This window comes from Bifidobacterium mongoliense DSM 21395 (assembly GCF_000741285.1).
Classification (GTDB): domain Bacteria; phylum Actinomycetota; class Actinomycetes; order Actinomycetales; family Bifidobacteriaceae; genus Bifidobacterium; species Bifidobacterium mongoliense.
The window spans coordinates 57672-115342 of the sequence record NZ_JGZE01000002.1; the positions used below are offsets into that span (position 1 = coordinate 57672).

The window sequence follows — 57671 nt, forward strand, 5'->3', positions numbered from 1 at the left end:
CCAGCAGGTCGAGCAGCCACGACCGCACTACCGAGCCCTCACGCCACGAGTCGCAGACCCGGTCGGGGCATTCGACCAGATCGCTGGCCTCCATCATGGCGTATCCTTCGCCCAGAGCCTGCATCATGCCGTATTCGATGCCATTGTGAATCATTTTCACATAGTGACCCGCGCCGACCGGACCGGCATGCACCAACCCACTGTCACCGGACGGCTTGAGCGTTTCGAAGACCGGGAGGATGCGCTCGAAGTCCGAGTCATTGCCCCCTACCATGAGCGCATAGCCGCACTCACGCCCCCATACACCTCCGGAAGTGCCGACGTCCATGAAATGGATGCCATCACGCCCCAGTTCCTTAGCGTGACGCTGATCATCGCGATATCGCGTATTGCCGCCGTCAATCACCAGATCCCCCGGATCAAGCAGCTCCGACAACTCAGCGATGGTACCGTCCGTCGCCGCGCCCGCCGGCACCATGACCCACAAGGTGCGCGGGCTTGGCAACGCCTCGACGAGACCCGACAGTGAATCCACGTCGCGCCCCGAGTCGGCGGCCATATCGTAGCCGACGACCCGGTGCCCTCCCTCACGTAAACGTTGCACCATGTTGCCGCCCATGCGGCCCAACCCAATCATACCGATGTCCATATCGATTCCTTTCCTCTTGTTGTGCATTGTTGCGACGACGGCAGTACCCGACCTGCTGCGCCGACCCGTCCCGACCGGGAACGCGTTTCCCGGACTCCACGCCTCCGGGTACGGCTACGCCGTTCGAGGTGCGAGATGCAGGATCTCGACGATGGCGCGAGACTCCTCCTCCACCGTCGGATGCCGACCCAGATCAAGAGACACATGAACCTCGTCATTCCCGGGACGTTCAAGAATCGCAAACTGCGATGCGAGCATCTCGGGTTTCATGAAATGCCCCTGCCGATGCGAGAGCAGCCCCATCACCGTGTCGTAATCACCGTCGAGATACACGAACACCACACCGGGCATACGCAGCCTATCGCGATAGATGCGCTTGAGCGCCGAACAGGTGACCACGGCGGGCCGGCGCTCATCAACATGCCGACGAATCCAAGTGGCAATGGTATCCAACCACCCCCAACGATCGTCGTCGTTCAGGGGAATGCCGGCGGCCATCTTGTCGATGTTGGCCTGTGGATGGAAATCATCGGCTTCCGCGCTGTCCCAGCCCCGATCCCGGGCGATCATTGAGGCCACGGCCGTTTTGCCGCTACCGGCGGGACCCATCACCACAAGGACGGGCTCGGCCGAATCAAAGTATCCGGCTGGAATCGTGTTGGCGACGATAACGTCATCCCTGCCCAACGCCCCCAGATCCGTATCTTCACGGGATGCGGATCCCTGTTGTACTGCGGAGGACCGGGAATCGATGGTGGACTGGCTACGCATAAGCAATCTCCTTTTCTGGAACAACATACAATGAGCACGACAGGATCAGACAATGGGCACGAAGAGGCTCACGGCCATCACCAGCAGGAAAATGACCACGGACAACAGGCACTCGAGCACAGACCAGGTCTTGAACGTCTGGCCCACATCGAGACCAAAATACTCTTTGACCAGCCAGAATCCGGCGTCGTTGACGTGGGAGAGGAATATCGAACCGGCGCCAATCGCCAGAACGAGGAGCACGACGGCCGGCTGCGAAGCTCCCATGCCGTCCATCACGGGACCGAGAATACCCGCGGTCGTCATGATGGAAACGGTTGCCGAACCCGTTGCGACACGGACGAAGATCGCGATGAGCCAGCCAAGCAGCAGTATGGAGATGTGCGACTGTTCAACGAAGGATCCGATGATCGAACCGATGCCGGTGTCGACGAGCACGCCCTTGTATCCGCCGCCGCCGCCAACGATGAGCATGATCCCGGCGACCGATGGCAATGACTCGCCCAACGACCGATTCATCGTGGCGAAGGGGATATGCCCCACGCCACCGAGCACGCCCATCGACAGCAGCAACGCGGCGAGGAGTGCGATCTCCGGCTTGCCGAGGAAGATAAGGGCCTGCGACCAGGCACTTCCGGAATGATAAGCCGTGGGGTCGGCGATTTCGAAAATGGCGGCGATGAGCATCAGCACGGCCGGCAGCAGAATGCAGGCGACGGCGAGCGGGAACGGAGGCAACCGCTTGCTCCCGTCGCGGTCCTGCTCCGATACCGCAAATGACTCCGGCGCACCGACGGGTACCCACCGGGATGCGAACGACGAGAAGGCGGGACCTACGATGGCGATGGTGAGAATCGCAATGGGAATGCCCACCATCATGGTCATGCCCACATTCGCGTCTCTGAAGCAACTCAGCGCGGCAAGCGGACCGGGGTGCGGCGGCACGGCGGCATGCATCACCGACAATCCCGCCAGCGTCGGAATCGCGACCTTCATGAGGGGAAGTCCGGTTCTGCGGGTGACGAGGATCACCACCGGGACCAGCATGACCAATCCGACCTCGAAGAACATCGGCAAACCGATAAGCGCTCCGATCACCGCCATCGTCCATGGGATCATGGCACGGCTCGAACGGTCGACCAGCGCATCGACGATGCTGTCGGCGGCACCGGTATCCATAAGCAATCGGCCGAGCATGGAACCCAGACCGATGAGGATGCCGACGCTCGTCATCGTCGATCCGAACGACATCGAGAAGCTGGCAATGGTGTTCACCGGGCCGTATCCGGAACCAAGACCGACCACAAGCCCCGCAAGAATGAGCGATACAAACGGATGCAGCTTCGCCACCGTCACCAACAGCACCAATACCACGACGCTGGCGATGATGCTCACACCCAACCGCGTGGGGTTAAGTTGCGGCACCGTTGCGGCCACCGCTAGGACACTACCCATAATCCACCTCTTCTTTGAGCGATTCATGCCGAACGCGGTGCCCCAAGCCCTCAAACGGTTCCGCATTCGTACTAAATTGTATGACAAGACAACACAACATCTCTGTTTTGTATGCCTTATTGTGAAATTATATCCATTCGTATGCCATATGCAAGAGCAATGTATCGGTGTGTCACACATGACAATGAAGTACCACACGAGCGGATGTCCACATGGCAGTGACGAACCGGTGCCGGGCCACCCTTCCCACCGGACCCCGCTTGGTTCACACGGACCGTGCCATACTGGATATATGTTCCAGCACCACCCGCAACTTACCCCCAGCAGCCGCACGAGGGACACCGCAACACGCCATCAACCCTCGTCGACAGCCACCGATGCCACCTCCACTCACGCACGCGGAACCGAATCAGGACAATCACTGCACGACCGGCTGGTTGAGGAATGGGGGTCGGCGATCGTATCGGGAGTCGTGGCAACGGGGAAACGGCTACCCGAGCCAAGCCACGCGTTGGGAAACCCATCGAGAACGGTAACCCGTGAGGCCACGCGGGTGCTTGAATCCAAAGGCCTCGTCGAAGTCAAGCGTAAGACCGGTGCGATCACCACCCCGTCTTCCGCATGGAATCCCTACGACCCGCAGATCATCACATGGAAACTCAACGGGCCGGACCGCATCGCCACGCTCCACCAGATCTCCCAGCTGCGCGTCGCCATCGAGCCGACGGCCGCTTGGCTTGCGGCGCGAGCCTCTACACCACAGGATTGGGCGGAACTCACCCGGGCCAGCATCGATATGGTCGCCCATTCGGACCACGCCGACGAATCCGATTATCTGCAAGCCGATATCCGATTCCACCGAGCGCTGCTCACCGCAACGGGCAATCCCATGTTTTCCGCACTCGATGACCTTGTCGCAGCCACGTTGCAGGGACGGACCGAACATGAACTCATGCCCACCACTGCCAATGCGGAAGCGCTGCGCTGCCACGTCGACGTAGCGGCGTTCATCCGCAAAGGGGACGGGGCGGCGGCCCGACGTGCGATGGAACGAATCGTCGACGAGGCGGACGAAGCGATGACGGGCACGGACTCCCAACACCCGGCACCACGCGACCAGTGACCCCGCGGGGTAGGCGGCAGGGCCTTCACAGCTGCAGGAAGGTCTCCAGCCCAGTGTGCAGACCGGTATAGCGCCCTGAAGCGACCTGGCGCACGGCCAGAAGCACGCCCTGCATGAACGAGCCGCGGTCGAAGCAGTCGGAGCGGATGACCAGTTGCTCGCCGGGATTGCCGAAGAGGATCTCCTCATGGGCGTTGAGGCCGCGCAGACGCACCGCGTGGACGTGGACGCCCTCGACCACCTGGCCGCGGGATCCGGCATCCGAACGGGTGCCGTCGGGCATCGCCCCCAGACCGGCGTCGCGACGGGCCTTGGCTATGGCATGGGCGGTGTTGAGCGCCGTGCCGGAAGGGGCGTCGATCTTGTCCGGGTGATGCATCTCGATGATCTCCGCCGATTCGAAGTAGCGCGCCGCCTGGGCCGCGAAGTGATCGGCAAGGACGGCCGAAATCGCGAAGTTCGGCGCCACGAACACGCACTGGTTCCGGTGCTCGGGCCGCTCCAGCACCTCGCGGACCTTCGCCAGCCGGTCCTCGTCCCAGCCCGTCGTGCCCACGACCACGTTCACACCCTGATCCACGAGGGCGAGCACGTTGTCGAGGGACGCGGACGGCACCGTGAACTCCACGGCCACGTCGGTGTTACCCGGAGTGATCTGCGCGATATCCTGCCCATGATCGATGGTATGCGACAGCCGCGTATCCTCGGCGTCGTTCACCGCGTCGACCACGGTCGACCCCATCCGGCCCTTGGCCCCCACCACTGCCACTGCGATCATCACGAACCCGCCTTTCTCACGATGGCACGCATACGGTCGATCCAGTCGACGTCAACGTGCCATAACGCCGCTGTGTGCCACCCACTGCATGTGTCATCCAATGTATATGTCACTAAACGTATATGCACCCAGAGGACATCGCCGAACTCACCGACACTCGATCACCCGCGACGAGCACCGGCCCAGGCGACCAGCGCGAACACCAACGCCGCCAGGGTGGTGACGCACGGCATGAGCAGTCCGACATGGAAATCGAACCGGTCCAGGAGCATCCCCGCGATGGTCGAGCCCAGGGACGCGCCGATCTGCCCGGCGGTCGTCAGCCATGAGAGGCCTTCGGTGAGCTGCCGTGCGGGCACCTCGCCCTTGACGATGAGGTTGCCCGTGGCGAAGATCGGCGAGACGCACAGTCCCGACAGCAGCGACATCACCCCCAGCGCCATGAGATGGTCCATCACCAGACGGATGAGCACATAGCCCACCGTCAGGAGCGCGAGGAACAGCACCAGATGGCGCCAGTTCGACCCGCGCAGCGGCTTGAGCCCGAACAGGAGACCACCGATGCACGAACCGACGGCGAACATGGCCAGCTGCACGCCGAGCAGCGGCTCCATGCCGATATACTTCATCATCGCGGTGATGGACAGATCGAAGGCGTTGAAACTCATGTTGAACACCGCGAAGATGACCAGCACGGGCAGCACGCCACGGTACAGCAGCACGTTCTTCGGCTTGGGGGCCCGAGTGCGCAGCGCGCGGAGACGAATTGCGCCGAGCCCCGTACCCGGCGCACCGTCGCCGAGCGCCTCACGCACATCGGCGTCGTTGCGGTCGGCAGGTGCGACCTGGATCATCTCGATGACGGGCGGCTGGGTGTCCTTGAGGGATAGGAAGACCGCACCGCCGATGGCGCACGCCAGGGTGGGAACGAACAGCTGCGACACCGGGTGGACCGATGTCGCGAGGAACGCCGCCAGGATGGGCCCCAGAATAAACACCATCTCGTCGATGGCCGATTCAAGCGCATAGGCGGTGTTCAGTTGACGCTCATGGCCGGAGCCGCGCAGCGCATAGGACCAGCGTGTGCGCACCAGGGCACCGAAGGAGAACTGCGTGAGCCCCATCGCGACGGCCAGCACGAACAGCAGCGGGATCGGCACACGGAGCAGGGCGGCGAACGCGAAGACGAGCATCGCGATGACCTGGATCGTCAGCACGACGGCACCGACCCGTCGTTGGCCGAACCGGTCGAAGAGCCGCGCGTAGAACGGCGTCACGGAAGCGACAGCGAGGATATACGCGGCGCTCATGGCGCCCGCTATCGTCCAGTTGTCGTAGATGTGGTTGAGGGCCAGTACGATGCCCAATCCCATCATGGAGATCGGCAGACGCGCGACGGCGCCGGAGAGGCAGAAGGCTTTGGATCCGGGAATGGAGAACAACGCACGGTAGGGCGACCCATGTGCGGATGTGGTCGTCGGCCGCTCCACAGACGCTGTCGGTCTGGTCGACGCCGGACCGGACGATGCGGCCGAACGCGTCCAGATGAACCCGCGCCTCATCGTGCACCACGGTCACCATCACCGGATGCCGCAGCGTCTGCATCGGTCGACGCACCCAGGGCCCCACGCCTCTCCGGGGACAGTTGCCGCGCCATGACGCGCGGTGAGGCGACGTAGATGAACAGATCCTCGAGCGGCTCACTGATGCGATCCAAGTCCTCGGGGTGCTCGTCGGACCTCCTGGTGACGGCGCGCACGAGTCCGTGCGCATCGTAGAACCCGACATCACACGAGCTGTCGGTATGCAGGAAGGATCCCAGGAGCTCACGGTCGGCGAAGTGCGCCATCACCCGTCGCCACAACTCACGCCCCACGCCATGGCCACGCGAGGCGGCGTCCACGATGAACAGCTCGACCTCGGCATGGCCGGTTTCGACATGGGCCTGAACCTCGAGCCGATGTTCGACATCGATCCAGTACCGCATATCCCGAAGCGCCACACGCCCTGCCTCGGATGCCTGCAACTGGTCGTCCACGGCGCGGAGTTCACCGGCTGCACCCTCGAACAGCAGCGGATCCCCGGGCACACGGCCAACGACCACACCCATGAACCGTCCGTGCAGGGTCGCGACCGTGACCCAGGTGCTCGCCGCCAGATAATGCAGGACGAACCGTCGTGAGGTCAGCCGCGACAGCACCGTGTCGGCGGCCTTCCCGGGCGTTCCCCAGGTCAGGTCGAATGACGTGACGATATCCTCGATATCGTCCCATCTGATCGGGCGATAGCATACTTCCCCGCGTCGTGCGGGCATCCGTGCGGCCATGGTCGCGCGCTCCTTACGTCTCCGTGTCGTACTCGACACGTATGCCCGCCCATACATGCGATACCAAGGGTCTCGGTTCCCCGGCCGCGAACGACGGACGGCGCGTTCCAGCCGTCCGGCGGCACACCATCGCCGCCTCAGTCGTCGTCGGATGTCATGGGGATGCCGGAGCTCAACTCGGCCACGATCTCCTCTTCGGTCTTGCCGCGGGCATGCAGCTCGCGACGGTCCTCTTCGGACTCACTCAGATAATAAAGGGTGGCGTCGATACTGTCCAGCGGGACCCCGTCGATCGCCGAGAGCAGAAGTCGGTACATGTCGAGCTGACGGAGTTTGGCCTCGACGTCCTGTGGGGTTCGGGGCCTCGCTCCGGTCTTCCAGTCGATGATGGTGGTGCGGGGAGCCTGCGTTCCCGCTTGATCGGCTCCGCGGCGCGTTCGGATTCCAGGATCCGCCCCGGCCTCGCGGTCCGCCGTGGCATAATCCGCGTCATCATCCAGCCCCCCGTAGAAGACGGCGTCGAGTTTGCCCACGACGATCTGACCGTCGAGCTGCGGCAAAGCGACGACGATCCGTCGTTCCGCCGCCATGGGCCGGCGCCGGGCCCAACGCGAGCTCGCCAAACGCCGCTCCCACAGCAGGATACGTCGCTCATCGGGGTCGGTGTTCGACGCCGTACGCTCGGCCTCACGCAATCCCTCGAGCAGCTCCTCGCGAGTCTGCGCCGTATCCGCCTGCGCAATGGCCTGTCCGACACCGTCGACGGCCAGATCGACGTCGTCCAGGCCGCTCTGCACACCGAAAGCGTTGACGAACCGTTCGGCCCACGCATGGAATCGGGTGCCGGCCTGAGCCGCGGGGGAAGCGATCTGGGGAACCGGGCGCACCAGACCCAACAGGTAGGCCCGTTCCTTACGCTGGTCCATCAGCCCCGCACTCGCCTGCAACGCGGTGACGTTGTGGCGCATCCGGGCCAGGATCCGAGCACCGCGGCGACGCACGACGGCGTCGAGGTCACCGAGGTCACCGAAGTCACCCTCGGAGGACCCATCGCTCAGGCTCCACGGCATGAGATACCGGTCCTCGGTCAACATCCGCGCCCGCAGCAGCAACGGCCCCTGGGCTGTGGCGACGGCCCCGCCGTCCGCGCCGGAGGTGGCGTCCGTGACGGTCATGTCGGCCGCATCGGAGGTGCCGGCCGCGACGGCCGTAGCGTCGTTAATCGCCGCACGGACGATGCCCGCACTCTTCGAGAGCATCTCGGTGATACGCGGGGAGGTGCCGATCGGCCAGGGCAACGGTTCGCCGGTTTGCGATTCGTCCACCGGCTCACTCCAGGCACCGTCGACGACCGACTGCATATAGGCCCCGGCACGCTCACCGACGAAGAATCCCTCGGGCATGGCCACGCCCCGTCCGGTCAGGCTGTCCTTCGGCACCTGCTCGTCTCCGGCGGACGGTTTGGCGACATCGGGCCGCATCATGAGGCAGTCGCGCACTTCCTGCCAGAAATTCGAGGGCTTCGCTGCGCTCTTCGACATCGCCGCACTACTCGTGTCACGGGCGATCGCATTGTTCTGATGGTAGGTGAGCAGGGCATCCTCCCGGGCACGGGTCAACGCCACATACGCCAGCCGCCGCTCATCGGCATGCAGACGTCGACCGTATTCCTCGTGCTGCGACAGGAAGTCGGCCTCCCCTTCATCTCGTTCGATGCCGTTGGCGTCATCGAACGCCGCGATGTCGTTGCCGTTGATCTCCGCGTTGAGGCGTTCGACGGTGTCCAGCGCATCCAAGCCGTATGGGTCATGTGTATCGCCAGCGGCACTGTCACCAGTACCAGCAGCGTCATGGGGGAATCGGGGCAATATACCGGCATCGGCGCGCACCGGCACCGGCACCGCTTGCGCATGCTCGAGCCATGTCTTGGCCGTCTCGTGATATTCGGGTACCTGCCAACGGCCCTGACGCATGCCACCCGCGTGATCCCCGTCGAGTTCGACGGTGAGCGAGTCCCCCTGATTACTGGGGAAGGTCTTATCCTGCATACCCACGACCGCCACCGCATCCCATTCGAGCCCTTTGGATTGGTGGATCGTCATGAGCACCACATCGACATCGGCGTCCGGCATGGTGGGGGCCACGTCCTCGACCGACCCCAGCGCGTCGACCCAGGCCATGAAGCCTTTGAGCCCGGGGCGCCGACCTTCGACGAGTTCACGGGCATAGGTGTCGATGAGGGCAAGCAGTGAATCCATGGACGAATGCGCCAGCGTCGGCGACACGGTGTCCTCGGGATGATCGACCGCCTGCGCCACGACCATGTCGATGTCGACGTCCAGCGCCTCGACCGCGGTGCGTACGATGTCGCCAAGCGTATGGTGCATCGCCGCCTGGACCCGACGAAGGGCGATTCCCACGCGAATCACCGCGTCGCGATCGTGGCCGTCGATGGTGTGCTTGGCCGCAAGCAATGACGCCAGATCCCGTCGCGCCAGTACATCGGCCAGGAACACGCCGTTCGCGAGCGTATCGCGATGTTCGTGGACCACGGTGCGGCGCTGGGACCGGGGGGTGTCGGCGGAGACCAGACCGGCCTGCACCAGCGAGCGGAACTGATAGGCAGTGTTCTCATCGTCGGCGATCGACGCCAACGCTCGCAGCCCCGCGGCGCTGATGCCGAACCGCGGCGTGGCCAGCAAGCGCATGAGCGCGGCGGTGTCGGTGGAGTCGACGATCACATGAAGCAACGCGAGGACATCACGCACCTCGGGCCGGTCGAGCAACGCCGAATATCCGACCGTCAGCGTGGTCAGCCCCGCACGTTCGAGCCCTTGGGCGAACTGCGGCATCGCCGTTTTGGCACGGAACAGCACCGCGACGTGCGGGCCATGGCTGCGTTTAGCGGAATCTTCCGACCCCGCCGTCCTCCCGACGACGCCATGCCGTTCGATCACGGTGCGGACGAAGCGAGCTACGGCGTCGATCTCCTGGCCGAGCGTGGCATACCCCAGCACACCGAGCGTACCCAACGGCGCCGTATCCATGGGTGAGAGCGCTTCGACATCCACCTCATGCATACGAGAACTGCTGGGACGGCGGGGGCGGTGTTCGCCGCGCAACGGTGCCGTGAGATTGTTCGCCGCATCGAGGATGATGCGCGAGTTGCGCCTGGTGACGCTCAGCGAATACGGCCGCTCCCCCGGACCCATGCCGAAGTCCTGCTGGAAGATGCGGAAGGCCCCGGGGCTCGCGCCACGCCACGCGTAGATCGACTGGAACGGGTCGCCCACGGCCGTAACCGCACTGCCCTTCGCCCCCAGTCCCGGGTGGAATAGGGTGGCGATGAGCGCGGCCTGCGTCGTGGAGGTGTCCTGGTATTCGTCGAGGAGCACGTGACTGTAGCGGCGTCGGCAATGCTCGCCGATTGAGGCGAACCGCGTGACGAGCTGGTAGGCGGCGAGCGTGAAGTCGGAGAATTCCGCCATGCCCATCCGCCGCTTGCTACGCGCATAATCCTCGACCAGCGTCAGCAGGATCTCGCGCCGCTCGATGGTCGATCGCAGATCGCCGGCGACCACCAGACTCTTCAGATGCCATCGGCGCATGCTTTCGCGACGTTTCTCCTGAACACGTGCGCCGAACGCGTCGTCGTGTTCATGCTTGTTCCGCTTGATCGGACCGCTCGGCACTGTAACCGGCTTGTCGGGAATCTCCTCGTCGCCGACATCGGCGGCTATCCGACGCAGCATAGCGGCGTCCCAGTCACGCACCCTGGCCACGGCATCGCCGATGGTGTCGCAGCCTGGCCCGATCATCGACCCGTCGATGGCGTTCGACAGTTCCATAACAGCCTTGACGACCGTCGTGAACCCGCCGAAATCACGGTCCACCAGCAGGTCCATATGCCGCTCGACGACATCCAAAGCGATCTGCCACGCACCCGCTTCACTCAACGGCTGGGTGTTCTGGTCAAACCCGACCAGGAGCCCGTACTGCCGCACGATCGACTGGAAGAACGCATCGTAGGTGAGGACTTCTGGTTTCACGAAGGCTCGATTCACCGACGCTCCGGTTGCCACGTCGGCCTCGCGACCGGCGCTCGACCGGGCATCATGGGCCATGACCGCGGCCGAAACGCGCGAAAGCAGCTCCGCAGCCGCCTTCTTCGTGAACGTCAGACCCAGGATGCGCTCGGGAGGCACCCCTTGCTCGATGAGGGCGATGATCCGCCTGGTCATGGTGTAGGTCTTGCCACTGCCCGCCCCCGCCACGACCAGGGCATCGCGGTCGGCCGGGGCCTCGATGACCCGGGCCTGCTCCGGACTGTCCGTGAAGACTCCTGCTGGCTTGGTTTCGTCGGTGTCGGTCATGGTTCAGACCTCCCTGATGTCGAAGATGGTGTCGCTGCGGCCGGCGCACGCCGGGCAGACCGCGGACAGGCGGCAGTGGGCGGCGTGCTCTGACGTCGGATGGGCGATCAGAACCTCGGATCGCCGGGCCGCGGCCGTGTACCAGACGCGGGCGATCATGGTCATCGCCCAGACCGCCTGCGTGCTGCGCAATCCGAGGAATTCTCGCCACGCCTGTGGCGTCACCCCTTCCGGAGGCTGAGCATCGAGCTCGGGAACGTCAAGTAATCTGTCAGGCGTCTTGTAGCCAGACCGCCGAATGAACACACTGTCGTTGATATGACCGCTGACGAACAATGTTGGTTGGTAGAGACTCTCCGGGGCATGGGATTCGGCCGGCGCTGCGTTGTCTGCTACGTAGAACAACTCGCTTTGGGCTACCTCCGAACTCTCGTCATCGCCGCCGAACGCCAACCCCATCTGGTAGCACACAAGCTGTAGATCGTTGACGAACCGACCGGAACCGGGCTTATGTCCGGTCTTGTAGTCGATGAGCCGCAGACTCGGTGTGCCATCGGCGAGCCGGCGATGCTCCATGCGGTCGATGCGCCCCGTCAGCCGTACGCGCAGATCGGCGCGCATGCCCTCGGGCCAGCCTCCGACCAGCGCGCCCATGATCGCCAGGAGCTCATCAACATCGATGGCGTGAATCGAGGGGATCGCGTTGTATGCCCCGAGCATGTCGGCCATGTCGAAGACGGCTTCGAACGGGACCTCGCATTCCGCTGCTTCCAAACGCCCGACCTCGAAATGCTGCTCGTTGCCTTTCAGGTATCCGGAATCGCTCGACGTGACGAAATACCGGGCGATGTGCTCCAGCGTGGCCTGCGCCTTCTTATCCTTGTCCATGGCGTCGTATCGTTCCTGTGCCTCGAGGTCGTCGTCGGCGACCGGCCGCTGCTGACGATACAACTCCATCATGCGTGCGGTGACGGCCGCGATGCGCTCGTCGACCGGGGTGCCGGCGGTATGCTCAGGCCGATCCAACCCCTCCGCGCTCGCCAGCTGGGCGATGAGATGGATGAGCGTACCAAAACTCTGCGCGACACTGCCTGTGCCGGGCCCGGCGAACTGGTTCTCCAACAGCCAGCAGACCGGGCAGCCCCACAGGCCGTCGACCGCGGAAGGCGAAAGGCTGACCATCGGTCCGGATGAGGATGCTGGCGAATCGTGCACGGCCGCAATCGCCGGACCATCGGCGTCCTCAGCATCCTCAGCATTCCCAGTATTCTGGGCGTTCTCGGCGTCCTCAGCATCCTCAGCGTCCTGGATATTCTCGACGTTCTCGGTATTCCTGGTAATCCCGTTATTCTCGGCGTTCTGTGCGTTCTCGGCGTTCTCGGCATTATGCAGATACGCCCAATTCGACGGGTCCGCGGAAGAGACACCCTGCTCGGCCAGCACGGCCAAGGCACGGGCCGCATCGTCGACCGCAGCCGCCGCGGTGGCATCGGCGGAATCGGCGACGTCGGTAGGTTCATCGACACCGGAGGCATTCACAGTATTCGCCACCCCGACCACATCCGCCGCTCCGAACGCATCGACCACATCCGAGCAGTGCCTCATAATCCTTGCACGGGCCAACGCCGCCAAACCCCGCGGATCGGCGTCCATACCGCCCGATCTCGTGTCGCCACCGGCCTCGGTGTAGACGGGGGTGCCGGCGGCGTCGAGATCCCTGTCGAAATACTCGGGCAAGTAACCGTACAGGAAATCCGAGGGCGTCATATCGTCGCTGGAGACCGCGCTGACGCTGAGCCGTTCGCTGGCACGGGTGAGCGCGACCAGGAAGGAGCGCTGCTCCGAAGCAAGCACCGAAGCGAAGGCATCGTCGCGCAGACGATCCGGCGAGGTGGCATCCTCGACGATATTCGGCTCCGGACCACGATCCCGATGCGCCTGCGCGTTGTCCGCCAGCATGATGCGCGCGAGGTCCTCACCGCCGAACATGGTGTTGCGTTCTGCGAGGTTCGGCCAGACCCCCTGTTGCACGCCCACGATCCAGACCAAGGGCCAGTGGTCGCCGTCTGCTCCGGCCGGCGTGGTGAGGGTCACGGCATCGTCGATGGGAGCGACCTTCGCTAGGGAATCGGCCTCGATCCTCATGGATCGGACCTGGTCGAGGAACCCGTCGATGTCACGGCCGGCACCGCTGCCCTGCGCGTACTCGAAGAGTCGCATGGCGGCGTCAAGACGATCGTTGGCAGCCCTGCCATCCGCGGTGTTGTCCAACGCGGTACGCTGCCACCGATCGGCGACGTTGCACGCCTGCCATGCGAGCGAAAGCGCATACTGGGTCTCGGGTCGGCGCAGGGTGGCGAGCCCGCGGGCCACCGCATCGACCATGCGCCATAGCTGCTCGAAGGCGCGGGCATGCAGGCTGTTCCCCGTGACGGTGGTGATCGACGAGCAGATGCCGGCCGCGTCGACCCCCGCGTATCCGTCACAGGCCAGCAACAGATACAACGCATCGATGCCGAACGCCGGGCCGCCGTGAGTGTTGCCCGTGGAGCCATTGGCGGATGCAAACGTCCGGGTAGCGCCGCCTTGCGGGTCAAGGCGCTGCGCGTCTAATCCCTGCGCGTTGAGGCCCGCCTGGTCGAGGTGCTGCGGGTTGAGGTGCTGCGGGTCGACGTGCTCCGCATCACAGGCAACCAACGTGTCGTCAACAACCATCGTCGGACCGTCATCCGTCTGATTCACAGTGGAGTCCATGGCCGACGTCATATGTGCGTCCCGCCAACCCTTCCAGGCTTCCATCACGGCGCGCAGATCGCCGCCGTCAGATGGTTCGGATGACCCGAAGGACTCAGAGGACTCGGAGGGATTCGCCGACCCGGCAGTCGCTGCAGACCCATCTGATTCTACGGATTCGCCGGGCGCTTCGGACTGTCCGGACCCAGCCCGTTCGGCCTGGTCCACGCGACCGGCATCATCCACATCGTTGGCATCGTTGGCATCATCCACATACTTCGCACGATCCACACGATCGACATGATCAGAATGATTGCCATCGTGCCCATGGCCGGCATAATCTGCATACTCGCCATAATTTGCATGATCGACATCATCTGCATGCCAGCCACGCTCTCGTCCGTCGCCGACGCCATCAATCACGGACACCAGGCTGGCCAGCGACCGCATGGCTGCCTCCACTACCGACAACCGCGCCGGTTCCCCGGCACCGTGGGCGCCCACCGTGACGAGCGGACTGTCCATGAGTGCGGACACACGCAGCCTCACGAACGAGGACAAGGAGGCCAGCTTCTCATTGTTCACGTTTGCCATACCGCGGTTGCGCAGCTGGGCCAGTTCGATCAGGGAGAAAAGCCCGCGGACGAAGGGCTCATCCTTCAACGGCCTGGTCACCGATGAATATCGCACCGGCACGCCGTCCTCACGCAGCCGCTCGCCGAACGCACGTACCGTCGCATTATCATGGGCAAGGATGGCAAGGTCGTTCCACGACCGACGCTCGCTGAGATGAGCCGTCTTGACCGCCCAGACGACGTCATCGAGTTCCTCGTTCGCCGAACGGTACAGGCCATGCCCCACGCTCCCGTCATTGGGAAACGTTCTGGCGTCGGAGGGAGCATCGTCCGGAAGGGCACTGTCGGATAGCGCGACGATCGGCAGTGCGGCGTCGTACCAGGGCAGTTTGCCAGGACGTTGCGGCAGCGGCGTGTCGTCGGGGCGCACCGTACGGATGGAGAGCGAGACGCGGGATGCGACCAATGCGCGGTAGTTCGGGGCCTGGCCACGCCGCAGCCCGGAGGCCGCTGAAGCGTTCTCCTCTGGAGCCGTTTCCGCTGGAGAGACCTCCCCTCGAACAGCTTCCCCCGGGGCGGTTTCAGCTGTCGCGTTCTCCACCGGAACAGTCACTCCTGGAGCCGTCTCCGCTGGGGCGTTCCCTTCTAGAACAGCCTCCCCCAAGATTTTCGCACTAGCAGTCGCTTCACCCACGTTCATCGGGGCAGCAGTCTTATCATGAGCCGCTTCCCCCAAGGTTGTCGCATCAGCGTTCACCCGGCCCGCGGTTTTACCATGCTGCGATGCGTCGCCATCTCCCGGCACCGTCATCGAACGCACCGCCGCATGGAAGGGAGCATCCGTCATCCGCTCAAAGAGGTATTCGGGGTAGGATCCGCGGAAGGACTGGACGGACTCTTCCGGATTGCCCACCGCGACCAGCGCGGCGCCACGACCGACCAACTGTTCGAGGAAGGCGAGACCGGCCAGCGTCAGATCCTGGACATCATCGACGACGATGAATCGGGGAAGTTCGGCATCCGTGGCGTCAGCGACCGCGTCAGTGCCCTCAACGAGCAATCGCGCGGCATCGAGTCGAAACTCACCCGGATACTCCTCGGCGCTGATGCGCTCGGCCTCGGCACGCAACGCAAAGGCGAGGCGCCATTGGATACGCAACCGGGCCGTATAGGCGTCGTCACCGGTCAATTCGTCGAGGATGTCCTGCTCACGCGCACAGGAAACCCCCAGTTCGTTCATCCGAGACAGCATGTCGCGCAATTGGACGATGAACGCGTCGTTGATGCCACGCAGGAACAGCGTCTCGGACGTCGCGACACCGCTCGTGCGCGGCTGATGCGCGGCGCGTTTCGCTGCCTCCGCAGCATCGACACCAGCACTCGTACCGGTCCCGGTCCCAATTCCGGTCCCGGTTCCATCGTCATCCGTCAGCAATGTGACCCAGTGATCCTGGGCGAAATACTCACGCAACAGACGACAGGTCGGGCAATCGTCGCCGGCTGCCGCGTGACGCACGTGCACGGCCATCACACGGCGCAACATCGTATCCTGTTCCGCACCATTGAGCAGCCTCGGCAGCGGTTCTCCGACACGGGCCCGGACCGCGGAAATCACGCGGAATGCGACGGCGGACAACGTCGTGACCGGTCTTGCCTGGGATGAAGCGCCGATGGCCCGCACGGCACGATCGGCGAACCGGTCGGCGGTCTTGCGGTTCGACACCGTCATCACGGCAGAATCGGCACCATATCGTTTGATACCTTGCAGCACGACTCGCAGCGCGAATTCGGTCTTGCCCACACCCGGAGCGCCGGAGACCTCCAGCGTGCGGGTCGGTTCCCCACGGCCGTCGAGCAACACTCCGCGAAGCAACGCCGCAACCGCACCGTCCACGGTTGCCGAGGTTGCCGAGGTAGGGGCGGTTGCCGAGGTAGGGGCGGTTAGGGCGTTGACATCGGTAGTTGTGGCACCGACACCAACACCGGCACCAGCGGTCTTGATTGTATCGGCACGTTCGTCAGCACCTTTTATCATGGTCTCCACTATAAGGCCCCGGCTATACGGTCCCCGACCCCACCGACCGGAGAGAAATCGTGCGTCAACGCCCGATTCCGGAGAGTGCCGTGCGCAAGTCGACGATTGGGCGACACGAGTCGACGATTCACCCACGCAACTCGACGATTCACCGCCATAGGTCAACGATTCACGTACCAAAGTCGACGATTGGCTGACACAAGTCGCCGATTCAGGTACCAAAGTCGACGATTGCGCTACGTAAGTCGATGATTGAGCGACACAAGTCAACGATTCGACCACACAACTCGACGATTCACATAGACAAGTCGGCCGATACAAAAATGAAGGGCCATATTCCGCGGTTGTTTTTCGCTATCCCCCGATTTGTCTAACGGACCTGAGACGCTACCTTCCACCATCTGGGCACACCGGCCGGGACGACAAGTATCTGACCACATCGGTCATATAGACCACATCGACCAGTAACCGGGCACATAGACCAAAGACCCGGACATGCGGAGTCTCTATAACCCCTACGAGTACGGGAATACACGAATGGGCCCTGACGCATCACACGCCACGGCCCATTCACCCGTGCACTCCATTCACAGTGCGTCTCAACACAGTGCAAGTGCACTACCGGTCGGATACGCAATCGGTCGGATACACTACCAATTCAGTGCATCACCAATCCAGCGCACTACACAATTCAGTGCATCGCACGGAGCATCACATAACCAACCCCGCGCCCACCGGAATCGACCGCAACACAATGGTGCGGCCGATCACCGAAAGGGCGAGGCCTTCGAGACACCCAAACCACTCGCGAGTAGTCCAAAAGAGTAGTCCAAAACCCGCAAAGCACTCAAGACGCTCGTAAGGAACCCAAGATGCTTCGAGTGTCTCACGAGACACTCGAAGCACCCAAGACACTGGAGTCACCTACAACACTCAGGCGTCGAGATCGCCCTGTCCGCCTTGGTCGTTGAGGAAGTCATCCGGATTGAAATCGTCGCCCAGCTTGAGGTCGCCGAAATCGATGTTGGAGAAGTCCACATCGCCCATGTCATCCGAGAATCCGGCGGCTGCCGGATCTCCGGTGCCATCCGCACCCAGACCGAAGTTCGGGTAGATGGTGTCCCTGATGGCCTTGTCGGGCTCGACCACCGCGTTGCGGTAGCGGGCCAGACCCGTGCCGGCAGGGATGAGCTTGCCGATGATGACGTTCTCCTTGAGACCCTTGAGCTCGTCCTCACGCTGGTTAAGGGCGGCTTCGGTGAGCACGCGCGTCGTCTCCTGGAAGGAGGCGGCGGACAGCCACGAGTCGGTCGCCAGCGAGGCCTTGGTGATGCCCATGAGCTCGGGACGTCCCACGGCGGGCTTGCCACCGGCCTTGACGGCTTCGATGTTGGCTTCCTTGAAGCGCGTCTGGTCGCACAGCTGGCCGGGCAGCAGCTTCGTGTCGCCGGAGTCGATCACGGTGACGCGACGCAGCATCTGGTGCACGATGACCTCGATGTGCTTGTCGTGGATATCCACACCCTGGGAGCGGTACACGTTGTGCACCTCTTCCACGATGTTGACCTGCGCGGCGCGGGGTCCGAGGATGCGCAGGATCTTCTTGGGATCCACGGAACCCTCGATGAGCTGCGTGCCGGATTCGACGTGCTGGCCGTTCTTGACGAGCATCGGGGCGCGACGGGTCACCGGGTAGCTGATCGGCTCGACGCTGCCGTCGTCCGGGCTCAACGTGACCTGGCGGCCTCGATCGGTGTCCTCGACCTTGATGGTGCCGGGGAACTCCGCGATGGGCGCCTCGCCCTTAGGCGTACGCGCCTCGAACAGCTCGGTGACACGCGGCAGACCCTGGGTGATATCGGAGGCCGACGCCACGCCACCGGAGTGGAAGGACCGCAACGTGAGCTGGGTGCCGGGCTCGCCGATCGACTGGGCCGCGACGATACCAACGGCCTCGCCGACATCCACGAGGGTGTTGGTGGCCAGAGACCAGCCGTAGCACTTCGCGCACACGCCGCGCTTGGATTCGCAGGTGAGCACGGACCGGGCCTTGACCTCCTCGACGCCGTGGGCGACGAGGTCGCGCAGCACATCCATCGACAGCGCGTCGCCGGCCTTGTACAGCACGGTCTTGCCGTCGGCGGGGTCAATCACGTCGGAGGCAAGCAGACGGGAGTAAGGACCACCGTCGGCCGCCTTGACGAGCACGAGTTTGCCGTTCTCATCACGCTCGGCGACCTTCATCATGAGGCCACGCTTGGTGCCGCAATCCTCCTCGCGCACGATGACCTCCTGGGCCACGTCGACGAGTCGACGGGTCAGGTAGCCCGACTCAGCGGTACGCAGTGCGGTGTCGGCCAGACCCTTGCGGGCGCCGTGCTGGGAAATGAAGTACTCCAGGACGGACAGACCCTCGCGGTAGTTGGACTTGACGGGTCGAGGAATGATCTCGCCCTTCGGGTTCGCCACGAGGCCTCGCATGCCGGCGATCTGGCGAATCTGCATCCAGTTGCCTCGAGCCCCCGACTGCACCATGATGTTCACGTTGTTGTCGTCGTGGAAGTTCTCGCGCATGGCCGCGGCGACCTTGTCGGTGCACTCGGTCCACAGGTTGATGAGCTCCTGACGGCGCTCCTCCTCCGTGAGCAGGCCCAACTCGTACTGGGAGTTGACCTTGTCGGCCTGACCTTCGTAATCAGTGACGATCTTGTGGCCTTCCGGAGGCTCGACGATGTCGGAGAAGGACATCGTGACGCCCGACCACGGGGCGCGGGTGAAGCCGAGATCCTTGAGCGCGTCAAGGGTGGCGGCCACCTGTGCGGTGGGATAGCGAGTGGCGATGTCATCGACGATCTTGGAGAGCTTGCCCTTGGCGACCTGCTCGTTGACGAACGGGTAGTCAGTGGGCAGGGTCTCGTTGAACATGATCCGGCCGTACGAGGTGGCGAACAGGACGGAACCGTCCTTGAACCGCTCCTCTTTGACCGTATCCGGGCTGCCGGGCTCGGGGTCGACGACCGTGAGCTCGCCGGGCTGCCAATCCGTAGGCAGGATGAAGTCCTTGGGCAGGCGGATGAGCACCTTGGCCTGGGTGTCGATGTCCTTGCGATCAAGCGCCAGTCCGGCCTCCTCGAGCGAGGAGAACACGCGGCCCTGACCCTTGGCGCCGTCGATGACGGTGGACAGGTGGTACAGACCGAGGATCATATCCTGCGAGGGCATGGTCACGGTATGGCCATCGGCGGGCTTGAGGATGTTGTCCGAAGCCATCATGAGCGAACGGGCCTCGGCCTGCGCTTCGACGCTCAGCGGCAGGTGGACTGCCATCTGGTCGCCGTCGAAGTCGGCGTTGAAGGCCGCGCAGGCGAGCGGCGGCAGGTGGATGGCCTTGCCCTCGACCAGGATCGGCTCGAAGGCCTGGATACCCAGACGGTGCAGGGTGGGTGCACGGTTCAGCAGCACGGGGTGCTCGGAGATGACCTCTTCGAGGACGCCCCACACCTCGGCGTCGCCGCGGTCGACCAGACGCTTCGCGCTCTTCATGTTCTGTGCGTAGTTCATGTCCACCAAGCGCTTGATGACGAAGGGCTTGAAGAGCTCCAGGGCCATCGGCTTGGGCAGACCGCACTGGTGCATACGCAGGCTCGGGCCCACGACGATCACGGAACGGCCGGAGTAGTCCACGCGCTTGCCGAGCAGGTTCTGACGGAACCGGCCCTGCTTGCCCTTGAGCATGTCGGACAGGGACTTGAGCGGGCGGTTCGAGGCGCCGGTGACCGGGCGTCCACGACGACCGTTGTCGAACAGCGAATCGCAGGCTTCCTGCAGCATGCGCTTCTCGTTGTTGAGCATGATCTCGGGCGCGCCGAGCTCGATGAGCCGCTTGAGGCGGTTGTTGCGGTTGATGACGCGACGATACAGATCATTGAGATCCGAAGTCGCGAAACGGCCGCCGTCGAGCTGCACCATCGGGCGCAGGTCGGGCGGGATGACCGGGATGGCGTCGAGCACCATGGCCTCGGGCTTGTTGCCCGTGGTCATGAAGGCGTTGACGACCTTGAGCCGCTTCAGTGCACGGGCCTTACGCTGTCCCGAACCGGTGTCGATCTCCTCGCGCAGCTCCTTGGAGGCCGCGTCCAGATCGAAGTCCTGCAGCCTCTTCTTGATGGCCTCGGCGCCCATGCAGCCGTCGAAGTAATCGCCGTAGCGATCCTCCATCTCGCGCCACAGGTCGACGTCGCCCTCCATATCGCCGGGCTTGAGACCCTTGAACCGGTCGAAGACGGCGGTCAGGCGCTGCACCTGCTCGTCGAAGCGCTGACGGATGGCCGCCATGTCGCGTTCGGCGCCGTTGCGCAGCTTGGCCTTCGCGCTGCCCTTGGCCTCACCGTCGGCCTCGAGCTGGGCCAGATCGTTCTCGATCTTCCTGGCGCGCTCCTCGATCTCATTGTCACGACGCTTGAGCAGATTGGTGATCTCGGTGTCGAATTCGTCCTGCAGATCGGGCAGGTCCTGGTGACGCTGATCCTCATCCACAGACGTGACCATGTAGGCCGCGAAGTAGATGACCTTCTCCAGGTCCTTCGGTGCGATGTCCAGCAGGTATCCAAGCCTGCTCGGCACACCCTTGAAGAACCAGATGTGGGTGACCGGTGCGGCCAGCTCGATGTGCCCCATGCGATCGCGGCGCACGCGGCTGCGGGTGACCTCCACGCCGCAGCGTTCGCACACGATGCCCTTGAAACGCACGCGCTTGTATTTGCCGCAGGCGCACTCCCAGTCGCGGGTCGGCCCGAAGATCTGTTCACCGAACAGACCATCCTTCTCGGGCTTCAAGGTACGGTAATTGATGGTCTCGGGCTTCTTGACCTCGCCGTGACTCCAGTTGTGGATGTCCTCGGTGGTCGCCAGGCCTATCCTCAGTTTGTCAAATGCGTTGACGTCCAGCACTCTTATGTCCTGTCTCTACGTTGTTTTCCATCACTCAGTACTATTCGCGTTGGTCCTGCCACGGGCGGGAGCGCATCCGGATTCCCTTGCCGGATCACGCGCCCACCCGGGGCGGATGGCTCAACGGTATTCGGGTTCGGGAGCTGCCTGTTCCGCCTTCGCGGAGGCATCCGGACGCGCACCGATGTTGAAGCCGAGATCGGCGGACGACGACGCGGTGTCGTCATCCTCCTCGTCGTTCATATCGATGGCGACGCCGTCGGCGTTGAGCACCTCGACGTTCAGGGACAGGGACTGCATTTCCTTGAGCAGCACCTTGAAGGATTCGGGGATGCCTGCCGGCGGCAGGTTCTCGCCCTTCACGATGGCACCGTAGGCGCGCACGCGGCCGTCGACGTCATCGGACTTGGTGGTCATCATTTCGTGCAGCGTGTAGGCGGCGCCGTAGGCCTCGAGGGCCCACACCTCCATCTCGCCGAAACGCTGGCCGCCGAACTGCGCCTTGCCGCCCAGCGGCTGCTGGGTGATCATCGAGTACGGGCCGGTGGACCGGGCGTGGATCTTGTCGTCGACCAGGTGGTGCAGCTTGAGCATGTACATGTAGCCCACGGAGATCGGCTTCGGGAAGGGCTCGCCGGTACGACCGTCGAAGAGGACGGCCTTGCCGCTGTCGTGCACCAGCTTGTCGCCGTCACGGTCGGGCAACGTGGTGGCCAGCAGACCCTTGAGGGTGTCGGGGCGCACACCGTCGAACACCGGAGTGGCGACCGGAGTGCCCGGCGCGCCCTTCTCGGCGCCTTCCGGCACGTGCTTCTTCCACTCGGCCTCGAGGTCGGGGTCGATGTTGATGTCCCAGCCGGCGTGGGCGATCCACCCGAGGTGGAGCTCCAGGACCTGGCCGAGGTTCATACGGCTCGGCACGCCCAGCGGGTTGAGCATGATGTCGATCGGGGTGCCGTCCGGCAGGAACGGCATGTCCTCTTCGGGCAGGATGCGCGAGATGCAGCCCTTGTTGCCGTGGCGGCCCGAGAGCTTGTCGCCGACCGTGATCTTACGGTGCTGGGCGATGTAGACGCGGATCATCTGGTTGACGCCGTTGGGCAGCTCGTCGCCGTCCTCCTCGGCATCCTCGCGGGTGATCTCCTTGACACCGATGATGGTGCCGGTCTCGCCGTGGGGCACGCGCAGCGAGGTGTCGCGCACCTCGCGGCTCTTCTCGCCGAAGATGGCGCGCAGCAGGCGCTCCTCCGGGGTCAGTTCGGTTTCGCCCTTGGGCGTGACCTTGCCGACCAGGATGTCACCGGCCTCGACCTCGGCGCCGATGCGGATGATGCCGCGCTCGTCGAGGTTCGCGATCGCGTCCTCACCGACGTTCGGCAGGTCGCGGGTGATCTCCTCCGCGCCGAGCTTGGTGTCGCGGGCGTCGATCTCGTACTCCTCGATGTGGATGGAGGAGAGGGTGTCGTCCTGCACGAGGCGCTGCGAGATGATGACGGCGTCCTCGTAGTTGTAGCCGTTCCAAGGCATGAAGGCGATGAGCAGGTTCTTGCCCAGGGCCATCTCGCCCTTCTCGGTGGCGGGGCCGTCGGCCAGCACACTGCCGGCCTCGACGCGCTCACCGCTCTTGATGAGCGGCACCTGGTTGTAGCAGGTGGTCTGGTTGGAACGCTGGAACTTGGCGACCTTATAGCTGGACTGGGTGCCGTCGTCGTTCATCACCCGGATGATGTCGGCGGAGACGTAGGTGACCACGCCGGGCTTCTCGGAGAGGATCACGTCGCCGGAATCGACGGCGGAACGCCATTCCGAACCGGTGCCCACGAGCGGACGCTCGGACTTGATGAGCGGCACGGCCTGACGCTGCATGTTGGTGCCCATGAGGGCTCGGTGGCCCTCATCGTGCTCCAGGAACGGGATGAGCGAGGCGCCGACGGAGACCATCTGACGCGGGGAGACATCCATGTAGTCGACCTGGCTGACGGGCACATCCTCCGCCTCACCGGCGGCGGAACGGACCAGTGCGGTCTTCTCCGCGAAGTCGCCGTTGTCGTCCAACTGCTGGTTGGCCTGGGCGATGGTGTGCTCGGTCTCGCGGTCGGCGGTCATGTACTCGATCTCGTCGGTGACGTGACCGTTCTCGACCTTGCGGTACGGGGTCTCGATGAAGCCGAAGGGATTGACGCGACCGAAGGTGGCCAGCGATCCGATCAGGCCGATGTTCGGGCCTTCAGGGGATTCGATGGGGCACATACGTCCGAAGTGGGACGGGTGCACGTCGCGCACCTCCATGGAGGCGCGGTCCCTCGACAGGCCGCCGGGGCCCAGGGCCGAGAGACGACGCTTGTTGGTGACGCCCGACAGCGGGTTGTTCTGATCCATGAACTGGGAGAGCTGCGAGGTGCCGAAGAACTCCTTGATGGTGGCGTTCACGGGCCTGATGTTGATCAGGGACTGCGGCGTGATGGCCTCGGCGTCCTGGGTGGTCATGCGTTCACGCACGACGCGCTCCATACGGCTCAGGCCGGTGCGCAGCTGGTTCTGGATCAGCTCGCCGACCTGACGGATGCGGCGGTTGCCGAAGTGGTCGATATCGTCGACGTCGACGCGCAGCTGCACGTCCTTGCCGTCGCGCTTGCCCGGGAACGTGGTGTCGCCCGCGTGCAGAGCCACGAGATACTTGATGGTCGAGAGGATGTCCTCAAGGCTCAGGCTGTGGTTGTTGATGTCGGATTCCAGACCGAGCTTGCGGTCAATCTTGTACCGGCCCACGCGCGCCAGGTCGTAGCGCTTGGTGTTGAAGTAGAAGGAGTCGAGCAGGTTCCTGCCGGCCTCCGGGGTGGGGGTGTCCGCCGGGCGGATCTTGCGGTACAGGTCGGTGAGGGCCTCGTCCTGCGTCTGGATGGTTTCCTTCTCGAGGGCGTCCATGACCAGCGGATAGTCCTTGAAGGAGGCGGCGATCTCGGCCTTGGTCATGCCGATGGCCATGAGGAAGACGATGGCCGACTGCTTGCGCTTGCGGTCCACGCGCACGCCGAGGACGTCGCGCTTGTCGATCTCGAACTCGAGCCATGCGCCACGGCTCGGGATGATCTTCGCGCCGAAGACCTCCTTGTCGGAGGTGCGGTCGCGGTTGCGGTCGAAGTAGACGCCCGGGGAGCGCACGAGCTGCGAGACGATGACGCGCTCGGTGCCGCCGATGATGAAGGTGCCGTGCGGGGTCTGCAGCGGGAAGTCTCCCATGAAGACCGTCTGGCTCTTGATCTCGCCGGTGTCGCCGTTCTCGAACTCGGCGTTGACGTACAGCGGTGCGGAATAGGTGTAGTCCTTCTCCTTGCACTCCTGGACCGTATGGCGCGGCTCCTCGAAGTACGGATCGGAGAAGGTCAGGCTCATGGTCTGCGCGAAGTTCTCGATCGGGGAGATCTCCTGGAACACCTCGTCGAGGCCGGAGACATGGGCTACGGCGTTGGTGCCGTTCTTCTCATCCTCGGCGACTCGCTGCTTCCAGCGCTCGTTGCCGATCAGCCAGTCGAAGCTGTCGGTCTGTACACCCAGGAGGTAGGGTACATCGATGGGTTCCTTGATGGAACCAAAGTTCACGCGATCCGATGCCTTGTGCAAGGCAATATCGTGTTCGTCGGCACGTGCGGTGACTTTGGTGGTATTCGTCGTAGCTTTGCTAGCAGCCAATGGACGTTCCTTATCGCTCGCTTATTCGTTTCGATATCGTAATGACCCGGGAAGTCCGCGACGACCGCCATATGCCTGTTCGCGGGCGCTTCCTCATGGCAGCATGCCCGCAATATGACATACCTCATGTAAGGTCAATAGAATATCACGCCCACTTCCCCGGCACAAGGGCTCGGCGCGTCGGCGTTCGGAATTGCCACGGCACCCTCTTCACACGGTCCGTACCATGTCCTGACACGCCGACGTTCGGTATGGCTACACCAACCGCCACGTGTGCTGCTGCACAACCCCGGGACCGTCGTGCTGAATCGCCGAATCAAGCGCCATTGCGCCCCTACAGGGTTTCTGGCCTCCGCCCGCGCGGTGAGCTATTCGCCTCAACGATGCCGCGGCCGACACTACTGACGCCACCGCTACTGGACGAGGAACGGGACCTTGTCGCTGACGGCCTTAGGGTCGTCGCGCAGGCTGAGCTGAGCGCTGTAGGTGCCCGCATCGACCTTGGGCAGATCGGCGTCGTCCACGCAATGATCAACGGTGCGATTGGCGTTCCACGTCAGGGTGTCCACGCGCTTGTCGCCGTGCGACATGAGCAGCATCACCGGATCGGCGGGACACGCCTTCGAGGTCCAGACGGTGTCGTTGCCGGAGGTGATGGTCAGGATCCGAGAGGCATTCGACGCATCGATGAGGCAACTCGACGTGCCTTCGTATCGTATGGTCATGGCGAACGGCATCGATCCGCCGACACCCACCGATTGGCTCCCCGTCGCGAGCTCGAGTTTCACGTCCTTGGCGGTGCAGTCCGGCACCCCCGTGCCCTTGCTTTTCGCGGAAGACGGAACCGGATTGCGCGACATCGCCGTGAGGTCATCGTGCCGTATGACGTCGGAGATCGCCCCGGCTCCTCGGGCGAGGCTGTAGATGCAGAATACGACGAGGGCGACGGCCAGTACCAAGGCCGTACCGACGATGATCCGTCGACGACGATAGATGCGTTGACGCCGGGGATCGACACGCCTACCGCGCGCATCAACGCGCCGTCCCGACGAGCCGCCACCGCGTGGGCTGTGGGGCGCCGACCGCAAACCGGAATCAAAACCGGAGCCGGAAACCGAACCGCCGCGACGTTGCGGTGCTCGGACAGCACGCGGCCGCGTTCCAGTGCCCTGCGGGCGTGAAGTACGAGGTCTGACCATGCTTACGAGTCTAAACGCTCCATCGACCGTGCGCGCCATGGCTCGGTATGACTCCACGATGGCACAGCATGCTCGTGGCCACGCGCGCCATGCCGATGACCTTACCGCGAGACCGATTCCACATACCGTCCACGCGCTGCTGCACAGGCGGGAAGTCTACCGCGGCAGTCTCAGCGAACCATCCGGCATGATCTCGATAAGCCCGTCCTCGTCGAGCGAAGCAATACACGCGTCGAGCTGCACGTGGTCGCCCCATAGCGCCTCAACCCGATCTCGCGGCAAGGTCGGGACCGGCACAGTCGCCGGTTGGACCTCCGGCGCAGTGGCCGGTTGCACCCCCGTAGCAGTCACCGGTTGCGTCCCCGCGGCGGCCCCATCGACTCCCCCGTTGACCGAAATGCCGCGCAACGCCTCGAGGATCTTGCCGCGCACCTGTCGATTGGTGCCTTGGAAACGCTGCCGGGGACGGGTGCGCCGCTCCCCCAGACCAGGCCGTCCGGCAGCGAGGAACCGGCAGCGCGGCGCCAGCGGGCAGCTGTCGCACAACGGTGCCTTCGCCGTGCATACCAGAGCGCCCAATTCCATGACGGCCTGGTTCCACGTCGCGCTGTCGGGGGCCTTCGAAGGCAGAACGCGCTCGGCCAGATCACGTTCCTCACGGTTCGCACTGCCGCCCAGCGACTCCTTGCCGAGGAGGACGCGGGACAGCGCACGGCGGATATTGGTGTCGATGACGGGAATACGCTGTCCCCGCGCGAAGCTCAGCACCGCCGAGGCCGTGTAATCGCCGACGCCGGGCAGCGCCACAAGTTCGTCGTACGTCGCGGGTAACGCATCGTGGTATCTCCCGGCCACCACCTTCGCGCACTCCTGCAGTCGCAGGGCCCGACGGGGATAGCCGAGCCGACCCCATGCGGTGAGTACCTCGGCGGTGCTGGCGGATGCGAGCGCGGCCGCATCCGGCCATGTCCCCATCCAGGACAGCCAATACGGCACGACGCGGCTCATCTGCGTCTGCTGGCTCATGACTTCGGAGACGAGCACGCCCCATGGCGTGGTGCGTCCGAAGCGCCACGGCAGATCTCGGGCATTCGCATCCCACCACGCGAACAAGGCGGTGCGAATCGCGGTCAGGGAATTGAGAGAAGTCGAATCGTCGGTTTCCGGAACATCGGTTTCCGGGACATCGGCATCCGGGACATCGGCATCCGAGACATCAACACCCGGCACATCGGTCGCGCGGAAGGTCACTGGTCGTTTTGGCACGGCTCCATTGTGCACGGGCGACCATACACCCGTGGCGAACGAGTGGTCCCCTGTCCCTATGCGGGGTATGGCCCCGCGCGGGCACGTGGCCATGAGTTGAAAGCGATCCCCTGTCCCTATGCGGGGTATGGCCCACCCTAAGCTCGTGCACTGGCACTTTGCAGTTCTATACACGATTGGTGATGATATGAGCGAGATCTCCCACGACGACGCACCGCACAACAAGGCGTCGACGGATCCGACGGCACACGTCGACGCAATGTATGAATACGGATATCGCAAATCGAACTACGGCCCCGACGAACTGGTGACCGATGCCCACGGCAATCCCATCAGCGTGGTCGACGCGATGATGAGCGCCGAGGAAGCCAGCGTCGCCCGGACCGTCACGCCGCATCTGTGCTACTACTCGCCGCGTATCCCGGGCAATACGGGATCCGCCATACGACTGTGCGCGGTCACCGGCACGATCCTGCACCTGGTCGAACCCCTCGGATTCAACCTGCACGATACGAAGTTGCGCCGCGCCGGTCTGGACTACCACGATATGGCCCACGTCGTGCTGCACCCGAACTTCGACAATCTGGTCGAATCCATGCCGAATTCACGCATCATCGCATTCACGGCCCACGCCACGAAGCTCTACACCGAGGTCGACTACAAGCCGACGGATATTCTCCTCTTCGGCCCCGAACCGGGCGACATTCCCGATCCGATGGACATCATGGGCGGCCCCCACGTCGCCGAACAGGTCCGCCTGCCGATGCGGCCCAGCCTACGCTCGCTCAACCTCACCAACTGTGCCTCCATCGCCATCTACGAGGCATGGCGCCAATTGCAGTTCAAGGGCGGAAAGTAAGAAGTACAAGAAGTATACGAAGTACAAAGTCACGCTGCGCAACCGACTGACATCGGGAAGGCAGGGGTTCTCGTCGGCGCCGGGTCGATGCACTCCGCCTGTCTCAGGTTTCCGCCGACGACAGATCGATGCACTCCGCCTGTCCCAAGTTTCCGTCGGCAACAGATTGCAGTCCCGGCCGGTTACACGACGCCGTCCAAGTCGACGGTTCGTTGTTCAACGCCATGCTTCCCCGGCACGAGTCGACGGTTGAACGACCAAGATCGACGATTCCGCGACAAAGGTCGTCGATACACCCACGTAAGTCGACGATACAGAACCAATAATGGGCGATAGCCGGCCAAGGGTCGTCGATATACCGCCAAGGATCGAAGATATAGCCACACAAGTCGACGATATAAGACCAAGGAAACGCGATAGCCCGCCACTCATCGTAGATTCGTCGCCAAGGGTCGTCGATATAGCCACACAAGTCGAAGGTTCGCTGCCACAAGTCGACGATTTGCTGACACAAGTCGAAGGTTGGATTATCTCAACGGCCATATTCCGCCATCGTGAAAACGTAACACCCGACTTGCCTATGAGACATCTCTCATCTGTCTCACGTACGATTCACACTCGTTTCACATCGTGGACCATGGAATCGCGCCAGATTATCAGTACGATGCCAGATCACCAGCACGACATCGGCGAGAGCTTCCAAGAGCAGCGCACGATCCCCATCGGACCGGCTCGCGATGGAAGGGAACACTACAATCCCTGCTGACGATTACACCAACACCAGAGTTACACCATCGGGGGGCAATGGCTTCGATCCCCATGACGTCCATGAGTGTTCCCCATCGGATCATTGGACTGTATGGTTAGCATTGAGGGACCGCGGGGAACCCCATACCACGGCAATACCGTCACACGATGTACACGTAAAACACGCGCCCTCTTACACCGGTTGCGCTCTTGTTGCCCGCACGGTGACGAGGGTGAATGCCACGGTCACTACCAGAAAAACAAGCGACCAGATGAAGTACACGGATACACTACTCACCATCCGTTGAACATCAAGCATGATTCCCGCAGCGTCACCACCAGCAGCGTCGCGTAACGTCCCATTGAGCCTGTATAGCCCATTGCCCACGCCAACCAATGTGGCAATGAACGCCCCGAATGACAGCAAGGTGCACACCAGCAACAACCTCTTATAGTTCAACAATTCCACCACCCCGTTCCTTGGCGCAATCCTTGTCGCCTACATGCTTGTCACCACCATTGGTGTCGCCTACATCCTTGTCACCACCATTGGTGTGGGTAACGCTTATGACGTTGTTCTCCGCGATTAAGCTCAGTACCTACGATGCCCAACCGCTGTATCCCCTACCGACTTCCGCACGTCGTTATGTTGCAGAACTTTAACACTCGTATTCGTCATTCTCATGTGAACGAAATGCTATGCCAACTAGCTCCGCTATATGGATATGGACCATACGGCCATTCCAATGGATCCACGCAAACTGCATCCCATCCGACCTTTGCCTCAATGCGCACCATCCTCACGCACTGTGATGCGGCAAGTCCCTGGCATGCTCCCAAGAGGGTGGCAGCGCAGCAACCTCACCCGGAGCTTTCCTAATACCCCTAGAGCCAGCAACCCCTCAGTTCTTGAAACTGTGGATGGGCGCGGGGATGCGTCCGCCACGGGTCACGAACGCCGAGCAGTCGGTGCGATTGACCGGAATGATGGGGGCATACCCCATGAGTCCGCCGAAGTTGGCCATCTCCCCCACCGTCTTGCCGTAGACGGGGATGAGCCGTACTGCGGTGGTCTTCTGGTTGATCATGCCGATGGCCGCCTCGTCGGCCATAATGCCGGAGATGGTCGAGGCCTCGGTATCACCGGGGATGGCGATCATATCGAGCCCGACCGAGCACACGCAGGTCATCGCCTCGAGCTTTTCGATGCTCAGGCACCCGGAGGTCGCCGCATCGATCATGTTCTTGTCTTCGGACACCGGGATGAACGCCCCGGACAGCCCGCCGACATAGGACGACGCCATGATGCCGCCCTTCTTCACCTGGTCGTTGAGCATGGCGAGCGCCGCCGTGGTGCCGGGTGCGCCGACCTGCCCGATGCCGATCTTCTCCAGCACCTCACCCACGGAATCGCCGACCGCCGGGGTGGGCGCCAGCGACAGGTCGATGATGCCGAAGGGTACCCCGAGTCGCCGCGAGGCCTCCTGGGCCACGAGCTGGCCGACTCGCGTGATCTTGAAGGCGGTGCGTTTGATGGTCTCGCACAGGAACTCGAAGTCCTTGCCTGTGGCGGCGTCGAGCGCGCGGGAGACCACGCCGGGGCCGGAGACGCCCACATTGATGACGGCGTCGCCTTCGGTCACGCCGTGGAATCCGCCGGCCATGAAGGGGTTGTCGTCCGGCGCGTTGCAGAACGCCACGAATTTCACGCAGCCGTAGCTGTCGGTGTCGCGGGTCCGGTAGGAGATGTCCTTGACGATGTGACCGAGCAACTCGACCGCGTCCATGTCGATGCCGGTTTTGGTCGAGCCGACGTTCACGGACGAGCAGACGATATCGGTCTGCGACAGGGCCTGCGGCAGTGAACGAATAAGCAGCTCGTCGGCCTTCGTCATGGATTTTGAGACCAGGGCGCTGTACCCGCCGATCAAGTCAACCCCGACCTGCTGTGCCGCCTTGTCGAGCGCGTGGGCGATGGCGACGAAATCCTCGCTGGTGCGGCACACGCTGCCGCCGACCAACGATATAGGCGTGACGGTGATGCGCTTGTTCACGATCGGGATGCCGTAGTCGCGTTCGATGGCCTTACCGGTCGAGACGAGGTCCCTGGCACAGGTGGTGATCTTGTCGTAGATGCGCGCGCAGGTGCCGTCGACGTCGCCCGCCACGCAGTCCAGGAGCGAGATGCCCATGGTGATGGTGCGCACGTCGAGCTTCTCCTGCTCGATCATCTGATTGGTCTCGTGGACCTCCATGATATTCAACATTGCCAACCTCCCGAGGTCGAATCAGACGCGGTGCATTTTCGTGAAGATCTCCTCGCGCTGGCAGCGAATGCGCACGCCGATCCCCTCGCCGATGGCGTCAAGGTCGTTCACGATGTCGCCGAATTCACGGTCGGCATCAGCGTAGTCGACGATCATCATCATGTTGAAGAAGCCGTCGATGATGGTCTGTGAGATATCGAGGACATTGACGTGATGGTTTGACAGATACGTGCACACGCGGGCGATGATACCCACCGTATCCCGTCCGACGACGGTGATGATTGCCTTGTTCATGTGGGGCTCCTTCGAAGATGGACATCCGTCGCCACGGCCCGGTCGCCCACCGGTGTCACACGATGGCCGACACCTGAAGAGCGGGCCGCCCGGCATCGTGTCCCAGTATAAGGAAAGCACCGGCCAATCAACGACCGGTGCTCATCCATCCGGTGCGCGCCCATATGAACAGCCGTATCAGCGACCGCACCGACACGACTAGCAGTCGCGCAGCAGAATCTCCTCGATGGCCGACGTCAGCGCCTCGGGCATGCGGTAATGATGCTCGCCGTGGTTGTCACGTGAGGTGTACTCCAGCGTGTCCAGAGTGTGCAGCGCCTTGACTCCGCGGGTGCGCAGCAGTCCGTAGGCCTCCTCCTTGATGGTGTAGGCCATCTGCGCGTCCTTGAGCAGAGCGTAGATGTCGTGCTCCACCGGGTTCTCGGCGAGCTTGAGCCCGTCGGGGAAGCCAAGCACCAGATCCTCGGCGACGGAGGTCGCGGGAAGATCGACGGTCAGGCTGAGCGTCTCTGCGTCATACGTGGTCTCGCATGGCGTGCCGCCGAGCGTCACGGCCGTGTCGGCGACACCACGGAAAGTGACCTGCCAGGAGCGGCGTGCCGGCACGACGGTCGCATCGCCCGAAACCGCGCCGATGCGCAGACTCGGCTGGTCCCATGTGAAATCAATGGTCGTATCGGCCGTATGCATGGCCGCAAGATCACCGTTATCGCGGAAGCGCCCGTCGTCCTCGCGCATGGTGAATTGCCCGTCGGCCCCGGGGAAGACGAGCAGGCGCATCGCCTCGGGGTTGGCCACGGCGTTGCTGCGGTCATCCGACTGCATCGGGACGATGCCGCCCGCCTTGGCGAAGACGGGGACCTCGTCGATGGTCCTCCACGCATGGAATTGCACGCCGGATTCGTCGGCGACCTGATAACGCCGGCCGGTGAACAGATCGAACCACTGGCCCTGTGGCAGCCAGACCTTCGCCTTGCCCCGCATCGCGGCGTCGTCCATGGGATCCGTGATCGGCGCGACGATCATTTCAGAGCCGAAATAGTATTCGTTCGGCACGCCGTATGATTCGCCGTGATCGGAGTGCTGCCAGTACATTGGCTCGATGAGCTCCAAACCCTCGGCGGCGTTGCGCCAGTTCATGGTGTACAGATACGGTACAAGCGCCTGGCGCAACCGCAGGATCTTGGTCATGGCAGAACGCACGGGTTCGTGGAAGTTCCACGGTTCCTTGCCATTGAACAGCGAGTTGGTCGAGTGCAAGCGGTTGATGGGGCTGAATGTCCCGAGCTGATACCACCGGGCCTCAAGCTCCTCGTCTCGTATGCCCATCATGTGTCCGCCGATGTCGTGGCTCCACCAGCCGTAGCCGATATTGGAGGCGGTTGCGGTGAAATAGGGCTGGAACCGCAGCGAATCCCAACTCACGACGGTGTCGCCGGAGAAGCCGATGGGATACCGGTGCGACCCCGGTCCGGCGTACCTCGAGAAGGTGAGCGGCCACCGGCCGTCACGCGCCGAGTCGAGATAATGCAGGTGGTTGAGCATCCACAGCGGATCGAGACCGACCTGTTTGGTCAATCCACCCTGCTGCCAATCGATCCACCAGAAGTCGACGCCCTCATCCTCCAGGTCGTGGTGCATGTCGAAGTACGCATCGACGAACTTGGGGTCGGTCAGATCGAATTCGATCGTCTCGCCCTTCACGGCGTCGACGCCCATGCTCGCCGCCATCTTGGGATAGGCCTCCTCGAAGGCCCGGACTCCGTCGCGCGGGTGGATGTTGAGAGTGACCTTCATGCCGCGTTCATGCAAATCACGCAGGAACGCCTTGGGGTCGGGGAACAGATCGCGGTTCCACGTGTATCCGGTCCAGCCGCCGCCGATCGCACGGTCGACGTCCGTGATGTGCCAATCCATGTCGATGACCGCCGTCGTGAACGGCACGCCCTCAGCGTGGAACCGGTCCATAAGGGCCGTGTATTCATCGGCCGAGTAGGGATAATAGCGGCTCCACCAGTTACCCAGGGCGAACCGAGGCAGCAGCGGCGTCGCGCCGGTCAGACGGTAGAAGTCCTGGACGGCTTGGCGATAGCGATGACCGTAGCCGAAGAAGTACAGATCGATGCCGTGCTGTGCGCGTGGTGCGATACCGATTCCCTGGAGGCCTTGCATGGCTTGAGGATAGGCCGGGTCATCGGGCATCACGAGGATGTTCGTCGCCGAATCGTCGATGATCGACCACCCGTCTGGGGAATTCAGGCCGACGCCGATCTCCGTGGAGCCATCGACCCCATCCAGCGTGCGCGCCGTACCGCCGAGATTGGCATGCTGGTTGTCGCCGAAATGCCAGGTGCTGCAGAAGCCATCCATGCCCTTGGGTGTGATCTGCAGGCCCTCTTTGGTGAAAGGCTTGCGGTCGTAAGTCAGCCGCACGTCGGGGGTGTCGATGACGAGCAGACCATCCTGCTCGTACTGACGCATATGGATGTCGGCGGCGGGTTCGAAGTCGCGGTCGACGACCATCTGGGTGCAGTGGTCCTCGAAGACCCCGGAATCGGACCATTCGACGCGGATCAGGGAGTCGGTGAGCACCGTGAAACGCCAGTGGTCGCCCTGGACCACCGACTCCTGCCGTGCGACCGGTCGGGCGTTACGCGGCATGGACTTGCGTGGGCTGGTGGTAAGGGATAGTTCGCTCATTGATGATGTTCTTTCATGGTGGTGGGGTGGACGACGGTACATGTCGATGTGGGAGTCGGCGACAGCGACGTCTTCTCTTCTTAGTGTACCGGCTATGGACAAGAGAGTCGCAGACACTGCAGTGGCCGAAAACCGGGATTCCACATGGTGCGGAATCCCGGTTTTTGGTCGTTGCTCCTTATTGAAGCATCAGCCCTTCACGGCGCCGATCATCACGCCCTTGTTGAAGTACTTCTGCAGGAACGGATAGATAACAAGCAACGGAAGAGTCGATACGATGATGATGCCGAACTTGATCTGATCAGCGAAGTTCTGCGCCTGCAATGCACTCATACTCGCTGTATTGTCACCATTCGTGGCCTGATTAGCCAGTAGAATCATCTGCAGAATGTTCTGCAACGGCTGCTGATCTTGATCACGGATATAGATCAAACCAGTAAAGTAATCATTCCAATGGCCGACAAAGCAGTACAAACCAATAACGGCGATGATTGCGCTAGACAACGGCAACACAATCTTGAAGAAGAAACCAAAGTATGAGACACCATCAACGCGTGCCGAATCACGAAGCTCTTCTGGAATCGAGGATTCAAAGAACGAACGCGCGATAATCATGTTATAGACACCGAAAGCACCGGGCAACACGAATACCCACATGCTATTGAGCAGACCAAGCTGCTTCATCAGCAAGTAGCTCGGAATCAGTCCGCCACCGAAGAACATGGTAAAGGTGAACAGGAACATGATGATGCGACGAGGCTTGAATTCTCTACGAGACAGGGCATATGCGGATGGAATTGTGACAATCAGATTGACCGCGGTACCGACGACGGTATACAAAATCGTGTTGCGATAACCTGTCCAAATACGGCTGTCGGTGAGAATCTTCTGGAAACCAGTAAATTCTATGCCTTGCGGCCAGAACAGAACCTTGCCCGTCGCAACTGCTGTCGGGTCAGAGAACGATGCAATAATGATGAACCATAACGGATAAACAACAACTACTACGATGAGTACGATAATAAGCGCGATAACGACATCAACAATCCAATCAGAAACATTTTTTTTGCTGCCTGACGTGTTTATTGAACGGAATATTATCCCCTGCTATTGTTGCAGCAACAACTGCCGATCCACCGGGCATACCGTGATGCGATAATGACATTTTCTCGCCTTTCCTAGAAGATGCTCGTGTTACTGGCGCGCTTGGCTATAGCATTGGCTACCACCAAGAACACAAAATTGACAATGGCATTGAATAAACCGATAGCCGTCGAATATGAAAACTCGTTATCAAGAATACCAATCCGATAAGTGTAGGTCGCTATAACTTCGGAGGCACCGATATTCAGCGTGTTTTGCATCAACCAGATCTTCTCAAAACCGACACCGAGAACAGATCCCATATTCAAGATGAGCAAAACACCAACGGTCGGCATAATGGTCGGGATATCCACATAGCGAATCAACTGAAGACGCCCTGCTCCATCAATTCGTGCTGCCTCATACAATGCCAGATCAACTGATGACAACGCAGCCAAATAGATGATGCAGTTCCATCCGGCATGCTGCCATACTTCGGAAATCCAGTAAATAGGTGTAAATGCATTCGCATCGCCCATCAAACTCGTTTTACCGAAGAAACGTCCAAGCAGCCCAGTCCCTGGGGATAGGAAAATCTGCAGAATGGAAACCATGACAACTGTGGAAATAAAATGAGGCATGTATGTAATTGTCTGCACAAAGCCCTTGATCTTGGAACTACCGATCTGGTTAATCAGCAAAGCCAAAACAATTGGAGCGATAAAGCCCATCACCAAAGTCCACATACTTATGCGGAAGGTGTTCACGATAATCTCAACAAACAACGGGTCGTTGAAGAACTTCTGGAAATACATCCATCCCACAAACTTGCCACCGGTCAAGCCCTTGGTAAAGTCAAAATCCTTGAACGCCAATTGCACACCATACATGGGGACGTAGGCGAACAAGACGACAAAGAAAATAGAGGGCAGAACAAACACCCACAATTGCCAGTAAAGCCGAAAATGTTCAACTAGTTTTGCGAAGATAGAAGGACGCCGTTCTCCGATGTTTTCCCCCACCGTGGTTACGGAGCCACTGTTAGTTGCATCCATGAGTTTCCTCTCCATTCCTAAATCTGATAAACAAATGCCGTCCAGGGGGAAAGCTCTCCCTTGGCAATGCTGCTGGCAAGGGCATCGCTGTCCTCGTTGGCAATCAGTACCTTCGAACCTTCAATTCCGCTGGCCAGCATAAGACTGGTCTCCACCGGCAGCGGTACGGTTCTCGAAGATACATTGACCACGGCTAACACACGTTGGCTATCAATTGACCGAGTGAAAGCATAGACAAACTCATCTTCAACATCGACTGCCTCGAATTCTCCAGCGGCCACAATGTCATTTGTATGGCGAAGCTGAATCAGCCGTCGGTAGAACGAGAACACGGAATCGGGGTCGTTCGACTCGGCTTCGACGTTGATCTCCGCTTTGTTGGGGTTTACCGCCAGCCATGGTTCCGCGGACGCATCCGGACGCATGAATCCGGCATACCGGTTGGAGTCCCATTGCATGGGCGTACGCGAATTGTCGCGGCTGACTTGGGCGAGCGAGTCCATCATCGATGCTGCGTCCTGCACATGGGCCTCATCCACGCGCTGATGATAGGCATTGATCGATTCCAGATCCTGGTACTGATCCAGCCGGGTGAAGCCGGCGTTCGTCATGCCGATCTCCTCTCCCTCATAGACATACGGTGTTCCCTTATGCATATGAAGCAGCAGTCCCAATGCCTTGGCCGACTTGATGCGAAGCTGTGGCGTCGAGGTGTCTCCCCAACGCGAGAGAGAACGTGGCTGGTCATGATTGTTGAAGTACAGGCTGGCCCAGCCCTTGTCCTTCACGGCATCCTGCTGCTCGATCATCGCCCGCTTCAAATCGGGCAGATGCAACGGCACCATATTCCACTTCGCACCACGCTGGTCGACACCCATATGGTCGAATAGGAACAGCATGTCAAGTTCCTTATTGGCCGGATCGGTTACCGCCTCGTTGCGCAGCGTTGAAATCCCTTGCCCCTCGCCAACGGTAAGGTACCCCTCGCGTCCTTCGAATACTTCGTGACGCATTTCCTTGAGGAATTCGTCAAGACGTGGGCCGTCCATGCTGAACGGCCACGGACTGGAATACCCCTCTTCGCCGACAGGTTCGTCTTCGATTTCGCTGCCGGTCTCACCGGGCAGACGGCCCGCACCGTCGATACGTTTGGAAATCAGGGTGATGACATCCATACGGAATCCGTCGACACCACGATCAAGCCACCAGTTCATCATGTCATAGACCGCATGCCGGACCGCAGGATTCTCCCAATTGAGATCAGGCTGTTTCTTGGAAAACGTGTGCAGATAGTACTCACCGCGCTGATCGTCGAATTCCCAAGCGGATCCACCAAACGAACCGCCCCAGTTATTGGGTTCGGCACCCTGGGACCCGGGTTCGTGACCCGCTCGTGCAGGCCTCCACCAATACCAATCGGCATATGAGGAATTCTTATCGCGCGAAGCTTGGAACCAAGCATGCTCGTCGGAAGTGTGGTTGACCACCAAATCCATCACGATTTTGATGCCCAGCTCGTGGGCTTTTGCCAGCAACACATCCATATCGCCCAACGTACCGAACAGAGGATCGATGTCGCGGTAATCGGAGATGTCGTAGCCGTTGTCATCCTGCGGCGAACGATATACCGGGCTGAGCCAGATGGCGTCGATACCGAGATCAGCCAAATATCCTAAGCGTGATGTAATACCCTTCAAATCCCCATATCCGTCACCGTTGCCGTCCTGGAAGGAACGCGGATAAATCTGGTAGACGACCGCGTTGGCCCACCACGGGTTCGGGGTAGCTCCGTTTGTGTGGATGGTATCGGGCACCTGATGCCGTTGCCTGGTAGTCATGATCCTCTTCAATCTGGGTTGCGCATCTCATGCGCCAATCTCACTAGTCACTACATGAATACGGGGAACGGTTACTTGGTTCACCGCTCCCCGCGTTCAATCATCTACTGAACACCGTTGCTGACCGAATCAGTTCTGGTCATTCAGATTGACACCGATCAGATGCATGTTCTTCTGGAAGGCATCGTAGACTTGCTGCTGAATCTTGATGTTGTCATCAAGCTTGTTCTTCTTCAGATAGGACACGTAGGTATCCCAATCCTTGTCAACGCCACCCTTCGTAACCCATGTAGCGAACTTGCTCATGGCATACTGGGTGATACCGGTGTTGTTGGAATTCATAGTGTTCGTCTGTTCTTCGGTCATTGGCATATTCGCATACAGAACATCCTTGTTGAAGTTGACGTTCTTGTAATCATTGTCATACACCTTGTCAACTCCCTTGACCTCACTCTGGGCAGCCGGGAGCTCAAGCTTCATGTCATCGCTGATCCAACCGGGAGCGCCATCAGAGAGTGACTGATAGAACTGCCAATCGGAGACGTTCTGGCCAGCAGGAGCATCAAGAACCTTGTAATCATTCACTGCATTCTTCTTAACGGCAGAGCCGAAGGCACCGTAACGGGCCTGGATAGACATGTCCGGAGCGTAGAAAGCGTCGACGAGCTTCAATGCGGCTTCCTTGTTCTTAACGGCGGACGACACGACGATCGTATCCGCCTTATAAGCCAATTCATCTCCGTTATAGGCCCAAACGGGGGTCTCAGACTGTCCATCGGAGGCCTTTAGCGACGGAATCGTCACATATTGGTCAGCAATCTTTGTGCCAAAGATATCCGAGGGCGTCCACATCCAAGTGAAACCAACAGTTGCAGTAGTGCCGTTCCCCTTCGCTGTGCCGGTGTACTTGGACCAGTCGTGCGTGAACGCCTCAGAGGAAATCACGCCGTCAGACCACAGCTGGTGCATATACGTGATGAGGTCCTTATAGCGAGAATCGGTAAGGTAGTTCTTGATCTTGCCATCTTGAGCGTACATGCCCAACGCGCCATTCGGAACAACGATACCTTGGCTGGCGAGCAAGACATTCGGAGAGAACAAACCGAAACCACCGGTGCTCGGGGAGTTGAAGTCCATCGGGACCTCATCGGCCTTGCCGTTCCCATTCGGATCCTGCGTCTTGAACGCTTTCAAATCCGTCTCAAGCTCAGCCCAAGTCGTCGGGACTTTGAGACCAAGCTTGTCCAGCCATTGCTTATTGATGAACATATGATTGCTGGTACGAGCCGTCGTCGGGCGATCAACAGTCGGGGCGCCCTGAATCTTGCCGTTGGTACCAGTCGAAATCACCTTGGAATACGGCTCGGCTTTGAACATCTTCGAGAGATTAGGCATGTTCTTCAGTTCCGGCTTCAAATCTAGGAACAAACTGCCGTACTGGCCCATGTCACCGGCACCATAACCACCAATGGTGACATCTGCCACCTCACCAGCGGCAAGAGCCGCCTTCTTTTGCTGATCCCATGATGAGCCGGCAACTTCCTGCCACTTGATGGTGCAACCGCAATCCTTCTGCAGATCTTTGGTCCACGCCATCTTTTCCATCTTCTCTGCACGGGCATCTTTAGTAACCGCAACAGTCACCACAGGCTTGCCGTTCTCGGTGGCACCGGACGATCCACTTCCACATCCGGCCAAGGTCACGAGCGACGCGCACGCCAAGGCCCCGACCTTCCAAACCACACTTTTCTTCATCATGTGAAATCTCCTCTTTGATCTTCCTCGCAACGTCGTAGTCGCAAGGGGCCGACCATCTCACTTCGGCAAAAGAGAGTGTATCGCAGATGATTTCGTTTCGCAAATTTGCAAAATAATTCCAGAATCGTCTCGGTTCGCGCCTACACTTTTTTGTACAGGGAATACAACGACGAACTTTTGAAACAGACGGAACAGGACACCATGGCTACGAAACTTGCGGATATCGCCCAAAAGGCAGGGGTGAGTCAAGCCACCATATCGCGCGTGATCAACGGCAAACCCGGCGTGTCGCAAGACACGAGAAAGACGGTACTCGACACCCTTTCTTCCATGGGCATGTCCAAAAAGAGTCTGCATCGCAGTGAAACACGCCTTATCGCATTAATCACACCTGATCTATCCAACCCGATTTTCCCCGAATTCATTACTGAATTCGTCACGCTGCTTGCCCAGCACGAATTGCTCACCGTCGTCTGTACCTATACGCCCTCAGGCGCATCGGAATCGAAATTCCTCACCATGCTGCAAAATCAGCCTATCGGCGCGGCGATCTTCCTCGCTGGCATCTACGACACTCGCGACGCAAATCTCTCGATCTATCGCTCCCTTTCTGAGCGCAACATCCCCTGTGCCTTCCTCAACGGCGGCGCGCGTGACATGAACGGGCTCTACGCCAGTACGGATGATCAAGCGGCCATGACCATGGCGCTTCGTCATCTCACCGATCTGGGGCATACCAAAATAGGCCTGCTGCTGGGCGACAGAAACCACTACCCCACCGTGAGCAAATACGATGCCGCACAGCGATTCTTCGCCGACCAGGGACTCAAGCACGAAAGTTCGCTGACGCAGTGGACCAAATACGGCTTGGAATCCGGACGGATGGCGGCGCGCACGCTGTTGGAACACGGCGCAACGGCCATCGCCTGCGCCAGTGACCAATTGGCGCTCGGAGCCATACGCGCCGCAAGATCCATGGGGCTGTCGGTCCCCGACGACATATCGGTGACCGGATACGATGACTCCCTTGAAATGAGCACGATCTCACCGTCACTCACCACCGTGCGCCAACCAGTGGGCAAAATCAGCCAGTCGGTAGTCAACGGCATCGTGGCGATGATGAACAACCACCAAATCGCCGAACGGCGGGATACCTTGTATTTCGAACCGGAACTCATCGTGCGCGAATCGACGGGGCGTTGCGCGCCTCGGGCTTGACCATCAACAGTCGCCGTGAACATCGCATAGCAGCTTCACCGCACATAATATCAAGGGCTGACACCGAGGCACGGAAGCGTTTCGTATAGCTCGTACGTCAGCCTGCCGAGACCTCCGTTACACCGTCAGACGCGCCACGAGCGTCCATCGCGTGATTGCCGTGGCAGACGTGTCGATGGACACGTGGTGAAAACTACCAGTCTCCGTTCTGGAATAATTGTGTATCTATACAGCAAATTTGCAATTTCCTTTCATTTGGATACACTCGGAGACAGCCCAAATGGCACATTCCCCACGGGCTGAATTCCCATCAACGATGATACGGAGGTATCCCATATGCAATCACAGCATAGTAATGCATTGCACAACGGTCACGGATCGCACGCCCATGCGATCCGTTGGCTCGCCGGAGGCATAGCGGCGGCGATGTTGTTCGCACCCGTCCTTCCCGCCGCAGCTGACACCGGCGCCGCGGACATTGCACAGCCCACCGCATCCCAGTCAACCACTGCACGGCAGAGCGCAGAGCGGCGCAGCACGGCAACGCCGCATGTGGCCAATACGCTCTCCCTGCGTACTTGGTGGCATGACAATGCCACGAAGGATGCCACAGGCCCGATATCCGACGGCACCGTGCGTCAGTCGCCGTTCTACAGCACGATGGTGGCTTCCTCGAATGATCCCGACACCTACTACGATTCATTCACCTATATCAGCGTCCCCCGCAGCGGAAACGGCACACCCGGCTACGCCACAGATGAACAGGACGGCGCGGAATTCGCCTCCAACGCCAAGATGACGATGTCCTGGTCAAGCTTCGAATACTCTCAGGACGCCCAGGTCGACGTCAGCCTGGACAGCGGTCAGCGGATCACCAACGCGGATCAGGTGACGATCAGGCCGACCACCGACAACTTCAAGAAGGAACTGGTCAACGACCACACCGTGCGCATCACGGTTCCCTACAGCACCGCCGGCTACCGTTTCTCCGTCGAATTCGACCCGCAGCTGACCACGGTGTACAACGACAACTCCGGCATCTCCGGGGTACTGACCACCAGCAACGCGAACGGCGCCAGTGAGGTGGAAACCGAGCCACAGAACTCAATGCTCATCTTCGCCCAGCCGATCCTCAACGCGCAGCAGAGCGCACAACAGGTACCGGATACCAGCGCAAGCAACGTCTACAGCCCTCGACCGGGAGCTTTGGGACAGGATCTGCTCGACAAGCTGCCCAGTACGGTCGACACGTTGTATTTCGCTCCAGGGACCTACTACATGGGCAGCAAGTATCGCGCACAGCTGGCCAACGTCCGTTGGGTCTACCTGGCGCCCGGCGCCTATGTCAAGGGAGCTTTCAAATTCCTCTCAACCGCGCAGACCGATTTCAGAGTCACCGGCTACGGCGTACTCTCCGGCGAACAGTACGTCTATGAGGCCGACACCAACAACGACTACAACCACCTTTCCGGCAACAGCCAATGCTGGAGCTCCTGCGTAAAGATGCTGCAGTTCCAATCGCCGCAATCCGGCCCCGGACAGAATCTGCTGCTCAACGGCGTCACCGTGGCCAACCCTCCGTACCACACCTTCGTGATGTACGGCAACGAGCAAGGCGACTTCAAGATGACGGTCAACAACTATCAGCAGGTCGGCGGATGGTACTGGCAGACCGACGGGCTCGAACTGTACAAGGGCAGCACGATGCGCAATTCCTTCCTGCACTCCAATGACGATGTCGTCAAGCTCTATCACCCGGACGTCACCGTGGACAACAACGTAGTCTGGAAGAACGAAAACGGACCGGTATTCCAATGGGGATGGTCGCCACGCACCATCTCGAACGTGCGGGTGAGCAACACCGACGTCATCCACAACCGCATGTATTGGAAGGATACGAAAACCAACACCTGCGTCATCAACGCGGCGTCGTCGTATCTAGACGGTTCATCCACGTCCACGGGAGACACCACGCAGAGCATCGACGGACTGACGATATCGAACACCAACGTCGAGGGCATGGTCAACTGCGCCATTCGCATCTACAGCATGCAGAACACCAAAAACGTCACCATCGACGGACTGCATATCGGCGCATGGAACAAGGTCGATCCAGCCGGGCAATCCAATCTGTTCAAGGCCTTCACCGATGGCCAAGGCAACCGCGTCACCATCGGCAACCAGACAAAGGACCATGCGGGCCTGCTGCTGCACAACTACACGGTCGGCGGGGAGACAATCCTCAAGGCCGGCGACAACTGGGCGTCGGACGAACTGGGACGGCTGGATTTCGACGCCGACCTGTATGACCACTGGGACGCCACGGGCGACGGCGCAGCGACGGGAACGGCACCGAGACTCACAGTCGACGGATTGAAGGACGGCGACACCGTCTCGTCACGCACGGTGGGCATTCGCGGCACGAGTGATGCGCACGCAGTCAGCGTGACGGTCAACGGCACCGGCGTGCCCGCCACGCTCAAGGACAGCACATTCGCGGCTTCCCTGCATCTCACCGGGGTCTCGAACCGTGTTCGGGTCGTTGCCACCGGCTCCAACGGCGTACTGAACGTTAAGCGATACACCGTTTACGCCTACGGCACCCAAGTCGGGTCACTGACAGACCCGACCGGTGACGACAACGGTCCCGGAAGCTACAAGTACCCCTCAAACGGCGCTTTCAGCAAAGGCAGCTTCGATCTGACCAAGTTCGGCGTATTCGAGGACGGGGACACCGTGCGCTTCGTCACCACGGTCGCCGGCTTCATCAACAACCCTTGGGGTGGCAATGGCATGAGCACGCAGAGACTCAATATCTACCTGAGGGATCAGGATGCACGGTCCAATGCCACGCCCACCGCGTTGATGCCAGGCACCAACACCTTCGCCGACGGAGCATGGACCAAGGCGATAGTGGTCGATGGCCGATCCTATGACGGCGGATACAACAGCGGCATCTACGATCCGACATCGAAGCCCTCCGACGCCAAGCCGGTGACGCTTAACGTGCTCAACGGCACCACTATCGTCACCTCTGTACCAGCCTCGGATCTGGGCGATATCGATCTGAAGAAGGCCGGCTATGAGGTCTCCATGTACAGTTCATCGGAAAGCGGAGAGGGTGTGGGCAACGTCCGCCCCGTCTACCAGGGCGAATGCCCGGATGACACCCCGACCAAGGACTGCCCGGTAGCCATGGACTTCCGCTTCGTCGGCGGTCTGGGCGACCAGACGAGTGACACGCCTTTCGACAGCGTGACCACGGACACCAACGCCATCGACGCCTTCACCGGCAAGGACAGCCAGGCCGAATTGCTCAGCCTGCAGCACGACAAAGCCGTCCTCCCGTTCCTGAACCTCGACCCCGTTCAACAGGGCGGAGACGATCACAACTCGACCGACAACGGGAACAATTCCGGCTCCCCCAGTGGGACGAACGGGTCCAAGAACGACACCCATGACAACACCACCAATGCCCCGTCACAAGGTTCGCAGACGAAAGGCTCCGCACGAGCCGACGCCACGACGACCGGAGCCCGCACGTTGGCCAACACCGGAGCCACAAGCCTCGTGGTCATGGCCTTCGCCATGCTGCTTGTCGGGTTGGGCGCCGCGGGCATCCGCATGCGAATGAATCACCGGAGGCAGTCATGACAACCAACATGATGACGTCATAGTGTTGTTTCGTCACCACACGTAGACGAACGGCCCCGTTCCCGGTTCCATTGCGGACCGAGGGCGGGGTCGTTCGCATATCAGTGCCGTTCGCATATCGGGGCCCTTCGCTTATCAGTGGCGTTGTGTATAGTCGAAAGCTGGTCCGGGATGACGTAGAACAATCTCGGCATCGCCAGATTGTTTATTTCGGGATACACGATTGATGAGCGCCACCGAGCGCCGAACGTATGAATCGCGAGTCTCCACGGCATATCTTCATGCGATTCACCACGACCCGCCATCGGACGGGCCGCACATACGCGTTCTCACAGTATCCTGAAAGGTACGAATGTCTCACTCTTCGACGACACCCACCACACAGACACCCAACATTCATGACGACAGCCAGGTCGCCGAGGATCCGCACGATTCCTCGATCACCTTCGCGCAACTCGGCGTCCCCGACACCCTCGTCCGGGCCCTGGGCAAGGACGAGAAGGTCACGGCCTTCCCCATCCAGGCCGAAACCATCCCCGATTCCCTCAAAGGCCGCGACATCCTCGGCCGCGGCGCCACCGGTTCGGGCAAGACGCTGGCCTATGCGGTGCCGCTGATTTCGCGCATCCGCCCGAAGTCGGCGCCCAACCGCCCCCACGGCTTGGTCCTCGCCCCGACGCGCGAACTCGCCAACCAGATCAACGACGTGCTGCTTCCGCTCGCCCGCAGCTGCGGCCTGCACACGACCACCGTCTACGGCGGCGTGCGCCAGAGCCGGCAGACCAACGATCTGCGCCGCGGCGTCGATATCGTGGTCGCCTGCCCCGGACGGCTCAAGGATCTCATCAATCAGGGCCGCGTCAGCCTCGAGGACATCGAAGTGACGGTGCTCGACGAGGCGGACGAGATGGCCGACATGGGCTTCCTGCCCGACGTCACCGAACTGCTCGACTTGACGCCGAAGGACGGCCAGCGCCTGCTGTTCTCCGCGACGCTCGACCACGGCGTCGACACCGTGGTGCGCCGCTTCCTCAACGACCCCAAGATCCACGAGATCGATTCGGCAACCGCCCAGGTCTCCACCATGACCCAGCACGTGTTCCAGGTCACCTCCGCGCAGAAGCCCAAGATCGTCGAGGCGCTGGCTTCCGGCAGCGGCAAGCGCATCCTGTTCACGAAGACCAAGATCCAGGCCGAGGAACTGGCCGATTCGCTGATCCAACAGGGCATCCCCGCGGCTCAGCTCCACGGCAACCTCTCGCAGGCGCAGCGGGACCGCAATCTGCGTGCCTTCAGCTCCGACGAGGTCCATGTAATGGTGGCCACCGATGTGGCGGCCCGGGGCATGGACATCAGTGGCGTGGAACTCGTCGCGCAGATCGATCCGCCGCAGGACCCCAAGTCGTTCCTGCATCGTTCCGGTCGCACCGCCCGGGCCGGCCAGAGCGGCGACGTGGTGACGCTCGTCCTGCCCAAGCAGAAGCGTCGCACCCTGCAAATGCTGCACCGTGCGGGCATCAACGGCCACGCCGTGCGCGTCGATGAGGAATCCGAGCAGTTGCAGGATCTGATCGGCGAACCGGCACCCACAGTCGAAGGATGGTCACTCGAGGACTTCACCGCCCGGCACCGCAACCACCGTCGTAACGACCGTCGCGACCGCGGCGAGAATCGTCGTGACGGCGGCCACCGTCGCCGTCGCTTCGACGATCGCGACGGCGGCAACCGCAACCGCCCCTCGCGTTCCCATGGTACCGGCGAACGTCGCGGCGGCGGATACGGTCGCAACACGGATCGCGAGGAGCGGGCCGACGATTGGTCGAAACCCTTCGACGGCCGCAGCGATCGCGCCAAGTCGCGCGACGAACGCCATCACCGCGCGCACCGCGATTTCGCGGGTTCCGCGAAAGGCGGCTACGGCTCGCACCGCAACGGCAATGACTCCGGTCGCGACCACAGCTCGTCACGCTATAGCCGGGATTAAGTCAAGAACGGCCCCCAATGGGGCCTTGGACCGCTTTCTGGTCTATTCCATGGCCATTGTCTGCCTGCCGTAAGCACGTTGTACGACGCATGAACCCGTTTCGGTCCATGCGTCGGCGGTTCGACCACCCCCTTCGGAACCCCCATATTTCACTTTGTGTAGTCAATGGCGAGGAGATCGCCGTTGCTCAGCCCGTCGCAATGTTGCGGATCCGCGGTATATAGCCCTTCCTGGTTTCCCGCTTTTCGCGGCTACTTGAAAAACACTACACAAAGTGAATGGTCCACCCAATCCGGCTCAACTTCATAGGCGAATGGGGTCCAATCCACCGAGACTGCGCCGGCATGGGGCGCGGGCAGGCCAACCAGCCGGTCCTCGTCGGTATTCCCGACATCACGAACGCGTCTAGCACCGACAGAACGCATTGCTCCGGTCAGCGGTAGACGCGTTCGTGGCGTTCAAGCCGCACCAGACGATGCGGGGCGTGTGGGTCGCCCTGTTCCAGCACCTGAGTGGACCCATCCGTGACCAGGGAACGGCTGAATATCGTTTCATAACCCTCGAGCGACAGCCGTTGGCGCCCCTCCAACAGAACGCGATCGCCCTCGGCATCAAGCACCGAGCGGAATCCAGGTTGCAGGACGCCGAAGAAGAGCTCCGCGACCGCGCCCGAGCCATAGCTGAACAGTCCGATGCGGTTCCCCTCACCCAAGGTGGGGTCATTCGCGAGCAGCGAGATGAGACTGAGGTAGAGCGACCCCGTGTAGATGTTGCCCACGTCGCGTCCGTACACGATGGCGGCCTCGAACCGTCTCGTCAGCCGAGCATAGACATCGGGATCGAGCTGCGTCTCGAGGCTGCGCAGCCCCTTGCGTCCCATTTTCGTGAACGGGATATGGAACAGCAGCGCCGCCAGTCCCTCCTCACGCGTGAGTCCTCGGCCCTTCGATGCATGCCAGATGTCATCGACCATACGCAGGTACACCTGCTCCGAATACTTGCCTTTGGCCATCGCCTCCGTCGCGTAGTTCGGCCGCCAGAAGTCGCCGACGCTCATGCTGCGGCAGACCGACTCGGGCTCGAGCCGCATCAACCGGGGGCTCCGGGCCACCAGCATGGCGACCGCACCGGCCCCCTGCGTCACCTCGCCCCCACTGCGCAAGCCGTACCGCGCGATGTCCGCGGCGATCACCAGCGCGGTCCTGCCGGGATGCACCCGGACGTAGTCCGCCGCAATCTGCAGACCGGCCGTACCGCCGTAACACGCCTCCTTGATCTCGATGGCCCGCATATCATGGCCGAGACCCAGGATCTCCTGGACGAACAGGGCCGACGCCTTCGACTGATCGATTCCGCTCTCCGTGGCCATGATAAGCAGGCCGATGCGTCGGGTATCGACACCGTCCAGCAACCGCTGAGCGGCGTTGGCGCCCATGGCGACGATATCCTGATCGAGGGTGGGCACCGCCATGCGGCGCTGACCGATGCCGGTGCGGTACTTGTCCGGGTCGACGTCCCGGGCCCGGGCCAAATCATCGAGATCCAGGAAATGGTTCGGGGTGTACCAGGCCATGCGGTCGATGCCGACGGGGACCTGTGCCCCGGTCTCGTTCATGACGTCCATGCCGTTGTCCGAATCGCCACCCATACTCTTGCGCCTTTCACTCAATCATTTCCCGGCCATCGGCCGTATGTACGCGTCCCGCCGAAGCCTCGCCCTTCGACGCGTGCTCGGCTCGTATCGCGTCAAGCGACACCCGCGCGCGCTCCAGGCTCGCACGTGACGGGTCGGCCTGCAGTCGTCGCGTCAGGACCTCGAGTTCCCGACCCTGCGCGCCCGTCGTCATGGCCAGACTGCGCAGCTGCAGATGCATGTGCCCGGCCTGGATGCCCTGGGTCACCAACGCCCGCATCGCGGACAGGTTCGACGCCAGCCCCACGCTCGCGATGATGCCCATGAGCTCATCGGCCCCCGGATGACCCAGCATCGTCATGGCCAGCCGCGCGACCGGCAGCGTCGACACCGCTCCCCCGACCACGCCTATCGGCATGGGCATGTCGATCGAACCGCACAGCCCGCCATCGGCCACCCTCCAACTCGTCCAGGTGCGCTGTTCGGCGTCGAGGTCGGCATAGGCCGCCGCGACGACGTTCCTCACGTCGTTGCCGGCGGCGAGCGCGGCGGCCACGATGCCGTTCATCACGCCTTTGTTGTGCGTGGCGGCGCGCAGGTCCGACTGTTCCGCGAACCGTGCCGCGGCCGCGATGCGTGAGGCGACCTCGTCGCCCGGCATGGTGGACGTGGCGAGGTCCGCAGCGGCGATCCTCGCCTCCACGTGGACGCGCTGGTCGTCGGCCTTGTTCGAGAGGATGGCCATGAGCAGATCGAATCCGGCAAGTCGCGCCGACAGATAGGCGGCGACCGCTTCGGCGATGGTGTTGACCGTATTGGCCCCCATCGCCTCGCCGGTGGCGATGAGCAGGTCGAATTCGACGAATTCGCCGGTGCGCCGCACCTCGATGCCGCACAGACCGCCGCCATGGGACCGCAACGTCGGATGGGCGCGATCGGCGACATCCCCGATCTCCCGCCGGTGCGCCGCGAGGAACGATGCCAGACCACGCTTCCCCGAACGACCCCCCGAACGATTGCCCGAAGCATCGCCACCGACACCATCACCCTGTCGGAATACGATCTGGGCGACGATGCCCCGACGCGACGCGCGCGTATGGAAACCGCCGCTGCGCGCCACACGCTGTGCCGCATTGCCCGCGGCCGCGATCACCGAAGGCTCCTCGGTGGCCATGGGCACACGCAGGGCGCGCCCGTCGATGAGGAAGTGCTCCGCCAGACCCAGCGGCACAGGGAAGGCGCCGATGTGGTTCTCGATGAGATGCGAGCCGATATCCTCGGGCAGCGCCCTGGACGGGGCCAGCGTCGCCCGGTCCCGTTCATCGATGAGGCCCTCGTCGACGAGCATCTGCAACCGCCGAGACGTGTCGAGTTCATAGAATTTCACCGCTGGCATCCCTTCCGTCCCATGCCACGGCGCCCGCGCGTCGTGTTCACCGTTCGACCTCCATGGCGACCGCCTGGCCGCCCCCGATGCACAACGCGGCCACGCCGCGGTGACTGTCGGTACGCCGCATGACGTGCAGCAGCGTCGTGAGAATCCTGGTCCCGGAGGAGCCTAGGGCATGCCCTAGGGCCAGGGCCCCGCCCGAGACGTTGTACCGCTCCTCGTCGATGCCCAGTTCCTGACGCACCACCAACGCCTGGCTGGCGAACGCCTCGTTGACCTCGAAGAGATCCACGTCCGACACCTGCTGGCCAAGGCGTTCCAACAGCCGGCGTATGGCCAACACCGGGGTGTACCCCATAAGGCCCGGGCGGTACCCGGTTTCGGCGTACCCGCTGATACGGGCGAGTGGCTCCAGACCCAACCGCGTGGACTCGGCGAGCGTGGTGACCAGCACCATGCTGGCGCCGTCACTCAACGGCGAAGCGTTGCCGGCGGTCACCAGGCCACCCTCACCGAACGCCGGCGGCAGCGCACCCAAGGCCTCCAGGCTAGAATCCGAGCGCATGACCTCGTCGTAGTCGAGCCCGTTGATCGGCACGATCTCCTCGTCGAACCAGCCGTGGCGCCGGGCCGCAGCGGCCTTGCGTTGCGAATCCAGCGCGTAGCGGTCCAGGCGGATGCGATCAAGATGAAAAAGTCGGTTGAGGTTCTCGGCGGTCACCCCCATCGCGTAATCGCCGAACGCGTCGTTGAGCCCGTCGTTGGTCAAGGTGTCGCGCCAGTGCGCGGTGTCGAAGTCGTGTTTGCCACGTCGCGCCGCGAACGCCGGTGCTCCGGACATGCTTTCCACACCTCCGGCCAGGGCCACACGGGCGTCGCCCATGAGCACGGCCGTCTGGGCCAACCGCACGGCTTTAAGTCCCGACCCGCAGACCTGGTTGACCGTCATGGCGGTGCCTTCGATCGGCAATCCCGCATCGATCTGGACCTGTCGGGCGACATTCTGCCCCAGACCGGTCGACAGTACGTTGCCCAGGATCACCTGGTCCACCGCACCTCGGTCGACGCCCGTACGCTGCAACGCCTCCTGAACCAGTGCGGATGCCAAAGCAACCGCATCGAGCGAGGCCAGACTCCCCCGGAACCTGCCGGTGGGGCTGCGATACGCGGCGGCGATGACGATTCCCTGATCATGCAATGTGTGATCGTACGATGACGAGGCCATGGCACCTTCCTGATCGGCGGATGATATTCCGCGCATACGCAGGATACCCGCATGGAGCCGTCGGCATCAGCCCCGACCGATGGGTTCGCCCCATTTCTTCACCAGAAGGTTCCGGCTACCGCTCCCGTGAGGCACTGGAAGCCGCGACCGCAGCCAAGGCCCTCGGGGAGGCGAATCCGCGACGTGCGAATTCATCCGCGATGGCCTGCGCGACGGTCTGGCTCCGGCCGCGATCGACCAGGGCGATGATGGACCCGCCGAAACCACCGCCGGTCATGCGGGCACCATAGGCACCGTGCTCACGGGCCACGGCGACGGCCACGTCCAGCTCGGGCACGGTCACCTCGTAGTCCTTGGCCAGCGATTCATGGGAGGCGTTGAACAACGCCCCCGCCTTCGTGATGTCGCCTTCGCCGAACGCCGCGACGAATTCACGAACGCGGCCGATCTCGGTGATGACGTGCCGTACGCGACGACGCATGACCTCCTTGGGCAGCTTCCCCAGCACATCGGCGAGCGCCTGCTCGGGATCCGCCGCATGTTCCACCGCTTCGGCGCTGACGCGCAGATTGGCCACGCCGAGCAGTTCAGCGGCACGGTCGCACATGCTGCGCCGTTCGGCGTACTGCCCGTCGTTGAGCTGATGGGGCGCGCGGGTGTCGACGACCAGGAGTTCGAGGCCGTGGGCGGCGAGATCGAACGGCTGCTGCGACACACTCTGCACCGCATTGAGTTCAGGTCGGCAGTCGAGGAGCAGGGCGTGCCCCGGAGTGCATCGCATCGAAGCGTTCTGGTCCAGGCCGCCCGTGGAGGCACCGGCCATATTGTTCTCGGCGCTGATGGCGGCTTTGATGAGGGTTACACGTCCCTCGTCGCTCGAACCGTAGCCGAGGCCGGCGAGATCGTCGAGGGCCACCGCCGTGGAGCACGTCATGGCGGCCGAGGAGCTCAGCCCGGAACCCAGCGGCACGCACGAAACGAATGCCGCATCGAATCCGGTCACACCGGCAAACCCGGCCTCCCGCAGCGCCCAGGCCACGCCGACCGGATACGCCGACCATCCCTGCACGCCACCGGCTGCCAGTCCGTCCAGACTGTTGCTGCTGACGGACTGCGGGGCGACGTCGGAGACCAGTCTGACCGTATCGTCGTGACGGGGCTTCACCGCGATGAACGTGCGGTGCGGCAATGCGATGGGCAGGCACAGGCCGGCGTTGTAATCGGTGTGCTCGCCGATGAGGTTCACGCGCCCGGGCGCCGACCAGACGCCGGACGGCTCCTCGCCGTAGGTGTCGGCGAACAGCCTCTGTACACGGCAGACGCCTTCGTTGCTGCTCAGCGGCTCGATGAATTCGACGGGATCGCCGGCATGGGATTGCGCGGCGTCGGCTGCGGAGCCGTTGGCGCCGTTCATGGTGGTATCGGTCATGATGATCCTTCCCTAAGGGCGATTCAGTCGCGCGCTGCGTCGAGGTCGATGGCGCCGAGCTCATGGAATCGCTGTGCGATGAGCTCCGGGGTGGTGTCGGAGATCCAGGCGGCCATGCCCGATTCCGATCCGGCGAGATACTTGATCTTGTTCGCGGCCCTTCTGAAGGAGAAGAACTGGAGGTTGAGCCGGTAGTTCTCACGACGCTTGTCGTGGATCGGGGCCTGGTGCCACGCGGCGATATACGGCAGATCCATGCCCTTGCCGTCACCGGTGTCGAAGAAGGCGTTGCCGCGGCGCAGCAGCGTGGAGTACATCTGGGCGAGGTCCCAACGCTCCTGATCGTCGAGTTCGTCCAGGGTCAGCACGTCGCGCACGGGCGCCACATGGACCTCGAGGGGCCAGCGTGCGGCCGCCGGTACGTAGGCGACCCAGCTGTGGTTACGCATGACGATGCGCTCGCCCGCGTTGATCTCGGAATCCATGATGTCCTTGAGCAGGTTGCCGCCGGTGCGCTCGTGGTAAGCCTCGGTGTGCCGCAGCTCGCTCTCCATGCGCGGGGCGATGAAGGGATAGCAGTAGACCTGCCCGTGCGGGTGCGCCAGGGAGACGCCGATCTCGCGACCGTGGTTCTCGAAGGGGAAGATCTGCTCGATGCCGTCGAGATGTGAGATCTCGGCGGTGCGGAAGGCCCACGCCTCGACGACGGTGCGCAGACGGGAGACAGGCAGGTCAGCAGGCAACCCGTGCTCATCGGGGTCGAAGCAGATGACCTCGCAGCGACCGGCCGCGAGCTTCTGCTCCCACAAGGGGTTGCCGTCGACACCGGAGACCGCGGCGGAGACGCCGGGCACCTGGACCATCGAAGGGAAGCGGTTCTCGAAGATGACGACGTTGTAATCGGTGTCCGGCACCTCGCCGTCCTGATACGCGTCGCCGGGCTTGCGCGCGGCCAGAGGGTTGCCGCTCGCCGTGGCGCCGGCGCCGGCGGTGATGGGCCGGTTCATGCGTGCGGTCGCCATGGGGATCCAGTCGCCCGTCAGCGGGTCGCGGCGCATGTGCGGCGCGGCGTAGGGGACCTCGTGACCGTCGGCGTCGAGGTGCGGGGCGAAGCGCGGGGCGAGACGGCGGGGATCATGCAGTTCGCGGGTCTTCTCACCGCTCACATACACGGGGTCGTCGTCGAGATAGAAGAATTCGCGACCATCGGCCAGCGTGGTCGGCGTGATGCGGATGTGCTGTTGGGCGTAGCGGTCTGGTTGATAATACTGAAATGACGACATGGTCATTCACCTTCCTGCATCTGGTTGTTGCGGTGGGCCAGCACCAACTGCTGGACCAGGTCGCGGGTTCTTGCGGTCGAATCGGGGTCGAGCCCATCATCGGTGATCACGGTGTCCACCTGCTCGAAACGGGCGAACAGGGAAAGCGACGTGGAACTCCACTTCGTGTGATCGGTGAGGATGACCGTGCGATCGGCGATGTCCATCATCGCCATGTCGGTCGCCGCCTCCAAGGAGTTGGGCATGAGAAAACCCCTCGGTATGGACACGGAATGCGTGCCCAAGAACACGGTGTTAACCCGCAACGATTCGATGACCTTGTCGGCGATGGGTCCCACGAGGGAATTCGAGCGGGTGATGACGCCACCGGTGACGATCACCTCGACATCCTTGGATTCGAGGGCCTGCACGAGTTCGGCCACGGGAATCGAGTTGGTAAGTATGGTGATACCCGCGGAATGCTGTGACTCGAGCAGGTGCTGGGCGAAGACGTAGGCGGTGGTGCCGCCACCGATGGCGATCACATCGCCCGGCGCCACGTATTTCACCGCCTCGCGCGCGATGGAGTCCTTGAGGCCGATGTCCATCTGCGATTTGACGGAGAACAGGGGTTCACTCAGCAACGTGCTGGTACTCACGGCCCCGCCGTGCACGCGCTTGAGCAGGCCCTTGTCGGCGAGTTCCGCGATGTCCCGCCGTATGGTCATGGCCGAGACCTCGAGCTCCTTCGACAGGGCGGTGATGCGCACAGCCCCCCGGGTACGCAACCGGCTGAGAATCAAATGTTGACGCTGTGACGATATCATTCGAACATTATCGCACATGTTCGCGCAAAAGGCAAACAACCAGAGGGTGACAGCTCGGCAGAGCCCCAGGCTGCGCCGCTAACGATGCAACAGCCTGTCCAGACCCCATCCGGACACCGCCAGCATGGCCTCGGCCACGATGCCCATGGTCATTTTAGACGTTCCGCGCACCCGGTCGGGAAAGACGATCGGCACTTCAACGATGACCCCGCCCGCCCGCGCCACCCGGCGGGTCATGTCGATCTGAAAGACATATCCGTTGGCCCGGATGCCCCCGAGATCAATCCGACGCAGCATCTGCGCACGGTAGGCGCGGAATCCGGCGGTCATGTCGCGCACCGGCAGACCGAGCATGGCGCGCGCGTACCACGAGCCGCCGGTCGACACCATGTTGCGCCACCGGGACCAGCCCTGTGTGCTGCCGCCCGCCACCCGCCTGGAACCGATCACCAGATCCGGAGCGTCGTCATCGCGCAGACGGCACAGCATCGCGGCCAGATCGCATCCCCGATGCGAACCATCCATGTCCATCTCGCAGACCACCGCGTACCCGGCCTCCAGGGCCCATCGAAATCCGGCGACATAGGCCGGCCCGAGTCCCAATTTGTCCTCGCGGTGCAACACATGGATCCTCCGGTCGGCATGGGCGAGCGCCTCGGCGAGTTCCCCCGTACCATCCGGAGACGCATCGTCGACCACGAGCACCTCGACCCCGGGGTTGTGATCGAACACGTCGCGCAAGGTCATGCCTAAGTTCTCGCGTTCATTGTAGGTCGGCATCACCACACAGGTCAACGCCGCCCCACCGATAGGCGACGCCTCACTCATCGGCCTGACCGAGCGGGCGGGTATCCCGGCACGGCGATCGGGCACGGAGGTCCTCTGCATGTCATCCACGTCCCCAGCTTAGGCACAATCCCCCAGTAGTGGCACAATGGTGTCATGAGCTATGTTGCAAACAGTTTCTGGCACGATGCGGTCAACAAAGCCGCCACTGACCTCATGACCTTCGGATACAAACACGTTATCAAACCCCACGCTGTGTTCAACCACACCCCCGATGTCGCCCACGATCAGATGATCGCCTTCTGCAACGCAACCAAACGCGTCGCCCCGCTGATGTGGCTGCTGCGTGAGACCCTCGACTACACGGACCCCGTCCTCGAGACGGAGGTCATGGGACTGCCGTTCGCCAATCCCTTCGGCCTGTCCGCAGGCCTCGATAAGAACTGCGACATGCCGGTGCTGCTCGACAACGCGGGCTTCGGTTTCGAGACCGTCGGCTCGACCACCTCTCGTCCATGCGCGGGTAACGAACACCCCTGGTTCCACCGGCTGCCCGAGTACGATTCCATGCTGGTCCACGTCGGTCTGGCCAACGACGGCAGCGAAACCGTGACTCGCAGCGTCGAGGAGGCGTGGCGCCGCACGAGGACGATGCAGATGTCCATCTCGATCGCACGCACGAACGACGAGCAGACCGGCGACATCGCCGAAGGCATCGACGACTACCGTATCTCGATGGAACGGGCCGCAGGCCGCAGTTCGATCATCGAAGTGAACGTCTCCTGCCCGAATACCAAGGTCGGCGAGCCGTTCACCCGTCCCAGGGAGCTTGACCAACTGTTCGACACGCTCGATCAGGTCGACCGCCCGCAGCCCATACTGGTGAAAATGCCTTTCGACCTGCCGTGGGAGCGTTTCCGCGAACTGCTCGAAGTGCTCGCCGATCATCGAGTCGACGGCGTCACCATCGCCAACCTGCGCAAGAATCGCAGCGGCATGGAGATTCCGGCGGATTGGCGCGGAGGCCTGTCTGGCGGCCCCACCTACGCACGCGGCAACGAACTCATCCGCCGCACCTACCGTGAATTCGGCGACAGACTCGTCATAGCCGGCGTCGGCGGCGTGTTCACCCCGGAGCAGGCGTACGCGAAGATCCGCTCCGGCTCGAGCCTGGTCATGTTCATCTCATCGCTCATGTACCGCGGCCCGCAACAGATCAGCGTGCTCAAGCGCGGTCTGGCAGCCCTGTTGCGTGCCGACGGCTTTGAGCACGTCGACGAGGCCGTCGGCATCGATGCCTGAACGGCGACCGCCGCGGGCTCAGTCCCGCCAGGTACCGCGCAGGTAGGGTCTCTGATACGGTATCGAGTCCCGCGGCACACCGAGCTTATGCGCGGCACGCAACGGCCAGTACGGGTCGCGCAGAGCGGCACGGCCGATCTCCACGGCATCGGCCCGGCCCTCGTCGATGATGCGCTCGGCCTGCTTCGGCTTGGTGATGAGCCCGACCGCCGTCACCGGCATGCCGGTACGATGGCGAATGTAGCGCGAGAACGGCACCTGGTATCCGGGCTCGACGGGTATCGACACCCCATCGACGATGCCGCCGGACGAGACGTCAATGAGATCGACGCCGTGACCGCGTAGTTCGTTCGCGGTGTTGACACTGTCCTCGACGCCCCACCCATGCTTGGCCCAGTCGGTGGCTGATATACGGACGGTCAACGGCATGTTCTCCG

General features: G+C 62.1%; 33 protein-coding genes and 1 pseudogene (2 of these 34 cut by a window edge). 6 read left to right on the forward strand and 28 right to left on the reverse strand.

Annotated features, from left to right (window positions below; all coding sequences use genetic code 11):
* From gnd to BMON_RS01615, 3 genes are all read right to left on the reverse strand, one after another.
* A protein-coding gene (gnd, locus tag BMON_RS01605) for a phosphogluconate dehydrogenase (NAD(+)-dependent, decarboxylating) (RefSeq protein WP_033512359.1) crosses the window boundary here: on the reverse strand, nucleotides 1-649 show its 5' portion. It extends 236 nt beyond the left edge of the window; only the first 649 of its 885 coding nucleotides appear in the window; its start codon is at nucleotides 647-649; the stop codon falls past the left edge of the window.
* 114 nt (nucleotides 650-763) lie between these two features.
* Nucleotides 764-1420: a gluconokinase gene (locus tag BMON_RS01610; RefSeq protein ID WP_237745282.1), complete on the reverse strand. Its 657-nt coding sequence runs from the start codon at nucleotides 1418-1420 to the stop codon at nucleotides 764-766.
* Nucleotides 1421-1465: 45 nt separating this feature from the next.
* Entirely contained in the window at nucleotides 1466-2875 is a 1410-nt protein-coding gene (locus BMON_RS01615; RefSeq protein WP_033512358.1) for a GntP family permease, read from the reverse strand.
* Nucleotides 2876-3428: 553 nt separating this feature from the next.
* Here BMON_RS01615 and BMON_RS01620 point away from each other — a divergent pair.
* Nucleotides 3429-3998: a FadR/GntR family transcriptional regulator gene (locus BMON_RS01620; protein ID WP_202805431.1), complete on the forward strand. Its 570-nt coding sequence runs from the start codon at nucleotides 3429-3431 to the stop codon at nucleotides 3996-3998.
* Nucleotides 3999-4023: 25 nt separating this feature from the next.
* On the opposite strand, the gene dapB is transcribed toward BMON_RS01620, so the two are convergent.
* From dapB to BMON_RS01665, 9 genes are all read right to left on the reverse strand, one after another.
* Nucleotides 4024-4776, reverse strand: coding sequence for a 4-hydroxy-tetrahydrodipicolinate reductase (gene dapB / locus BMON_RS01625; protein WP_033512357.1), 753 nt, complete (start codon nucleotides 4774-4776; stop codon nucleotides 4024-4026).
* A 161-nt stretch (nucleotides 4777-4937) separates the two neighbouring features.
* Nucleotides 4938-6338, reverse strand: coding sequence for an MFS transporter (locus tag BMON_RS01630; RefSeq protein WP_081882756.1), 1401 nt, complete (start codon nucleotides 6336-6338; stop codon nucleotides 4938-4940).
* Entirely contained in the window at nucleotides 6335-7102 is a 768-nt protein-coding gene (locus tag BMON_RS01635; RefSeq protein WP_051917750.1) for a GNAT family N-acetyltransferase, read from the reverse strand. Before BMON_RS01635 ends, BMON_RS01630 begins: the two co-directional genes overlap by 4 nt.
* Nucleotides 7103-7239: 137 nt before the next feature.
* The gene (locus BMON_RS01640; RefSeq protein WP_051917751.1) at nucleotides 7240-11475 is read right to left on the reverse strand and encodes an ATP-dependent DNA helicase; all 4236 of its coding nucleotides are present in this window, start codon (nucleotides 11473-11475) and stop codon (nucleotides 7240-7242) included.
* 3 nt (nucleotides 11476-11478) lie between these two features.
* The gene (locus tag BMON_RS09135) at nucleotides 11479-16818 is read right to left on the reverse strand and encodes a PD-(D/E)XK nuclease family protein (RefSeq protein WP_081882757.1); all 5340 of its coding nucleotides are present in this window, start codon (nucleotides 16816-16818) and stop codon (nucleotides 11479-11481) included.
* Between the two features lie 933 nt (nucleotides 16819-17751).
* Nucleotides 17752-21768 carry a DNA-directed RNA polymerase subunit beta' gene (locus tag BMON_RS01650; RefSeq protein WP_033512356.1) on the reverse strand — a complete coding sequence of 1339 codons (4017 nt, stop codon included), beginning with the start codon at nucleotides 21766-21768 and terminating at the stop codon, nucleotides 17752-17754.
* A gap of 120 nt (nucleotides 21769-21888) precedes the next feature.
* Complete coding sequence (gene rpoB / locus BMON_RS01655; protein WP_033512355.1) at nucleotides 21889-25458, reverse strand: DNA-directed RNA polymerase subunit beta; 3570 nt, start codon at nucleotides 25456-25458, stop codon at nucleotides 21889-21891.
* A gap of 413 nt (nucleotides 25459-25871) precedes the next feature.
* Nucleotides 25872-26417, reverse strand: coding sequence for a hypothetical protein (locus BMON_RS01660; RefSeq protein WP_237745283.1), 546 nt, complete (start codon nucleotides 26415-26417; stop codon nucleotides 25872-25874).
* Nucleotides 26418-26813: 396 nt separating this feature from the next.
* On the reverse strand, nucleotides 26814-27791 hold the full coding sequence (locus BMON_RS01665) for an HhH-GPD family protein (RefSeq protein WP_033512466.1): 978 nt from the start codon (nucleotides 27789-27791) through the stop codon (nucleotides 26814-26816).
* A gap of 391 nt (nucleotides 27792-28182) precedes the next feature.
* Between BMON_RS01665 and BMON_RS01670 the strand changes: the two genes are divergently transcribed.
* A complete protein-coding gene (locus BMON_RS01670) occupies nucleotides 28183-28782 on the forward strand; it encodes a tRNA (cytidine(34)-2'-O)-methyltransferase (protein ID WP_123644467.1) in 600 nt (199 codons plus the stop codon).
* A 940-nt stretch (nucleotides 28783-29722) separates the two neighbouring features.
* Here the strand turns inward: BMON_RS01670 and BMON_RS01675 are convergent.
* The 8 genes and pseudogenes from BMON_RS01675 to BMON_RS01710 form a co-directional block, all read right to left on the reverse strand.
* Nucleotides 29723-29998, reverse strand: coding sequence for a hypothetical protein (locus tag BMON_RS01675; RefSeq protein WP_152595748.1), 276 nt, complete (start codon nucleotides 29996-29998; stop codon nucleotides 29723-29725).
* Nucleotides 29999-30431: 433 nt separating this feature from the next.
* A complete protein-coding gene (locus BMON_RS01680) occupies nucleotides 30432-31796 on the reverse strand; it encodes a PFL family protein (RefSeq protein ID WP_033512353.1) in 1365 nt (454 codons plus the stop codon).
* Nucleotides 31797-31817: 21 nt separating this feature from the next.
* A complete protein-coding gene (locus BMON_RS01685) occupies nucleotides 31818-32090 on the reverse strand; it encodes an ACT domain-containing protein (RefSeq protein WP_033512352.1) in 273 nt (90 codons plus the stop codon).
* Between the two features lie 198 nt (nucleotides 32091-32288).
* Nucleotides 32289-34790: a glycoside hydrolase family 31 protein gene (locus BMON_RS01690; protein ID WP_081882760.1), complete on the reverse strand. Its 2502-nt coding sequence runs from the start codon at nucleotides 34788-34790 to the stop codon at nucleotides 32289-32291.
* Between the two features lie 189 nt (nucleotides 34791-34979).
* Nucleotides 34980-35934 (reverse strand): annotated as a pseudogene (locus BMON_RS01695) (carbohydrate ABC transporter permease).
* Nucleotides 35935-35968: 34 nt separating this feature from the next.
* Complete coding sequence (locus BMON_RS01700; RefSeq protein ID WP_081882762.1) at nucleotides 35969-36943, reverse strand: ABC transporter permease; 975 nt, start codon at nucleotides 36941-36943, stop codon at nucleotides 35969-35971.
* A gap of 2 nt (nucleotides 36944-36945) precedes the next feature.
* On the reverse strand, nucleotides 36946-38766 hold the full coding sequence (locus tag BMON_RS01705) for an alpha-glucosidase (protein WP_033512349.1): 1821 nt from the start codon (nucleotides 38764-38766) through the stop codon (nucleotides 36946-36948).
* A 129-nt stretch (nucleotides 38767-38895) separates the two neighbouring features.
* A complete protein-coding gene (locus tag BMON_RS01710; RefSeq protein WP_033512348.1) occupies nucleotides 38896-40524 on the reverse strand; it encodes a type 2 periplasmic-binding domain-containing protein in 1629 nt (542 codons plus the stop codon).
* A 105-nt stretch (nucleotides 40525-40629) separates the two neighbouring features.
* On the opposite strand from BMON_RS01710, the gene BMON_RS01715 reads away from it, so the two are divergent.
* From BMON_RS01715 to BMON_RS01725, 3 genes are all read left to right on the forward strand, one after another.
* Nucleotides 40630-41742: a LacI family DNA-binding transcriptional regulator gene (locus tag BMON_RS01715; RefSeq protein ID WP_237745284.1), complete on the forward strand. Its 1113-nt coding sequence runs from the start codon at nucleotides 40630-40632 to the stop codon at nucleotides 41740-41742.
* Between the two features lie 336 nt (nucleotides 41743-42078).
* Nucleotides 42079-45396 (forward strand): glucodextranase DOMON-like domain-containing protein, encoded by a 3318-nt coding sequence (locus BMON_RS09835; protein ID WP_152595747.1) that lies wholly within the window; start codon nucleotides 42079-42081, stop codon nucleotides 45394-45396.
* Nucleotides 45397-45748: 352 nt separating this feature from the next.
* A complete protein-coding gene (locus BMON_RS01725) occupies nucleotides 45749-47380 on the forward strand; it encodes a DEAD/DEAH box helicase (protein WP_051917754.1) in 1632 nt (543 codons plus the stop codon).
* 433 nt (nucleotides 47381-47813) lie between these two features.
* Here the strand turns inward: BMON_RS01725 and BMON_RS01730 are convergent, their stop codons facing one another.
* The 7 genes from BMON_RS01730 to BMON_RS01760 form a co-directional block, all read right to left on the reverse strand.
* Nucleotides 47814-49028: a hydroxymethylglutaryl-CoA synthase gene (locus tag BMON_RS01730; RefSeq protein WP_202805432.1), complete on the reverse strand. Its 1215-nt coding sequence runs from the start codon at nucleotides 49026-49028 to the stop codon at nucleotides 47814-47816.
* A 13-nt stretch (nucleotides 49029-49041) separates the two neighbouring features.
* Nucleotides 49042-50400 (reverse strand): 3-hydroxy-3-methylglutaryl-CoA reductase, encoded by a 1359-nt coding sequence (locus tag BMON_RS01735; protein WP_161786317.1) that lies wholly within the window; start codon nucleotides 50398-50400, stop codon nucleotides 49042-49044.
* A gap of 46 nt (nucleotides 50401-50446) precedes the next feature.
* Nucleotides 50447-51664 carry a thiolase family protein gene (locus BMON_RS01740; protein WP_081882763.1) on the reverse strand — a complete coding sequence of 406 codons (1218 nt, stop codon included), beginning with the start codon at nucleotides 51662-51664 and terminating at the stop codon, nucleotides 50447-50449.
* A 79-nt stretch (nucleotides 51665-51743) separates the two neighbouring features.
* Nucleotides 51744-53042: a galactokinase gene (gene galK, locus BMON_RS01745; protein ID WP_051917793.1), complete on the reverse strand. Its 1299-nt coding sequence runs from the start codon at nucleotides 53040-53042 to the stop codon at nucleotides 51744-51746.
* A 38-nt stretch (nucleotides 53043-53080) separates the two neighbouring features.
* A complete protein-coding gene (gene galT, locus BMON_RS01750) occupies nucleotides 53081-54340 on the reverse strand; it encodes a galactose-1-phosphate uridylyltransferase (RefSeq protein WP_033512347.1) in 1260 nt (419 codons plus the stop codon).
* A 2-nt stretch (nucleotides 54341-54342) separates the two neighbouring features.
* Nucleotides 54343-55146: a DeoR/GlpR family DNA-binding transcription regulator gene (locus BMON_RS01755; protein ID WP_033512346.1), complete on the reverse strand. Its 804-nt coding sequence runs from the start codon at nucleotides 55144-55146 to the stop codon at nucleotides 54343-54345.
* A gap of 78 nt (nucleotides 55147-55224) precedes the next feature.
* Nucleotides 55225-55974 (reverse strand): polyprenol monophosphomannose synthase, encoded by a 750-nt coding sequence (locus BMON_RS01760; protein WP_033512452.1) that lies wholly within the window; start codon nucleotides 55972-55974, stop codon nucleotides 55225-55227.
* A 114-nt stretch (nucleotides 55975-56088) separates the two neighbouring features.
* Here BMON_RS01760 and BMON_RS01765 point away from each other — a divergent pair, with 114 nt between their 5' ends.
* Complete coding sequence (locus BMON_RS01765) at nucleotides 56089-57234, forward strand: quinone-dependent dihydroorotate dehydrogenase (RefSeq protein WP_033512345.1); 1146 nt, start codon at nucleotides 56089-56091, stop codon at nucleotides 57232-57234.
* Nucleotides 57235-57252: 18 nt separating this feature from the next.
* Here BMON_RS01765 and BMON_RS01770 read toward each other — a convergent pair whose 3' ends face one another.
* A protein-coding gene (locus tag BMON_RS01770; RefSeq protein ID WP_420307386.1) for an NADH:flavin oxidoreductase/NADH oxidase crosses the window boundary here: on the reverse strand, nucleotides 57253-57671 show its 3' end. 709 nt of this gene lie beyond the right edge of the window; the window shows 419 of its 1128 coding nt (coding positions 710-1128); its start codon lies off the right edge, out of view — the gene reads right to left on this strand; the stop codon is at nucleotides 57253-57255.

What these genes read in the sequence shown, in the direction of transcription:
- BMON_RS01705 (WP_033512349.1), bottom strand. Translation starts at nt 38,766, where the DNA reads ATGACTACCAGGCAACGGCATCAGGTGCCCGATACCATCCACACAAAC.
- BMON_RS01740 (WP_081882763.1), bottom strand. Translation starts at nt 51,664, where the DNA reads ATGCGCGGAATATCATCCGCCGATCAGGAAGGTGCCATGGCCTCGTCA.
- BMON_RS01635 (WP_051917750.1), bottom strand. Translation starts at nt 7,102, where the DNA reads ATGGCCGCACGGATGCCCGCACGACGCGGGGAAGTATGCTATCGCCCG.
- BMON_RS01700 (WP_081882762.1), bottom strand. Translation starts at nt 36,943, where the DNA reads ATGGAGAGGAAACTCATGGATGCAACTAACAGTGGCTCCGTAACCACG.
- BMON_RS01725 (WP_051917754.1), top strand. Translation starts at nt 45,749, where the DNA reads ATGTCTCACTCTTCGACGACACCCACCACACAGACACCCAACATTCAT.
- BMON_RS01760 (WP_033512452.1), bottom strand. Translation starts at nt 55,974, where the DNA reads ATGAGTGAGGCGTCGCCTATCGGTGGGGCGGCGTTGACCTGTGTGGTG.
- BMON_RS01610 (WP_237745282.1), bottom strand. Translation starts at nt 1,420, where the DNA reads ATGCGTAGCCAGTCCACCATCGATTCCCGGTCCTCCGCAGTACAACAG.
- galT (WP_033512347.1), bottom strand. Translation starts at nt 54,340, where the DNA reads ATGTCGTCATTTCAGTATTATCAACCAGACCGCTACGCCCAACAGCAC.
- BMON_RS09835 (WP_152595747.1), top strand. Translation starts at nt 42,079, where the DNA reads ATGCAATCACAGCATAGTAATGCATTGCACAACGGTCACGGATCGCAC.
- dapB (WP_033512357.1), bottom strand. Translation starts at nt 4,776, where the DNA reads ATGATCGCAGTGGCAGTGGTGGGGGCCAAGGGCCGGATGGGGTCGACC.
- BMON_RS01730 (WP_202805432.1), bottom strand. Translation starts at nt 49,028, where the DNA reads ATGGGTGGCGATTCGGACAACGGCATGGACGTCATGAACGAGACCGGG.
- BMON_RS09135 (WP_081882757.1), bottom strand. Translation starts at nt 16,818, where the DNA reads ATGATAAAAGGTGCTGACGAACGTGCCGATACAATCAAGACCGCTGGT.
- BMON_RS01680 (WP_033512353.1), bottom strand. Translation starts at nt 31,796, where the DNA reads ATGTTGAATATCATGGAGGTCCACGAGACCAATCAGATGATCGAGCAG.
- BMON_RS01640 (WP_051917751.1), bottom strand. Translation starts at nt 11,475, where the DNA reads ATGACCGACACCGACGAAACCAAGCCAGCAGGAGTCTTCACGGACAGT.
- BMON_RS01710 (WP_033512348.1), bottom strand. Translation starts at nt 40,524, where the DNA reads ATGATGAAGAAAAGTGTGGTTTGGAAGGTCGGGGCCTTGGCGTGCGCG.
- galK (WP_051917793.1), bottom strand. Translation starts at nt 53,042, where the DNA reads ATGAACGGCGCCAACGGCTCCGCAGCCGACGCCGCGCAATCCCATGCC.
- BMON_RS01755 (WP_033512346.1), bottom strand. Translation starts at nt 55,146, where the DNA reads ATGATATCGTCACAGCGTCAACATTTGATTCTCAGCCGGTTGCGTACC.
- BMON_RS01670 (WP_123644467.1), top strand. Translation starts at nt 28,183, where the DNA reads ATGTATGAATACGGATATCGCAAATCGAACTACGGCCCCGACGAACTG.
- BMON_RS01690 (WP_081882760.1), bottom strand. Translation starts at nt 34,790, where the DNA reads ATGAGCGAACTATCCCTTACCACCAGCCCACGCAAGTCCATGCCGCGT.
- BMON_RS01615 (WP_033512358.1), bottom strand. Translation starts at nt 2,875, where the DNA reads ATGGGTAGTGTCCTAGCGGTGGCCGCAACGGTGCCGCAACTTAACCCC.
- BMON_RS01685 (WP_033512352.1), bottom strand. Translation starts at nt 32,090, where the DNA reads ATGAACAAGGCAATCATCACCGTCGTCGGACGGGATACGGTGGGTATC.
- BMON_RS01630 (WP_081882756.1), bottom strand. Translation starts at nt 6,338, where the DNA reads ATGAGGCGCGGGTTCATCTGGACGCGTTCGGCCGCATCGTCCGGTCCG.
- BMON_RS01765 (WP_033512345.1), top strand. Translation starts at nt 56,089, where the DNA reads ATGAGCTATGTTGCAAACAGTTTCTGGCACGATGCGGTCAACAAAGCC.